Source organism: Rhodopseudomonas palustris, from assembly GCF_003226555.1.
In the GTDB taxonomy this organism is placed as follows: domain Bacteria; phylum Pseudomonadota; class Alphaproteobacteria; order Rhizobiales; family Xanthobacteraceae; genus Rhodopseudomonas; species Rhodopseudomonas palustris_I.
In genome coordinates this window covers 55,099-112,187 of record NZ_QKQS01000008.1, presented here as the reverse complement: position 1 = coordinate 112,187, position 57,089 = coordinate 55,099, and the positions used below count along the sequence as shown (strand labels likewise).

49 protein-coding genes and 2 pseudogenes (2 of these 51 only partly in view) are annotated in these 57,089 nt (G+C 65.2%); 37 read left to right on the top strand and 14 right to left on the bottom strand.

Features of this window, described 5'->3' with window-relative positions:
- Positions 1-715 carry the 5' portion of a heme/hemin ABC transporter substrate-binding protein gene (locus DNX69_RS05810; RefSeq protein WP_110785066.1) on the bottom strand. The gene continues 260 nt to the left of window position 1, outside the view, so only the first 715 of its 975 coding nucleotides appear in the window; the start codon lies at positions 713-715; its stop codon lies off the left edge, out of view.
- Positions 712-915, bottom strand: coding sequence for a hemin uptake protein HemP (gene hemP, locus DNX69_RS05805; RefSeq protein WP_110785065.1), 204 nt, complete (start codon positions 913-915; stop codon positions 712-714). Before hemP ends, DNX69_RS05810 begins: the two co-directional genes overlap by 4 nt.
- Positions 916-1,251: 336 nt before the next feature.
- On the opposite strand from hemP, the gene hutW reads away from it, so the two are divergent.
- From hutW to DNX69_RS05765, 8 genes are all read left to right on the top strand, one after another.
- Positions 1,252-2,700: a heme anaerobic degradation radical SAM methyltransferase ChuW/HutW gene (hutW, locus tag DNX69_RS05800; protein ID WP_110785064.1), complete on the top strand. Its 1,449-nt coding sequence runs from the start codon at positions 1,252-1,254 to the stop codon at positions 2,698-2,700.
- On the top strand, positions 2,688-3,383 hold the full coding sequence (locus DNX69_RS05795; protein WP_110785063.1) for an SDR family oxidoreductase: 696 nt from the start codon (positions 2,688-2,690) through the stop codon (positions 3,381-3,383). Before hutW ends, DNX69_RS05795 begins: the two co-directional genes overlap by 13 nt.
- A gap of 193 nt (positions 3,384-3,576) precedes the next feature.
- Positions 3,577-5,916: a TonB-dependent hemoglobin/transferrin/lactoferrin family receptor gene (locus DNX69_RS05790; RefSeq protein ID WP_110785062.1), complete on the top strand. Its 2,340-nt coding sequence runs from the start codon at positions 3,577-3,579 to the stop codon at positions 5,914-5,916.
- Between the two features lie 77 nt (positions 5,917-5,993).
- The gene (locus DNX69_RS05785; protein ID WP_110785061.1) at positions 5,994-6,326 is read left to right on the top strand and encodes an antibiotic biosynthesis monooxygenase family protein; all 333 of its coding nucleotides are present in this window, start codon (positions 5,994-5,996) and stop codon (positions 6,324-6,326) included.
- A gap of 17 nt (positions 6,327-6,343) precedes the next feature.
- Positions 6,344-6,880, top strand: coding sequence for a heme utilization cystosolic carrier protein HutX (hutX, locus tag DNX69_RS05780; protein WP_110785124.1), 537 nt, complete (start codon positions 6,344-6,346; stop codon positions 6,878-6,880).
- A complete protein-coding gene (gene exbB, locus DNX69_RS05775; RefSeq protein ID WP_110785060.1) occupies positions 6,873-7,670 on the top strand; it encodes a tonB-system energizer ExbB in 798 nt (265 codons plus the stop codon). The genes hutX and exbB overlap by 8 nt, the downstream gene beginning before the upstream one ends.
- Positions 7,671-7,675: 5 nt before the next feature.
- A complete protein-coding gene (gene exbD / locus DNX69_RS05770) occupies positions 7,676-8,110 on the top strand; it encodes a TonB system transport protein ExbD (protein WP_110785059.1) in 435 nt (144 codons plus the stop codon).
- The gene (locus DNX69_RS05765) at positions 8,107-8,961 is read left to right on the top strand and encodes an energy transducer TonB family protein (protein ID WP_110785058.1); all 855 of its coding nucleotides are present in this window, start codon (positions 8,107-8,109) and stop codon (positions 8,959-8,961) included. The genes exbD and DNX69_RS05765 overlap by 4 nt, the downstream gene beginning before the upstream one ends.
- On the opposite strand, the gene DNX69_RS26035 is transcribed toward DNX69_RS05765, so the two are convergent.
- The 4 genes from DNX69_RS26035 to DNX69_RS26255 all read right to left on the bottom strand — a co-directional run bounded on the left by DNX69_RS26035 (position 8,913) and on the right by DNX69_RS26255 (position 11,720).
- Positions 8,913-9,341, bottom strand: coding sequence for a hypothetical protein (locus tag DNX69_RS26035; protein WP_133255974.1), 429 nt, complete (start codon positions 9,339-9,341; stop codon positions 8,913-8,915). The genes DNX69_RS05765 and DNX69_RS26035 overlap by 49 nt on opposite strands.
- Positions 9,342-9,406: 65 nt before the next feature.
- Complete coding sequence (locus DNX69_RS05755) at positions 9,407-9,631, bottom strand: hypothetical protein (RefSeq protein WP_110785056.1); 225 nt, start codon at positions 9,629-9,631, stop codon at positions 9,407-9,409.
- A gap of 183 nt (positions 9,632-9,814) precedes the next feature.
- Positions 9,815-10,576, bottom strand: a complete 762-nt coding sequence (locus tag DNX69_RS05750; protein ID WP_234826870.1) for a sulfite exporter TauE/SafE family protein — start codon at positions 10,574-10,576, stop codon at positions 9,815-9,817.
- 850 nt (positions 10,577-11,426) lie between these two features.
- Positions 11,427-11,720 (bottom strand): hypothetical protein, encoded by a 294-nt coding sequence (locus DNX69_RS26255; protein WP_165825190.1) that lies wholly within the window; start codon positions 11,718-11,720, stop codon positions 11,427-11,429.
- Here DNX69_RS26255 and DNX69_RS05745 point away from each other — a divergent pair.
- The 3 genes from DNX69_RS05745 (at position 11,650) to DNX69_RS05735 (ending at position 14,436) form a co-directional block, all read left to right on the top strand.
- On the top strand, positions 11,650-13,020 hold the full coding sequence (locus DNX69_RS05745; RefSeq protein WP_110785123.1) for a hypothetical protein: 1,371 nt from the start codon (positions 11,650-11,652) through the stop codon (positions 13,018-13,020). The genes DNX69_RS26255 and DNX69_RS05745 overlap by 71 nt on opposite strands.
- A gap of 4 nt (positions 13,021-13,024) precedes the next feature.
- Positions 13,025-13,816, top strand: a complete 792-nt coding sequence (locus DNX69_RS05740; RefSeq protein WP_110785054.1) for an ATP-dependent Clp protease proteolytic subunit — start codon at positions 13,025-13,027, stop codon at positions 13,814-13,816.
- Positions 13,817-13,983: 167 nt separating this feature from the next.
- The gene (locus DNX69_RS05735; protein ID WP_110785053.1) at positions 13,984-14,436 is read left to right on the top strand and encodes a hypothetical protein; all 453 of its coding nucleotides are present in this window, start codon (positions 13,984-13,986) and stop codon (positions 14,434-14,436) included.
- A gap of 100 nt (positions 14,437-14,536) precedes the next feature.
- On the opposite strand, the gene DNX69_RS05730 is transcribed toward DNX69_RS05735, so the two are convergent.
- Complete coding sequence (locus DNX69_RS05730; RefSeq protein ID WP_110785052.1) at positions 14,537-16,660, bottom strand: hybrid sensor histidine kinase/response regulator; 2,124 nt, start codon at positions 16,658-16,660, stop codon at positions 14,537-14,539.
- Between the two features lie 222 nt (positions 16,661-16,882).
- Between DNX69_RS05730 and DNX69_RS05725 the strand changes: the two genes are divergently transcribed.
- From DNX69_RS05725 to DNX69_RS05670, 12 genes are all read left to right on the top strand, one after another.
- The gene (locus tag DNX69_RS05725; RefSeq protein WP_110785122.1) at positions 16,883-17,194 is read left to right on the top strand and encodes a c-type cytochrome; all 312 of its coding nucleotides are present in this window, start codon (positions 16,883-16,885) and stop codon (positions 17,192-17,194) included.
- A gap of 103 nt (positions 17,195-17,297) precedes the next feature.
- The gene (locus tag DNX69_RS05720) at positions 17,298-18,437 is read left to right on the top strand and encodes an acyl-CoA dehydrogenase family protein (RefSeq protein ID WP_110785051.1); all 1,140 of its coding nucleotides are present in this window, start codon (positions 17,298-17,300) and stop codon (positions 18,435-18,437) included.
- Between the two features lie 138 nt (positions 18,438-18,575).
- Entirely contained in the window at positions 18,576-19,733 is a 1,158-nt protein-coding gene (locus DNX69_RS05715) for an acyl-CoA dehydrogenase family protein (RefSeq protein WP_110785050.1), read from the top strand.
- 116 nt (positions 19,734-19,849) lie between these two features.
- On the top strand, positions 19,850-21,073 hold the full coding sequence (locus tag DNX69_RS05710) for an ABC transporter substrate-binding protein (RefSeq protein ID WP_110785049.1): 1,224 nt from the start codon (positions 19,850-19,852) through the stop codon (positions 21,071-21,073).
- Between the two features lie 169 nt (positions 21,074-21,242).
- The gene (locus DNX69_RS05705) at positions 21,243-21,893 is read left to right on the top strand and encodes a glutathione S-transferase family protein (RefSeq protein ID WP_110785048.1); all 651 of its coding nucleotides are present in this window, start codon (positions 21,243-21,245) and stop codon (positions 21,891-21,893) included.
- A 164-nt stretch (positions 21,894-22,057) separates the two neighbouring features.
- Positions 22,058-22,882, top strand: coding sequence for a helix-turn-helix transcriptional regulator (locus DNX69_RS05700; protein WP_110785047.1), 825 nt, complete (start codon positions 22,058-22,060; stop codon positions 22,880-22,882).
- A 121-nt stretch (positions 22,883-23,003) separates the two neighbouring features.
- Complete coding sequence (locus DNX69_RS05695; protein ID WP_110785046.1) at positions 23,004-23,870, top strand: 3-keto-5-aminohexanoate cleavage protein; 867 nt, start codon at positions 23,004-23,006, stop codon at positions 23,868-23,870.
- Positions 23,871-24,040: 170 nt separating this feature from the next.
- Complete coding sequence (locus DNX69_RS05690; protein WP_110785045.1) at positions 24,041-25,645, top strand: AMP-binding protein; 1,605 nt, start codon at positions 24,041-24,043, stop codon at positions 25,643-25,645.
- A 132-nt stretch (positions 25,646-25,777) separates the two neighbouring features.
- Positions 25,778-27,400, top strand: a complete 1,623-nt coding sequence (locus tag DNX69_RS05685) for an acyl-CoA carboxylase subunit beta (protein WP_110785044.1) — start codon at positions 25,778-25,780, stop codon at positions 27,398-27,400.
- Positions 27,397-29,382 (top strand): acetyl/propionyl/methylcrotonyl-CoA carboxylase subunit alpha, encoded by a 1,986-nt coding sequence (locus DNX69_RS05680; protein ID WP_283809327.1) that lies wholly within the window; start codon positions 27,397-27,399, stop codon positions 29,380-29,382. Before DNX69_RS05685 ends, DNX69_RS05680 begins: the two co-directional genes overlap by 4 nt.
- A 9-nt stretch (positions 29,383-29,391) precedes the next feature.
- Positions 29,392-30,171, top strand: a complete 780-nt coding sequence (locus DNX69_RS05675; RefSeq protein ID WP_110785042.1) for an enoyl-CoA hydratase/isomerase family protein — start codon at positions 29,392-29,394, stop codon at positions 30,169-30,171.
- Positions 30,172-30,388: 217 nt separating this feature from the next.
- Complete coding sequence (locus DNX69_RS05670; RefSeq protein WP_110785041.1) at positions 30,389-31,927, top strand: AMP-binding protein; 1,539 nt, start codon at positions 30,389-30,391, stop codon at positions 31,925-31,927.
- Between the two features lie 105 nt (positions 31,928-32,032).
- Here DNX69_RS05670 and DNX69_RS05665 read toward each other — a convergent pair whose 3' ends face one another.
- Complete coding sequence (locus DNX69_RS05665) at positions 32,033-33,301, bottom strand: serine hydrolase domain-containing protein (RefSeq protein WP_110785121.1); 1,269 nt, start codon at positions 33,299-33,301, stop codon at positions 32,033-32,035.
- A 228-nt stretch (positions 33,302-33,529) separates the two neighbouring features.
- Between DNX69_RS05665 and DNX69_RS05660 the strand changes: the two genes are divergently transcribed.
- The 7 genes from DNX69_RS05660 (at position 33,530) to DNX69_RS05630 (ending at position 43,910) form a co-directional block, all read left to right on the top strand.
- On the top strand, positions 33,530-34,438 hold the full coding sequence (locus DNX69_RS05660) for an intradiol ring-cleavage dioxygenase (protein WP_110785040.1): 909 nt from the start codon (positions 33,530-33,532) through the stop codon (positions 34,436-34,438).
- A gap of 30 nt (positions 34,439-34,468) precedes the next feature.
- Complete coding sequence (locus tag DNX69_RS05655) at positions 34,469-35,302, top strand: aldo/keto reductase (protein WP_207803117.1); 834 nt, start codon at positions 34,469-34,471, stop codon at positions 35,300-35,302.
- Positions 35,303-35,462: 160 nt separating this feature from the next.
- On the top strand, positions 35,463-36,407 hold the full coding sequence (locus DNX69_RS05650) for a DMT family transporter (protein ID WP_110785039.1): 945 nt from the start codon (positions 35,463-35,465) through the stop codon (positions 36,405-36,407).
- A gap of 200 nt (positions 36,408-36,607) precedes the next feature.
- A complete protein-coding gene (locus DNX69_RS05645; RefSeq protein ID WP_110785038.1) occupies positions 36,608-38,632 on the top strand; it encodes a putative bifunctional diguanylate cyclase/phosphodiesterase in 2,025 nt (674 codons plus the stop codon).
- A 245-nt stretch (positions 38,633-38,877) separates the two neighbouring features.
- Positions 38,878-40,308, top strand: a complete 1,431-nt coding sequence (locus DNX69_RS05640; protein ID WP_110785037.1) for an aldehyde dehydrogenase family protein — start codon at positions 38,878-38,880, stop codon at positions 40,306-40,308.
- Positions 40,309-40,877: 569 nt separating this feature from the next.
- The gene (locus DNX69_RS05635; RefSeq protein WP_165825193.1) at positions 40,878-42,119 is read left to right on the top strand and encodes a GGDEF domain-containing protein; all 1,242 of its coding nucleotides are present in this window, start codon (positions 40,878-40,880) and stop codon (positions 42,117-42,119) included.
- A gap of 84 nt (positions 42,120-42,203) precedes the next feature.
- Positions 42,204-43,910: an IlvD/Edd family dehydratase gene (locus DNX69_RS05630; RefSeq protein ID WP_110785035.1), complete on the top strand. Its 1,707-nt coding sequence runs from the start codon at positions 42,204-42,206 to the stop codon at positions 43,908-43,910.
- Positions 43,911-43,914: 4 nt separating this feature from the next.
- Here the strand turns inward: DNX69_RS05630 and cowN are convergent, their stop codons facing one another.
- Positions 43,915-44,193, bottom strand: a complete 279-nt coding sequence (gene cowN / locus DNX69_RS05625) for a N(2)-fixation sustaining protein CowN (protein WP_110785034.1) — start codon at positions 44,191-44,193, stop codon at positions 43,915-43,917.
- 442 nt (positions 44,194-44,635) lie between these two features.
- On the opposite strand from cowN, the gene DNX69_RS05620 reads away from it, so the two are divergent.
- Positions 44,636-45,778, top strand: a complete 1,143-nt coding sequence (locus DNX69_RS05620; RefSeq protein ID WP_425327294.1) for a DUF2778 domain-containing protein — start codon at positions 44,636-44,638, stop codon at positions 45,776-45,778.
- A gap of 151 nt (positions 45,779-45,929) precedes the next feature.
- Positions 45,930-46,256, top strand: a complete 327-nt coding sequence (locus DNX69_RS05615; protein ID WP_110785033.1) for a hypothetical protein — start codon at positions 45,930-45,932, stop codon at positions 46,254-46,256.
- A 139-nt stretch (positions 46,257-46,395) separates the two neighbouring features.
- Here DNX69_RS05615 and DNX69_RS05610 read toward each other — a convergent pair whose 3' ends face one another.
- Positions 46,396-46,650 (bottom strand): hypothetical protein, encoded by a 255-nt coding sequence (locus DNX69_RS05610; protein ID WP_110785032.1) that lies wholly within the window; start codon positions 46,648-46,650, stop codon positions 46,396-46,398.
- 175 nt (positions 46,651-46,825) lie between these two features.
- A complete protein-coding gene (locus DNX69_RS05605) occupies positions 46,826-47,575 on the bottom strand; it encodes an SDR family NAD(P)-dependent oxidoreductase (protein ID WP_110785031.1) in 750 nt (249 codons plus the stop codon).
- Between the two features lie 89 nt (positions 47,576-47,664).
- Between DNX69_RS05605 and DNX69_RS05600 the strand changes: the two genes are divergently transcribed.
- From DNX69_RS05600 to DNX69_RS05590, 3 genes and pseudogenes are all read left to right on the top strand, one after another.
- The gene (locus DNX69_RS05600) at positions 47,665-47,979 is read left to right on the top strand and encodes an ArsR/SmtB family transcription factor (RefSeq protein ID WP_110785030.1); all 315 of its coding nucleotides are present in this window, start codon (positions 47,665-47,667) and stop codon (positions 47,977-47,979) included.
- Positions 47,980-48,245: 266 nt separating this feature from the next.
- Positions 48,246-48,749, top strand: a pseudogene (locus tag DNX69_RS05595) (autotransporter outer membrane beta-barrel domain-containing protein); the annotation flags it as partial.
- Positions 48,750-48,965: 216 nt separating this feature from the next.
- Positions 48,966-51,848, top strand: a complete 2,883-nt coding sequence (locus DNX69_RS05590; protein ID WP_234826861.1) for an autotransporter outer membrane beta-barrel domain-containing protein — start codon at positions 48,966-48,968, stop codon at positions 51,846-51,848.
- Between the two features lie 52 nt (positions 51,849-51,900).
- On the opposite strand, the gene DNX69_RS05585 is transcribed toward DNX69_RS05590, so the two are convergent.
- The 3 genes from DNX69_RS05585 to DNX69_RS05575 all read right to left on the bottom strand — a co-directional run bounded on the left by DNX69_RS05585 (position 51,901) and on the right by DNX69_RS05575 (position 54,905).
- The gene (locus DNX69_RS05585; RefSeq protein WP_110785029.1) at positions 51,901-52,599 is read right to left on the bottom strand and encodes a UPF0149 family protein; all 699 of its coding nucleotides are present in this window, start codon (positions 52,597-52,599) and stop codon (positions 51,901-51,903) included.
- 198 nt (positions 52,600-52,797) lie between these two features.
- Positions 52,798-54,438, bottom strand: a complete 1,641-nt coding sequence (groL, locus tag DNX69_RS05580; protein ID WP_110785028.1) for a chaperonin GroEL — start codon at positions 54,436-54,438, stop codon at positions 52,798-52,800.
- 152 nt (positions 54,439-54,590) lie between these two features.
- On the bottom strand, positions 54,591-54,905 hold the full coding sequence (locus DNX69_RS05575; RefSeq protein ID WP_054165250.1) for a co-chaperone GroES: 315 nt from the start codon (positions 54,903-54,905) through the stop codon (positions 54,591-54,593).
- Positions 54,906-55,343: 438 nt separating this feature from the next.
- Here DNX69_RS05575 and DNX69_RS05570 point away from each other — a divergent pair, with 438 nt between their 5' ends.
- Both DNX69_RS05570 and DNX69_RS26885 read left to right on the top strand, forming a co-directional pair.
- Positions 55,344-55,628: an usg protein gene (locus DNX69_RS05570; protein ID WP_110785027.1), complete on the top strand. Its 285-nt coding sequence runs from the start codon at positions 55,344-55,346 to the stop codon at positions 55,626-55,628.
- 549 nt (positions 55,629-56,177) lie between these two features.
- Positions 56,178-57,089 (top strand): annotated as a pseudogene (locus DNX69_RS26885) (EAL domain-containing protein); it runs 1,693 nt beyond the window's last position.

Genomic DNA, 57,089 nt, shown 5'->3' with positions numbered 1-57,089 from the left:
CTGCGACGATCGCTTCGTCGTTGATCGCCTTGTAGCCGTCGTAGCCGTCGATCGCGTTGACGCCGCCGGCGAGCGCGATGACCGCGTCGGCCGCCGTGTTGCGGCCGGCGGCCATCGCCTGGCCGTTGACCAGCGACATCACGAACATCACCCGCACCGGCTTGGTGATCGCGGCGCGCAGCTTGCGCAGCGTGGCGAAATCGTCGCCGACAGCGGAGGCGAGGCAGGTGGCGGCCTTGTCCGCCTGCATCGCGTGGCCGATCAGCGCGATCTTGTCGAGCAACCCCTTCTCGGAATACGTCTCCGGCACCGATACCATCGGAATACCGGCCGAACTGATCGCATCGATGGTTTGCTTCGGCCCGGCGTAGTCCATCGCCAGGATCAGGGTCGGATTGAGGCCGATCACGCCTTCCGACGACAGCTGGCGCAAGTACCCGACATTGGGCTTTCCAGCGACAGCTTCGGGCGGATAGACGCTAGTGGAATCGACGCCGGCGATCCGCTTCTCCAGCCCGAGATCCGCCAGCACTTCGGTGATCGCGCCGCCGATCGACAGTGTGCGCGAGGAATCGGCGACCACGACGTCGTGGCCATGCGCGTCGGTCACCTTGACCGGCTCGGCGGCCCGCACCGGCAGCGCGGCTGCGCAGGCGAGTAGCGTGGCGGCGAGCAGGGCGCGGCGGTGCCGCGCGAGAGTAGTCAGCGCAATCATTTGGTCAAAATCAGTTTGTTCTGTGATGTGAGTCGAAGTCGGTACCGGTCGTCACCATGGGCGATGACGATTTCGCGGTCCAACGTGAACAGCTCGCGGCTGTTGATCTGGTTGCCGACGATACTGATCGCGCGGGTGTCGCCCGAGCCTGCCGCCGGCCGCGCCGCATCTGCGCCAAATCGTTCGGATCCTGTCATCATTCGGTTTCTGTCGTTGTTGCCGGTTCGACGATTGACGTTCGTTATAAGCGGTGATCGAAAAATGTGTCTTATAATTACTATAAACGGCGGGATTGACGCTTGAGCGCGCGGCAGCGCACATCGTAAGTTGCAATGCACGGAACGCCGATGTCGGCGGGCCGCCGTCGCCAGCCAGCTCCCTGCGTTTCGCAGCGCCCGCCAGCAGCTTTTTACAAATAACGAGTGTGATCGGATGGTCGGTGCGGCCAGCTATCCGCACGTGCATGCGTCGGCTGACCGTGCGACGCGCGGCTGCGCCGATACTGCCCGTCCCACAATGGAGCGCGGGTCGTGAGAATGGCCGATCTGAAGCAGGGCGAGCGCGGCGCCGCCGCGATGCACGGGCGCGTCGGCCACGGTGGGCACGGCGGACACGGGGGCGGTCATCCGATGGCGGCGACGCCGGCAGTGGTCGGCGATTACTTGGTGCGGATCGGCTGCGATCCGCTCACCGAAGCGTTCGGCAAGCGGGCATTCTCGCCGCCGTGGCGCGGCAGCCGGCCGGTCGATGCCGACAATGCCGACGCGGTGATCGAGCGGGTGTTCGCGACGCCGCGCAGCGAGACGGCGGTGGCTTATTTGCACGTCCCGTATTGCCAGAATCATTGTTTGTTCTGCGGCTTCTTCGAAAACGTCTGGCGGCCCGAGGCGGGCCCCGCTTATGTCGACGACCTGATCGCCGAGCTCGCGGCGAAGTCACACACGCGGCTGATCGCGAGCGCGCCGATCGATGCGGTGTATATCGGCGGCGGCACGCCATCGGCGCTGGATGCGGACGATTTGTCGCGGCTGATCGAGGCGCTGCATCGCTATCTGCCGCTTAGTGCCGATTGCGAGATCACGCTGGAAGGGCGCTCCTACGGGTTCGATATCGCCAAGGCGGCGAAGCTGGCAGAGGCCGGCGTCAACCGGCTGTCGATCGGCGTGCAGAGCTTTTCGACCACGGTGCGCCGGCGGCTTGGCCGCAAGCGCAGCGGCGAAGAGGTCGCGGCGTTTTTGTCCGAGTTGCTGGCACTGGGGCGCACTTCGGTGGTGTGTGACCTGATCTACGGGCTACCCGGCCAGAGCGAGGCCGATTGGCGGCGCGATATCGATACCGTGGCGCGCATCGGTCTCGATGGCGTCACGTTGTATGCACTGAACATGTTTCCCGGCGGCCCGATGGCGCGCGCGGTCGAGCACGGCAAACTGCCGCCGCCGGCGACACCGTCGGCGCAGGCGCCGCTGTATGCGGAGGGCGTCGAGCGCCTGACCGACCGGGGCTGGCTGCAAGTGTCGCAATCGCATCTGGTGCGTTCGCTGCGCGAGCGCAACCGCTACAACGCATCGATCAAGCGCGGCGTCGCCTGCCTGCCGTTCGGCGCCGGTGCAGGCGGCCAGGCGCATGGCCACCGCTGGCGTAATGTCATCGACATCGCGCAGCGCTGCGAGATGATCGCGCAGAACAGGGCGCCGATCGAGGGGCTGGCGCTGGTGCCGTCGGATCATGCCGCGCATGCGATGATCGCGGCGGGGCTGGAGACCGGGAGGCTCGACCTTGCCGCGGTCGAAGCGCTGCGCCCGGGGTTCCGCGTTGCGGTCACGCCGCTGCTGGCCAACTGGACTGCGGCCGGATTGGGCGAACTGCACGGCGACGGATTTTCGCCGAGCCTTGCCGGATCGTTCTGGATCAGCAATCTGACCAGCGGGCTGACGGCCGGTCTGTCGGCCGCGGCGACGATGTGCGAGGGCAGATGCGTATTGTGATTTTCGGAGCTACCGGGCGCACCGGGCGGCATCTTGTCGCGCAAGGCGTGGCGCGCGGCTGGACGGTGCTCGTCGCGGGACGCGACGAGGCGCGGCTCAACGAACTGAATGGTATTGCCGGCGTCGCGCGCGTCGATCTGGCCGATACCAGCTCTGTCGCGGCGGTGCTGAACGGGTTGAAGCCGCAGGCGATCGTCTCGACGATCGGCGGCGCCGGACCTGATGCGCTGCTGATCGACGAGATCGGCAACAACGCGATCTCCGATGCGGCGCTGGCGTGCGGCGTGCGGCGCGTCCTGCAGGTGTCGTCGCTCGCTTGCGGTGACAGCCGCGCTTATGCGTCGGAACGAATCGTTGCCGCGATCGGGCCGGTGCTCGACGCCAAGACCCGCGCCGAAGATCATCTGCGGCACAGCGCGCTCGACTGGACGATCGTGCGTCCGGGTGGGCTGACCGATGGCGAGCCGACCGGGCAGGGGGCGCTGTACGACGATCCGCGGGCGCACGGCCGGATCGCGCGGGCCGATCTCGCCACGTTGTTGCTCGATGCGCTGGCGACGCCGGCAAGTATCGGCCGGGTGTTGTCCGCGGTCGATCGTAGCACCCTGCCGGCGGAGCCGGCCGATATTGCCGAATTCGATCTCGCCGTCGCGGCATCAGCGAGCCGCGCTGCGACGCGCTGATGACGCGTCGGCGCGGCGGCGATCACGGACTGGTTATAATTGCTTTAATCAGCGCCCGACTCCGATTGACCCGGCGTTTTGGCTCGGTTACCAAAAATGACAGCCGTTAGCAGTTGTGCTGACGGAGAATTGCCAGCCAGCCGCCTCGGGGCGAGCCCGCCAGCCAGATTCAACTAACCATACTGGGGCTGTCATGGTGGGGCTGAACTCGCGCGCCTACGCGCTATTGCTATCTGTATCCGTCGTCGCATTGGCGACTGCGCCGGCTGCTGCGCAGACCGCGACCGGACATGCATCGTCGCCATCGCAGACACAGGTGAAGCGCGACCGTGCCGCGCGCGCGGCGCAGCTGGCGGCGCCAGCCACGAACCCGCGCGACGCCTATGCCCAGGCGGCGGGCTCGACGCAGTCGCTCGACGCCATCACGGTGGTGGCGACCAAGAACGAGGAGAAGGCGGTCGACGCGCTGGCGCCGGCCAGCGCGATCACGCTGCAGCAGATCCAGCAATTTCCGCCGAACCGGCTTCAGGATGTGTTCGTCGCAACCCCGGGTGTGTCGTTCCAGGACCGTGGTGACGAGCCGTCGACCTCGATCAACATTCGCGGCTTGCAGGATTTCGGCCGCGTCGCCGTGGTAGTCGACGGCGCGCGGCAGAACTATCAGCGCTCCGGCCACGGCGCGCAGGGCTCGTTCTTCCTCGATCCCGAACTGATCGGCGGCATCGACGTGGTGCGCGGACCGAGCGCCAACATCTACGGCTCCGGCGCGATCGGCGGCGTGGTGTCGTTCCGCACCAAGGACATCGATGACGTGGTGCGCGCCGGCGAGCGCTGGGGCGTCGACCTCAGCGGCTCCTACGGCAGTAACAATGCGCGCGGGCTCGGTTCGGTGTTCGGCGGCGTCCGGGTCGATCCCAGCGTCGACGTGTTCGGCGGCGCGGTGTACCGCACGCAAGGAAACTATAAGGACGGCGCCGGCACCGAGATCGGCAACACCGGTAATGATCTCGCCGCCGGCTTGCTGAAATTCACGGTGCGGCCGGCCGACGGCCACGAGGTCAAGATCGGCGGCATCTTCCAGGACTTCAACTACGACGTCGGTCAGTTCAACCGCGGTCCGGTGCTCACAGCGGCGCAGCGCGCGCTGTATCAGGGATCCTCGGTGTACGGCACCAATCTGCGAAACTACACCGGCACCTTGAGCTGGAAATATTCGCGGCCGGACGACACTTGGTTCGACTGGAACATCAATCTGTACGGTAATCGCACCACCAGCGACCAGACCAAGACCTACCACTATTCGACCAGCGGCGCGGGTTATTGCGGCGCCGGCAACTACGGCAACAACATTTCCGGCTGTATCGGTGACCAGCGTGGTTACAACCTCGACACCATCGGGATCGACGCCCACAACACCTCGCGGTTCGAATACGGCAATTGGCGCACCGCAGTCACTTACGGCGTCGACGCCTTCAACGACAAGGTGACGACCTGGGACAACCGTGGCAATTCCAACGTCACCACGCCGGGCGGCGAGCGCACGGTGTCGGGCGGCTTCATCCAGGTGAAGAATAACTACGCGCAATGGCTCGAAGTGATCGGCGCGGCGCGCTACGATCATTACGAGCTGAATTCGCAATCGACCACCGCCAGCGGCAGCCGGCTGTCGCCGAAGGTGACGCTGGGTCTGACGCCGATCGCCGGCTTCACCCCGTATGTCGCCTATGCCGAAGGTTACCGCGCGCCGTCGATCACGGAGACGCTAATCTCCGGCGCCCACGTCACCGGCGGCGGGCCGGCACTGTTCACCTGCGGCGACGGCTCCACCGGCCTGTTCTGCCTGATCCCGAACGCCGGGCTGCGGCCCGAAGTCGGCAAGAACAAGGAAGTCGGTATCAACCTGAAATACGACGGCATCTTCGCGGCTTCCGACAGCTTCCGCGGCAAGATCAACGCCTTCCGCAACGACGTCGACAACTATATCGAACTGGTCGGCTCGGCGCCGCAGGTGTCGCAGCTCGGCCCGGCGTTCGGCCTGTACAGCAAATATTATCAGTATCAGAACATCCCGCGTGCCCGGATCGAAGGCGTCGAGGTCGAGACCAATTACGATGCGGGAACCTGGTTCGTCGGCGTCAACGCCGCGGTGATCCGTGGCACCAATCCCGACACCGGCCTTGGCCTTGCATCGATTCCGGCCCGTAAGGTCGTCACCACCGGCGGGCTGCGGTTGCTCGACCGGCAGTTGACGATCGCGGCCCAATGGGCGTCGTATGCCGCCAACACCAATCTGCCGGCCGGCTATCTGCCCGGAACCTCCTACGATCTCGTCAACCTCAACGTCGCCTATCGGCCGACGCCGGACGTCACGCTGAACTTCTCGATCGATAATCTGCTCAACAACTACTATCGTCCGTATGCGATCCCTGGATCGTCGACCGACGGCACCTCGCAGAACGACATTCTGTTCAGCAGCCCCGGCCCGGGCGTGGTCTACAAGGGCGGCATCAAGGTCCATTTTGGGGGGGCGTGAAGTCCGGCCCCGAGCGGGCCGGAGCACGACGAGCCAGAGCAACAAGCCAGCGAAACACAAGCCAGCAAGGAGACGAGATGTTCATCGCGATGAATCGATTTCAAGTGAAACGCGGCGCCGAGCAGACCTTCGAGGATATCTGGGCGACGCGGGAATCCTATCTCAGCGAGATGGACGGGTTCGTCGAGTTTCATCTGCTGAAGGGGCCGGTGGCGGAGGACCACACGCTGTACGCCACCCACACCACCTGGGCCAGCAAGGCGGCGTTCGAGGCGTGGACCACGTCCGAGCAGTTCCGGCGCTCCCATGCCCGCGCCGGCAACGACACCGGGCAGAGCATTTATCTCGGCCATCCGCGGTTCGAGGGATTCGAGGTGATCCGCAGCGAGCGCAAAGCCGCGGCGGCGTGAGACCGAAGGAGAGTGTGATGGCGACTGCAGCGGCATCGGTGGTGACGTCCGAGACCGGGGATCTTCGCGCCTTCATGGCGGCCAATCCGGCCGCCGTGATCGAGGAGGTCGCCAAGCAGTGGAACGTGTCGCCGCAGGCGGTGATCGAAGCGCTGCCGGACGGCATGGTCCGGCTCGGCCCCGGTGACGGCTTCGCCGCGGCGATGAACGACATCGCGACTTGGGGCGAGGTGACGCTGATCGTGCACACCGAGGACGCGATCTTCGAGTTCACCGGAGAAGTGCCGCGCGGCGAGGTCAGCCGCGGTTACTTCAACCTGATGCAGCCGAAGGGCCTGCACGGCCATCTGCGTCATGACAATTGCGGTGCGCTGGCTTTCGTCGAGCGCCCGTTCATGGGCAAGGCCAGCGCCTTCGTGGCGTTCCTCAACCGCGACGGCGGCGTCATGTTCAAGGTGTTCGTTGGCCGCGACGCCAATCGCGAGCTGCGCGGCGACCAATTGGCCAAGTTCCATGCGCTTGCCGAGCAGTTCAGTGAGGCGCGCAATGCGTAAACCCCAAGGCGCCGCGGCGCTGCCGGCCGGTGCTGCGATGGCGGCGTTGGCCATTGTCGCCGCGGCGCTGCCGGGGGATGCCTGGGCGGCGGCCGATCTGGCGACGCTGCCGCGCGATCTGTCGCCGTGGGGGATGTTCCTCGGCGCCGACGTCGTGGTGAAGACGGTGATGGTCGGCCTGGTGGCGGCATCGCTGGCGGCGTGGACGGTGTGGCTGGCGAAGTCGATCGAACTGCGCCGCAACGTCGCGGTGGCGCAGCGCGGTCTCGACCGGCTGGAGAGTGACACCACGCTGCAGCAGGCCGCGGCGGAGACCGCCGATCAGCGCGACGCGGTGGCGCAAATGATTCAAACCGTCGATCGCGAGGCCAGCCTGTCCGGCGGTGCGCAGGACGACGGTTTTCGTGAGCGGGTGGCGCTACGGCTGGAGCGGGTCGAGGCGGCGGAGGCGCGGCGCGCGGCGATCGGCACCGGGCTGCTCGCCAGCATCGGGGCGGTGGCGCCGTTCGTCGGCCTGTTCGGCACGGTGTGGGGAATCATGAATGCGTTCATCGGCATCTCCAAGGCCAACGCCACCAATCTGGCGGTGGTTGCGCCGGGCATCGCCGAGGCGCTGCTCGCCACCGCGCTCGGCCTCGTCGCTGCGATCCCGGCGGTGGTGATCTACAATCATCTGACGCGGCGGGTGTCTGCGTATCGGGCACTGCTCGGCGACGCATCCACCCAGTTGCTGCTGATGATCAGCCGCGAGGCGGCGCGGCCGTCGTTGCGTGCGCGTGCGGTGAGGTGAGAACGATGGCAGTGAAGATCGCGAGCCGACGCGGCGACGACGACATGGTGGAGGCACACGAGATCAACGTCACGCCGTTCATCGATGTGATGCTGGTGCTGTTGATCATCTTCATGGTCGCCGCTCCGCTCGCCACCGTCGACGTCGGCGTCGATCTTCCGGCCAGCACCTCCGAGCCGCAGCAGCGGCCAGACAAGCCGGTGTTCGTGTCGCTCAAGCCGGATCTATCGCTGGCGCTCGGCGAGGAGACGGTGTCGCGCGATGCGCTGATCCCCGCGCTCGACGCGGCGACCAGCGGCAACAAGGACGAGCGCATCTTCCTGCGCGCCGACAAGGCGGTGAGCTACGGCGATCTAATGGCGGCGATGAACCTGCTGCGCGATGCCGGCTATCTGAAGGTGGCGTTGGTCGGATTGGACGGCCGCGCCGCGCAGCCATGAACGCCCGCGCGCTGCACGATACCGCCGCGGCGCCGGGAGCGTCGCGATGGCTGCTGTCGGCCGCGGTGATCGTCGGCGTGCACGCCGCCGCGGTCGCGGCGGCGATGGCGTACTACACGCAAGCGCCACCGCCGGGCGAGCCGCTGGCCGCGATCATGGTCGACATGGCACCGGCGACGGCGTCGCCGCAGCCGAGCCCGCTCGATCTGGCGCCGGGCCCGGAAATGCAGGAGGCCGAAGCGCCGGAACCCGTACCGGAGCCTGAGCCGACGCCGCAGGCGGCCGCGGCGCCGGAGATCGAACCGACACCGCCGCAGCCGAAGCCGAAGGTGGCACTGCCGCCGGAAGCGCAAGCGGCCCCTGAGCCGGACAAGCCGCAGCCGGTGAAGATTGAACAGCCGAAAAAGGTCGAGCCGAAGCGCGAGCCGCCGAAGCGGCGCGAACGCACCGCCAAGCGGCATCCGTCCGAGCGCCCGCCGGCACCGCGGACCAGCGCGCCGCAGCGCGCCGAACGCCGGGCCGCCGACGCGATGGCGGCGCTCGCCGGCGCCCGCGCCGCTGCTGTGCTGCCGACCTATCGTCAGCGTCTGGCGGCGCATCTGCAGCGCTTCAAGCGCTATCCGTCCGAGGCACGCGCCTCCGGCGTGCAGGGCACCGCGACGCTGAGCTTCACGGTCGGGCGCGGCGGGCAGGTACTCGGCGCGCGACTGGCCCGCTCGTCGGGTAGCGCCGCACTCGATGCCGAAACGTTGGCGATGGTGCGCCGGGCGCAGCCGCTGCCGGCATTCCCGCCGGAGATCACTCAGGCGTCGCTGAATTTCACCGTGCCGGTGAATTTTTCGGTCAGGTAATTCGGATCCGGCGGACGCCGCGCCGCTACAGCTTCGCTGTCGTCCGTCGCAAGTAGCGGTTCGCTAGTTTGGAATGATTCAGGCTGGCCGGGGGAAGAAACTACCGCCACAAACAGACCAAACCATGCATGTAGTTGCGCGCCGGCGAGCGACACGAGTCGACACTGCCGGCTTCGAACAGCCATGCGGAGGGAATGATGGCGAAGGTCGAACTCGAACAACAATCCAAACAAAGCGAGCCGTTCGACAGTGTTCGCGGCGACGGCGAGCGGTCCGGCCTGGCGATGCGCGTATGGGCGCGGCATCGGCTGCGTGAGCTCGCCGAAAGCGGCAGGCTCGGCATCGGCGCCGTGGCGGAACGTCGCCGTGGCTGAAACCAATCGCGCTGCGCCGCATCCGGCGCGCGTAACGGTGATGCGGCGTCGGCGCGCTCTGCTACGATGAACTACGCGCGCGGCGCCTCTGCCCGAGGGGGATCGAGCCGAATGTCCGACGACGCATCGCTGGCGCAGCGCGAAGCCGCGGCCTGCGCGGCGAGCAGCGAGTCGAACGATTGACGCTCCAGCGCGTGGAAGTCGCGATGCGCGGCGAAGAAGCAGTAATTGTCTCCCTCGCGAACGACGATGCCCGCAGTGCGGGCGCGAACTTCGATGACGCAGGCGTCGGTCATTGCATCTCACCGGGAGTTCCGGTGCCTTCTTGAGAAAGCGTTGAACGTCGGCGCCGAAGTGCCGAGCGATTGACCAAAGCAGAGTGGTCGGTCGTGAGGCTTCGTAACGCCCAAGCTGCACAAACGTTCCGACAATTTCGACGTGTTCTACGGTCGCATCCGTCTTGGTCGAAGCGGTGACCGCTACATCAGCAATCCTTTGAGACCGGCAGCGAGCAGAACAATCGCGAGTGCGATCTGCAAGCCGCGGCCCGGAAGCTTGCCGGCCGAGAGTCCGCCGAGGATCACCGCCGGAATGGAACCGGCGAGCAGGCTGACGAGCATTTTCCAGTCCACCATGCCGACGATCAGATAGCCGGCGCCAGCCACGGTCGCGAGCGGAATGGCGTGCGCGAGGTCGGTTGCCACCAGCCGATGCGGCAGCAATCGGCGCGGATACAGATAGAGCAGCGCCACCGTGCCCAGCGCGCCGGCACCGATCGAGGTGAGCGCCACCAATCCACCGAGCGTCACACCGGTCAGCACCGTCAGCGCGGTGCGATCGTGCTGTGGCGGCATCTCATCGGTGTTCGACCGCGGATATATCGAAGCGAGCAGGGCCGGCGCGAACACGATGCCGAGCGCGGTGAGGATCACCACGATTCCGATGATGCGGGTCAGCCACTCGGTGCGTCCGACCGGATCGGCGAACGCAACGATCGCGACCATCAGCGCTGCGGCCGGCAAGCTGCCGGCCCACAGTCGGGTGACGATCCGCCAGTCGATGTTGCCTTTGCGATTGTGCACCATCGCACCGATCAGCTTGGTGATCGCGGCGAACCACAGATCGGTAGCGATCGCCACATGTGGTGCGATCCCGAACACCAGGAGCAGGATTGGTGTCATCAACGCGCCGCCCCCGACGCCGGTAAGACCGACAACGAAGCCGGTGACCGCGCCTGCCAGCGCATAGCTCGGATCGATACCGATCCCTTCGAAACCTGTCAGTGGATCGTCTCCCCGTGGACGACGCGCCCCCCGCGCGACTCGGCCGGATCGGTTTTACGCCGCGACGGCACGTCGCGGCAACGCAGGATCGCGGCGTTGCCGTTGGCAGGGCGCGCCGTCCGGGATCGGGCGACAAATGGGGAAGGGCGTGTTGGTATTTCTACCTGGGTGTTGATTTCGAACTAATTCGCTCGATTCGATCGAAGATGATCGGTTAGCGCCGCCGGAACCACGCCGATCGATGTCGCTTTCGCTCGCCGCTTGGCCGGTGCAGAGTTTTGTTCAGACAGGACGCTCACCGTGGTCAGCCCTTGGCTTCGGAGATCCTGCTGTCAGCGCCGCAACCTCCCCGGTAGGCGATGACTGGCCCCGGGGCTCCCCCCGCCAGCCCTGGGGCCGACCTGTCTCTCTTGAGGCACTCGAAACAGCCTGCATCGCACAGCCCGCGGTCGCCGCGCCTCAATTGATGCAATTGATTTGTAAGTTCAAATAGATCCCTGACGCTGCAGATTGAGCTTTTGGCGGCTCGCCTGAAGGTGGCGCGTTATCAATGCGGTGGCGGCGCCCGAAATTGGGTCCGGGGCTGGCCGGCCTGGGCCCTTCGAGAACGGGATGGCGGACGAGGCCAGCATGGCAGGCCGGTAGAGCAGCAGGGGCCGGCAGAATCTGCGGCAAGGTGCGGCGGTCGGTATGCGCCGAGACCGCTTTGGCGGGGGAGGCGCAAAGCTCTGGCGGGGGCTGCGCGGCCGCCACCGCTCGCGGCGTCGCACGCCGCCGCCGACCTGCCGGATACGGTGCCGGGCTGCCATCACGCCCAGGGCATCAATGCCGAGCAGATCTTCGGCTTCAGCATGGGCTCGGACACCGGCCAACCGGGTGATTGCGGCTCAACGCGCATTTCTGAACCGGCATATCCCGCACTGTGGCGGCGCGGGGGCGTCACCATAATCTGGTCCAACTCCACAACTAACAGTTGGATCTGAACGCGGGGGCGTTGGTCGTGCGCAGCAGCGCACCAGTTGGATGTCCAGATGCCCGAAGCCGCTTCTCCGGCCAGTTCTCCGTCTCTGTCACCATCTTCGTCGTCTTCCGCTTCGACCATGGTTCCGCCGTCGCTGCTGTTGTCACGCGGCGTGATCCGGCTCGAAGTGATGCTGAAGCTGACCACCGCCATCCTGGCGCTGGCGGCCGGCGTCTACACCTATCTCGGCGTGCGCGATCTGCTCAACGGCAGCGCCACCACGGTGTTCTTCGCGGCGCTGATCTATTCGGTCGCCGTGTCGGTTGGCATCTACGCCTTCTGGGTGTTCCTGATGCAGTTCATGCCGCACGTGGTCGATCGTGCCGGCCGCGCGCTGATGTTCGGCTGCATGCTGCTCGGCTCGCTGATGATCGTGGCGATGTCGTCGTGGCTCAACGCCTCGGCGCTGGCCGGCGCCGCGGCGATCCGGCAGCATCTGGCGATCACCGTACAGGACTACACCCGCGATCTCGACGCCGCCAACACCAACGCGATCGCTGCACAGGGCTTGCTGCCGGATATCCAGATCGCGGCATCGCGCTTCGCTAAGCTGGCGGAGGCCGAACGCACCGGATCGCTCACCGGGACCGCTGGATCGGGGACGGTGGTGCAGCTACTGACCCAGATGTCGAGCCAGCTCGACAGTCTCGCCAAAGAGGTCGAAGCCTCCGGCAAGCGGGTCTCGACGCTATTCGAAGAGGGCGGCAAGCATTTGGCCAAGATGCGCGAGCTGGTGTCCGACCGCGGTCCGATCGGCGAACGCAGCGACGGCTTCGCCACCGAGTCCCTGGCTCTGATGGGCGTGATCGCCAATCTGCAGCAGACCTCCGTGGCGCCGGCGGTCAAGCGCGCCGCAACCTCGCTATCATCGTCTTTCATCGCGCCGGCCGCGAGCGGGCGCAGCATCGATCTCGCCGACCGGCAGACCGCGGTGGTCGGCAAGGTCGAAGGCGCGGTGGCGGCGCAGGCGGCCTCGCTCGCGGCGGCCGCGGATGCGATCCTCGACCGCCCGAAGATCGAGCCGGCGCGGTTCCAGGCGATGTCGCCGGCCGAGGCCGTGCTTCGCTACGCGGGCGACTTCATCCCGAGCTGGGCCGGCGCGATCTCGATCGATCTGATGCCGGCGGTGCTGGTCTTGATCCTGTGCGTGGTGCACGCCGCAATCCGCCGCGAAGGGCTGCCGGCCTCGCACGCCTCGGCCATGACCGCGGCCGAACTGATGGCAGCGCTGAAGATGGCACGCGAGGTGGAGCAGGCGAGCCGGACGATGGGTGAACCTGCCACGCAGGGGGCGCCCGACCAGCCGGCACCCGCGGCCGAGCCTGCAGCGGCGGCGGACGAGAACGTCACCGCGCTGTCCTCGGCGCGTCACGTCAAGTAACCGCATGGCCACGCTGTCGCAGCGCGTCCACCTCTGGCTCTCCGGCAATCCGGAGGACGCAGTGTTGCGCCTGATCTTCCGGCTGCTGATCGTCGCCACCATCGCGGCGCTTGGCTACGACCTCGCCCGGCCGCCGGCGGATCGCGACGGCGGTGACCAGCCGGACGTGGCGCCGTTCAGCCTGCCGGCACTGCCCGCGGTGCTGTCGCCGTGGCGGCCGGACGGCGACCGTCAGACGCCGCTGCCGCAGCCGGACGGCGCGCTCGGCCAGGCGATGACGTTCGAGTTGGTCGGCGGCGGGCGGTTGATGGCGACCGGGACGATCACGCCCGGCAGTGCGGAGGCGTTTGGCAAGGAGCTCGCGCGCCACGGCGAATACATCAAGACAGTGGTGTTGAACTCGCCCGGCGGCTCGGTGTCCGACGCGCTGTCTATCGGCCGCATGATCCGCGATCACAAGCTGGCTACCGAAGTCGAGGCCGGCAAATATTGCGCCTCGTCCTGTCCTCTGGTGCTGTTCGGCGGCGCCGAGCGCCGCGTCGGCGCCAAAGCCGCGGTCGGCGTGCATCAGGTGTTCGCGGTGAAGAGCACCGAGGCGGCAGCGCCGCGCGACCAGATGGGCGATGCCCAGCGCATTTCGGCGCGCTGCCAGCGCTACCTGCGCGACATGGGGATCGATCTGGAGGTCTGGATCCGGGCGATGGAGACGCCCAAGGACCGGCTGTTCGTGTTCAAACCGGAGGAGCTGACCAAATACGGCATCGCCACCGCGGCGGCTCCAGCCGCGAAATCCTGAACGCCGAGAGACCTTGGGCGGGGTGCGACACCAGGATGGGTTCCAGCGTCCGCGCCCTGGCGTACATAGTTTTTGCTGCGGAATAGCGGCTCTGCGTATTGTTCCCGCAACTTTTGGCCGGAGCCGCGGTTTAATCGCCCACATCAACCGCTCACAGGATGTGCTCCATGAAGAAAACTGCTCTGGTTCTTGGGACGGTCGCGACCCTTGCCGTGGCCACCGTGGCGGCTCCGGCTCCGGCGGAAGCCCGGGGCGGCATCGGCCCCTTCTTCGGTGGTCTTGCTGCCGGCGCGTTGATCGCAGGCGTTGCCTCGTCGGCCTACGCCTACGGTCCCGGCTACGGCTATTATGGCGGCGGCCCGTACTACGGCGGCTACGGCTATGGTCCGCGGGTTGTCGGCTACTATGGCGGTCCGGCGTATTACGGCGGCGGCTGGGGCTGGGGCGGTCCGCGCTACTATTATCGGCCGCGTCCGGTGTATTACGGCTACCGCTCGTATTATAGGCCGTATCGGGCCTACGGCTATTACGGCCGGCCGGTGATCCGCGCCGGATACGGCCCGGGCTGGCATCGTGGGTACCACCATCGCCGGCACTGGCATCATCGCCGCCACTGGTAACAGCGGCATCGGTTAGTTGGTCCTCGGCGGGGCGACGTCTCCGCCGAGGCATTCGTCCGTTAATTGATTGTTTATGCGATCGGTCGGGTGGTGATCGTGATTAGGCGGTCGGCCGGACCGCTTCCCGCTGCATTGCCTGGGCCAGAGCTCCGCGCATTGCTTCCAGCGTGTAGGGCTTCTGCAGCAGCAGGAAGCCTTCGCTGAGCGCCGATGCAGAGCGGTCGCTGTAGCCGGATGCCAGGATCACTGGCGTCTCCGGGTGGTGTTCGCGGATCAGCCGTGCCAGCTCCAATCCGCTCATGCCAGGCATCACGATGTCGCTGAATACCAGATCGATATCGCGCCGGCGGTTGAGAACTTCGATCGCGGCTTCGGCGCAATTGGCCGGGACCACCACGAAGCCGCATTGCGCCGCATAGTCCGCCGCGACGGTGGCGACATCGGGATGGTCTTCCACCAGCAGCAGGGTCTTCGGCACTTTCGCATCCGGCACCACCGCGGTCGGCGTCTGGTCCTCGCGCGCGGGCGCTTCCTTCGTCAGGGGAAGGAATAGGTCGAACCGCGTGCCACGGCCGAGCTCGCTGTCGACCGTGATGGCGCCGCTGGATTGCTGCACGAAACCGTAGATCTGACTGAGGCCGAGGCCGGTGCCTCGGTCGACTGGCTTGGTGGTGAAGAACGGCTCGAACACCCGCTCGCGGATGTCGTCAGGGATGCCGACCCCGGTGTCTGCGAAACATAGAATGGCGTAGGTGCCGGTGAGCCGGCGCGGGCCGAAATTCTTCAGCGCTTCAGTGTGGATCGAGATGGTGATACGGCCGCCGTCGGGCATCGCATCGCGGGCGTTCAACGCCAGATTCAGCAGTGCGATCTCGAATTCGTTGGGATCGATCATCACTACCACCGGCTCGGCCGGTGGCTCGATGGTGATGATGATGTCGCTGCGTACTGACTGCCGCAGCACGTCGGCGAATTTGGTCACCGCTTCGCCGAGATCGACCGGCTTGGCGGCGACGTTGTGGCGGCGCGAGAACGACAGCAATTGCCGGGTCAGCGCGGTGCCCTTGGCGACCGCGGAATCGATCATATCGAAGCTGCGGATGTCCTGCAGGTCGCTGTGGCGGCGCCGCAGCTTCTGCACCGAACCACCGACCACCATCAGCAGATTGTTGAAGTCGTGCGCGACGCCGCCGGTGAGGCGGCCGAGCGATTCCAGCCGCTGCGACTGCTTCAGCGCATTCTCGGCGGCGTGGCGGCGGTCGGCCTCTTCGTACAGCTTCTGCGTCCGCCGCATCGTCAGCAGCACGATTGCGATCAGCGCCGCGGTGGCCGGCAGGCCGACCAGCAGGTAGGCGCCGATCTGAGCCAGCCACATCGAGCGGATGGCGCGGGTCTCCAGACCTGCGAACACATAGACCGGCAGATTCGGCAGCTTGCGGAACGCGACGCGGCGCTCGATGCCGTCGAGCGGCGACACCGTGGCCATGCGCCCCTCGCTGCGGCCCTCGCGGATCGCCTGGCCTACGATGCCGTCGGGCTTGACCGAGGCGTCGGCGCCGTTGATTGCAGGCATCCGCGCAAGGATCGCGCCGTCGTCGCGCACCAGCGAAGCAAAACTGCCGTCTTCGCGGCCGACCTTGGCGTAGAAGCCCTCGAAATAGTCCGGCAGCACCGAGACTTGGATCACCCCCGCGAAGCTGCCGTCCGGCGCATTGCGGCGGCGGCTGACGCTGAAGAACGGCGCCCCATCGAACGGTGGGCGCGGCTGCAGCACGCGGCCGACATACAGGCCGACGTCCTTGTCGAGATGTGCGCGGAAATAGTCGCGGTCCGACAGATCGGGCCGCGGTGAGGGGAGTTGCATGGTGTTGACCAGCGGACGCCCGGTATTGTCAAAGATCCAGATCGACTTGATCTGTTCGGAGCCGCCGACCAGGCGCTGCAGCCGAGCGTACAGCGCGGGCTCGGCCGAGCGAATGTCCTCGTCCGACATGTCGCGGACGATCTCGGCGGTTTCGGCGATCGAGCGCTGTACCGATTCGAACACCTTCAGCGCGTGTTCAGTGATGATGTCGCGGGTCTTGTCGATCTGCCGATCTGCGTAGGCGTCGTTGGTGCGATACGACAGCCAAGAGGCATAGCTGAACAGCGCGATCGGAAGCACCACGGAGGCGACCAGGATCGCGCGAAGCAGCCGCAGTGAATCACGCTGTGCGGTCAGCATCGGCCGGGAAGTTCCGAAAGGTGGCCATGGCTGGTCGATTGTGCACCTTCTGGGTTCATGGAAAACGGCGCTGGCGGCGGCCCGAGCGCCGCAGAGCTGCGACCGCCCCCGGCCCCCGCCATTCGACCATCTATCGCCTCAGCGCAGGTTGAAGTAAACAGCGGAACTTGCTGTGGTTTGCCCGGCGGCGCAGCCGCCTTCGCGGAACCCGAGGAACCGCTGATGCGTGCTTTCACTCTCGGCCTGTCGCTGTTGTTGATCGTCGGCGCCGGACGCGCCCCCGCTGCCGATGCGCAACATGGTGAAACGCTGGCCAAGCGCTGGTGCACCAGTTGCCACGTCGTTTCCGATCAGCAGAGCAAGGGCAGCGACATGGCGCCGTCGTTCGCCGCGATCGCCTCGCATCCGAATTTCAACGAAGAGCGGCTGGCGTTCTTCCTGCTCGAGCCGCATCCGAAGATGGCCAACATGGCGCTGAGCCGCAGCGACACCAAGGAACTCGCGGCCTATATCGCCCAACAGAAGCACCGCTGAGGCGCGCAACTGATTGCGCCAGCGGCCAGCGCCTCGACGCAAGGCGGTTCCGGCCTTTCCCGGCATCCTCGCCGCCGTCATCAGTTGACCGCGGGTGCGAGGATTGAGCAACTCACCATTCTACAATGCCGACCACATCGCGTTTCGCGACGTGGTCCGGCGTTTCGTCCAGAATGAAATCGAACCGTTCGCTACCGAATGGGATGAAGCAGGCGGCTTCCCGCGCGAGCTGTACGAGAAGGCCGCGGCGATCGGGCTGCTCGGTCTCGGCTTTCCGGAAGAATACGGCGGCACGCCGTGTGATCAGTTCATGTGGATCGTCGCCACCCAGGAGCTGGCGCGGGCGGCGGCCGGCGGCGTCAGCGCCAGCCTCAACAGCCATTCGATCGGCGCGCCGCCGATCGCGCGCGCCGGCTCCGCCGAGTTGAAGGCGCGGGTGCTGCCGGAGATTCTGGCGGGCAAGAAGATCTCGGCGCTGGCGATCACCGAACCGTCCGGCGGTTCCGACGTCGCCAATTTGCGCACCCGCGCAGTGCGTGACGGCGATTACTACATCGTGAACGGCGAGAAGACCTTCATCACCTCCGGCATGCGTGCCGACTATATTACCACTGCGGTGCGGACTGGCGGCGACGGGCCTGGCGGAGTCAGCCTGTTGCTGATCCCCGGCGACACGCCGGGGCTGACGCGCACGCCGCTGAAGAAAATGGGGTGGTGGGCCTCTGACACCGCGACGCTGCATTTCGACAATTGCCGCGTGCCGGCCGCAAATCTGCTCGGCACCGAGGGCGCCGGCTTCATGATCATCATGATGAACTTCAACAGCGAGCGGCTGACGATGGCGGCCGGCTGCATCGCCGCCTCGCGGGTCTGTCTCGACGAGGCGACGGAATACGCCAAGCAGCGCGTCACCTTCGGCAAGCCGCTGGTGAAGCATCAGGTGATCCGCCACAAGCTGGTCGACATGGCGCAGAAGATCGCCGCCTCGCAGGCGATGCTCGAGCTGCTCGCCTGGCGCGTCGATCAGGGCGAAAGCCCGATCGCCGAAATCTGCATGCTGAAGAACCAGGCGACGCAGACGATGGCGTTCTGCGCCTCAGAAGCGGTGCAGATCTTCGGCGGCGCCGGCTACATGCGCGGCGTCAAGGTCGAGCGGATCTATCGCGACGTCAAGGTCAACGCCATCGGCGGCGGCACCGAGGAAATCATGAAGGACCTCGCCAGCCGGCAGATGGGTCTCTAGCCTCACATCGTCATTCCGGGGCGCGCGCAGCGCGAACCCGGAATCCCGAGGTGACAACGATAAACGATAACAACGAACGAGATTCCGGGTTCGCCCACCTGCGGCGTGCGCCCCGGAACGACGAGGGGAAGAAACCAGATGCTGTTCACTGCCGACCACGACGAACCGCGCCGCATTCTGCAGAAGTTCATTCAGAGCGACATCAATCCGCATGTTGACGAGTGGGAGAATGCCGGCATCTTCCCGGCGCACGACTTGTTTAAGAAACTCGGTGATCTCGGCTTTCTCGGGCTGAACAAGCCGGTCGAATACGGCGGGCAGGGGCTCGACTACTCCTACGCGCTGATGATGGCGGAGGAGCTCGGCGCGATCAATTGCGGCGCGGTGCCGATGGCGATCGGGGTGCAGACCGACATGGCGACGCCGGCGCTCGCCAAGTTCGGCTCCGACGAGCTGCGCAAGGAGTTTCTGGCACCGTCGATCGCCGGCGACTATGTCGCCTGCATCGGCGTATCCGAGCCCGGCGCCGGCTCCGACGTCGCCGGAATCAAGACCACGGCAAAATCCGACGGCGACGACTACGTGATCTCCGGCGGCAAAATGTGGATCACCAACGGCACCCAGGCCGACTGGATCTGCCTGCTCTGCAACACCGGTGAAGGCCCGGTGCATCGCAACAAGTCGCTGATCTGCGTGCCGATGAAGAGCAAGGGCGTCACCATCGCGCGCAAGCTCGACAAGCTCGGCATGCGCTCGTCCGACACCGCGCAGATCTATTTCGACGAGGTGCGGGTGCCGAAACGCAACCGCATCGGCGAGGAGGGCAAGGGCTTCACCTATCAGATGGTGCAGTTCCAAGAGGAGCGGCTTTGGGGCGCGGCGGCGTGTCTCAAGGCGCACGAGAAGACGATCCAGAACACCATCGACTACACTCGCGGCCGCCAGGCGTTCGGCAAGCCGCTGCTCGACAATCAGGTGATCCATTTCCGGCTCGCCGAGCTGCAGACCGAGGTCGAACTGCTGCGCTCGCTGGTGTATCGTGCCGCCGAAGCGCTGGTCGCCGGCGAGGACGTCACCGAGCTCGCCACCATGGCCAAGCTGAAGGCCGGCCGTTTGGGTCGCGAACTGCCTGACGCCTGCCTGCAGTTCTGGGGCGGCATGGGCTTCATGAACGAGACACTGGTAAGCCGCTCCTATCGCGACAGCCGCCTCACCGCGATCGGCGGCGGCGCCGACGAAGTGATGCTCGGAATTCTGTGCAAGATGATGGGCACGCTGCCGGGAGGCAAGAAGTAGACATCGGCGTCCAGCGCATGGACGCAAGATGGCGGGAATGACTGTCTCCTACGCTGGTAACTGATAACTGCGCGCAAGACGCAGGCCAGGGTCCGAGGAAACGTAGGGAGATAGCCATGACGTCGCTTAGTCGCCGTTCGCTGATGGCTGGATCGGTCGCTACCGGTCTCGCCGCATTTGCAGGCTTGCGAAATGCCCGTGCCGACGGTTTGCCGGGTGTGACTGCCACCGAGCTCAAGATCGGATGCACCACATCGCTGAGTGGGCCGGTGTCCGCGCTCGGCACCATCGCCAAGAGTCAGGATGCATACTTCAAAATGCTCAATGATCTGGGCGGCGTTGCCGGCCGGAAGATCAATTTCATCATGTATGACGACGCGTTCAACCCGTCCAAGACGGTCGAGCAGACCCGCCGGTTGATCGAGAGCGACAACGTCGCCTTCCTGTTCTCGATGCTCGGCACCGCGCCGAATTCGGCGGTGGTGAAATACATCAATGCGCAGAAGGTCCCGCATCTGTTTCTGTCGGTGAACGGCGACAAATGGGGGGACTACAAGTCCTATCCGTGGACCATGGGCTTTGCGCCGAGTTCGAGGACCGAAGCGCAGGTGTTCGCCAAACACGCGTTGAACCAGAAGCCCGACGCGAAGTTCGCGCTGCTGTATCAGAACGACGATCTCGGCAAGGATTTCGTGACCGGCCTTCGCGACGTGCTCGGAGATCGCTACGACGCCTCGGTGAAGGCTGCGTCTTACGAAGTTACCGAGCCTACCATCGACTCGCAGATCGTAACGTTGCGGGCGACCAATGCCGATGTCCTGATCTCGGGTGTCACCTCCAAATTCGCCGCGCAGGCAATCCGCAAGGTCCACGAGCTGGGCTGGAAGCCGATGCATTACGTCACCAGCGGCGCTGCATCGGTGGCGTCCACGATCACGCCGGTCGGCCCCGAGCGCGCCCAAGGTTTGATCACGTCGGTCTACACCAAGGATCCGGCCGATCCGGCGTGGGCGGACGATCCCGGCGTCAAGGACTATATGGCGTTCATGGCCAAATACTTCCCGACCGGGAATCCTAAAGAGAGTCTGAATGCCTACGGCTATACGTCGGCGTCCGTGCTGCGCGTCCTGCTCGAACAGTGCAACGGCAATTTCAGCCGCGAGAACATCATGGCGCAGGCCAACAATCTGAAGGATGTCGAAGTGCCGACGCTGCTGCCCGGCGTTCGGGTCAACACCAGCCCGACCAATCATCATCCGCTGCGGCAAATGCAATTGCAGCGCTTCGAGGGTCAGGGCTACAAGCGGATCGGCTCGATCATCGCGGGGACGATGCTGTAAGAATGCCGTCGTTCCTGAGGCGGTGCGGTCACGCGGCGAGCGGCATGCCGGATATGGTGCTCGCCGATGGCCGACCTAGGGGATAGTCTGCAGCGCAATCGGCTCGCTCGAATCGAGCGGGCCACTGCGCTGATCAAAGAGCAAAGCCATCGAGGGAGACGCCCACCACATGATCACGCTGTATCACTGCCATGGCGCGCGGTCGTTTCGGCCGTTGTGGATGCTGGAGGAAATGGGGCTCGACTACGAGCTGAAGATGCTGCCGTTTCCGCCGCGGGTGTTCGCGAAAGAGTATCTGGCGATCAATCCGCTCGGCACCATTCCGTTCATGATCGACGGCGACACCAAGATGACGGAGTCGTCCGGCATCTGCCATTATCTCGGCACGCGCCACGGTCCGACACCGCTGGTGGTCGGCATCGATGATCCGGCCTACGGCGCTTATCTGAACTGGATGTTCTTCTCCGACGCCACGCTGACCTTCCCGCAGACTCTGGTGCTGCGCTACGGCACGCTGGAGCCGGCGGAGCGACGCCAGCCGCAGGTGGTTGAAGACTATGCCAAGTGGTTCCTCGGCCGGCTGCGCGCGGTCGAGGCGGCGGCCGGGCAGGGCGACTACCTCTGCGCTGGCCGGTTCACCGCCGCCGACGTCGTCAACGGCTACGCGCTGCGGCTCGCCAGTAATCTCGGCCTCGCCAAGGATTTTGGCCCCAACGTCGCTGCCTATTGGACCCGACTGCAGCAGCGCGACGGCTATCAGCGGGCGCTGGCGGCCGAAACCCGAGCCGGCGAGGAGCAAAAGGTACCGAAACGGGCCTGAATCAGCTTCTTAAGCTCCGGCGCGGGGTTTTCCCGCCGGAGCGGAACTCCGCGTCATCTCGCCCGGTGACAACGTCCCGGGTTGCTGTATTGTCCTCGGTGCTCCGCGAAGAGGGCACCGCAGAACCATGCGGCAACGGGCGACAACCCGCCCCGGGAGGACCGATGACGAACGAGGACTGTCCGGACTCCGGACATTTGATGCTGATCAGCCCGGAACGGGTGTTTTATGCCGGCCTGCTCGGCCGTCCGCGCCGCCGCACCAGCGGCGGCTACGCGATCTACGTCTCGATGCAAGGCAGTCTGCGGGTGACGATCGAGGGCCGGCCCGAACAGGTCGGCGCGGTGGCGTTCGTGCCGCCTTATCTGCCGCACAATGTCGAATCGGAGTCGCGCTGCATCATCAGCCTGATCGTCGAGCCCGAAACCGTGCTGCCGGGGCCGATGGCGGCGCTGGGCGCGCGGCTCGGCGGCGGGGAGGCGCCGATGCTGGCGAACCGGATCCGGCAGGCCTATCGGGCGCTAGTCGCGACTGGGCGTCGCGACGGGTTCACCACCACCGAGTTCGACAATCTGGTGTTCGGCGAGCCGCTGCCAGCGCGCGCGATCGACCGCCGCGTCGCCCGTGCGATCGCCCGGCTCAACGACGTCGGCACCGACACCGTCACGGCCGAGGATTGCGCCGGCGCCGCCAGCCTGTCCCAGTCGCGCTTCCTGCATCTGTTCAAGGACGAGACCGGCGTGTCGTTCCGCGCCTTCCGTGCGTGGAAGCGGGCGCGGCATCTGCTGCACTTCGTCAACTCCGATATCAACCTGGCGCATCTGGCGCAGGACATCGGCTATCCAGACTCGACCCATTTCAGCCATTCGATCCGGCGCTTCTACGGCCTGCAGCCGCGCGCGATCTTTTCCGGCTCGCGCGATCTGGCGATCTGGCGCAGCGATCCGCACGCTCTGCGCGCCGCCGAATTGCGGCACGGCCGCAACTAGTCACGACGGTCAGCGCGTCGGCGCAAGATACGCCGACGTGCGCTCAGCATCATTCGTCCCCAACATGGTTTGCGTTGCAATTGCATGCGGCGCAGCAGCAACCTGAAGGGGCTGGAAGCGAATGAGCGACAAGGCGGTGATCACCTGCTCGCTGAACGGCGTGCTGACCGATCCGAAGCAGCACCACGTCCCGGTGACGCCGGAACAGATGGCTCGCGAGGCCAAGGCGGCCTACGATGCCGGCGCCGCCGTCGTTCATATCCATTTGCGCGACCAGCACCCCGACAAGGGCCATCTGCCGAGCTGGGACGTCGACGTATCGCGCGAGATCCAGCAGGCGATCCGCGACGCCTGCCCGGGCGTCATCATCAATCACACCTCCGGCACGTCCGGCCCGAACTACGAGGGCCCGCTCGCCTGCATCCGCGAGACCAAGCCGGAGATCGCTGCCTGCAACGCCGGCTCGCTGAACTATCTCAAGGTCAAGGCCGACAACAGCTGGGCTTGGCCGCCGATGATGTTCGACAATTCGGTCGAGAAGATTCAAGACTTCCTCGGCGCGATGAAGGATGCCGGCACGATCCCTGAATTCGAGTGTTTCGATGTCGGCATCGTTCGCTGTGTCGGCATGTATGTGCAGACCGGGATGTATTCCGGCCCGCTCGAATACAATTTCGTGATGGGCGTCGCCTCCGGCATGCCGGCCGATCCCGAACTACTGCCGATCCTGCTCAAGCTGAAGCGCCCCGAAGCGCATTGGCAGGTCACCGCGATCGGTCGCGCCGAAATCTGGCCGCTGCACCAGGCCTGCGCCGATCTCGGCGGCCATCTGCGCACCGGGCTCGAGGATACGTTCTATCTGGCAAATGGCGAGAAGGTGACCTCGAACAGCCAGCTGATCGAAGAGATTGCCGGCTGCGCCCGGCGGGCGGGCCGCGAGATCGCGAGCCCGGACGAGGCGCGCAAGATCTTCGGCGTGCTGAATTAGTCGCGGTCATTCCGGGGCGCGCGCAACGCGCGCGAACCCGGAATCCCGAGATGTTTTAGCTGTGTCGAGATTCCCGGTTCGCGAGCTGCGCTCGCGCCCCGGAATGACAAACCGATAAGCACCACAGATCAAGCAGCCGGAAGAGCTGCCTCACCTCGAGGGAGTGAACCATGACCAGTCTTGAAGCGACCGGCGGCGTGCCGGGACCGGGCCGGATCGGCCGCGTGGCGATCGGCGATATCTTGCGTAAATCGGCGAAGCGGTTTCCGAACCGCATCGCGCTCACCGATGGCGACCGACAAGTGAGCTACGCCGAGCTCGAACGCGATGCCAACCGCTTCGCCAATGCGCTGGTCGCGCGCGGGCTGAAGCCGGGCGCCAAGATCTCGACGATCTGCAACAACTCGGTCGAGTTCGTCAAAGCGCTGTTCGGCATTCATCGTGCCGGCCTCGTCTGGGTGCCGATCAACACCATGCTGGGCCCCGACGATATGAGCTTCATCCTCGACCACGCCGGCGTGAAGATCGCAGTGATCGACGACAATCTGTTCGGTCAGCCGGAGCGCCGCGCGGCGCTGGAAGCCCGCGGCATTGAACTGATCGCGGTCAATCTGGCCGGCAAGGCCGCCGACACCGGGCTGCCGATTTTCGATCAGCTTCTCGAAGGCCAGTCCGAGATCGAGCCAGACGTCGCGTTCGACGACCGCGATCTGGCGATGATCATCTACACCTCGGGCACCACCTCGCGGCCAAAGGGGGCGATGCACGGCCATCTCGCGGTCGTGATGGCGGCGATGAGCAATGCTATCGAGATGCAGCTGTCGCGCAAGGACGGCATCACCGGGCAGTTTCCGCTGTTCCACTGCGCCGCTCACGTCGTGCTGCTGAGTTACTTCATCGTCGGCGGCAAGATGGCGCTAATGCGCGGCTTCGACCCCGTCGCCTGCATGGAGGCGATCCAGCGCGACAAGCTCACCGTCTTCATCGGGCTGCCGCTGATGTATCAGGTGATCCTCGACCATCCGCGGCGCAAGGAGTTCGATCTCTCCAGCCTGCGCTGCTGCATCTACACCATGGCGCCGATGCCGCGGCCGCTGCTGGAGCGTGCGATCGCCGAATTGTGCCCGACCTTCGTGCAGCCGTCGGGCCAGACCGAGATGTATCCGGCGACGACGATGTCGCAGCCCGACCGGCAGCTCGAACGCTTCGGCAATTATTGGGGCGAGTCGACGCTGGTCAACGAGACAGCGATCATGGACGACGCCGGCAACTTGCTCGGCGTCGGTGAGGTCGGCGAGATCGTGCACCGCGGACCCAACGTGATGCTCGGCTATTACAAGGATCCCGAGGCCACCGAAGTCGCGCGAAAGTTCGGCTGGCACCACACCGGTGATCTGGCGCTGATCGACGAGCACGGCGAGGTGCTGTTCCTCGACCGCAAGAAGGACATGATCAAGTCCGGCGGCGAGAACGTCGCCTCGGTCAAGATCGAGGAGACGCTGCTGGCGCATCCGGCGGTGATGAACGCCGCGGTTGTCGGCCTGCCGCACCCGCAATGGGGCGAGGCGGTGTCCGGCTTCGTCAAGCTCAAGCCCGGCGCGGCCGCGACAGAGGCCGAGATCATCGAGCACTGCAAGAAGCATCTCGGCGGCTTCCAGGTGCCGAAGCTGCTGCGCATCGTCGACGACATGCCGATGACCGCCACCGGCAAACTGCGCAAGGTCGAACTGCGCAGCGCCTTCACCGATCACTTCATGCTCGGGCAGACGGGGTGATTCACCGTCATTCCGGGGCACGCCGCGACGCGGCGTGAACCCGGAATCCCGAGGTTCAGAACACATCGAGATTCCGGGTTCGCGACCTGCGGTCGCGCCCTGGAATGACGGAAACGACTAAGGGAAGCGTGAATGGCAATCATCGAATCCACCGTAGCGCCGGGGAGTGAGGGCTTCAGGGCCAATCGCGACGGCATGTTGGCGCTGATCGAGCGGATGCGGATGCTGGAGGCGCGGGCCCGGACGCTATCCTCGGCGTCCGCCGAGCGGTTCCACAAGCGCGGGCAATTGCTGCCGCGGGAGCGCGTCGCGCTGGTGCTCGATCCGGGCACGCCGTTCCTCGAACTGTCGACGCTGGCCGGCTACATGTTCGACACCGCCAATGCCGACAAGAGCGTCCCCGGCGGTGGCGTGATCGGCGGCATCGGCTATGTGGCCGGCATCCGCTGCATGATCAGCGCCAACGATTCCGGCATCGACGCCGGCGCGCTGCAGCCGTTCGGCCTCGACAAGACCCTGCGGATTCAGGAACTGGCGCTGGAGAACAAGCTGCCGTTCGTGCAACTGGTCGAGAGCGCCGGCGCCAACCTGCTGCGCTACCGGGTCGAGGACTTCGTCCGCGGCGGCAACATCTTCCGCAATCTGGCGCGAATGTCCGCTGCCGGGCTGCCGGTGGTGACGGTGACGCACGGCTCCTCGACCGCGGGGGGCGCGTATCAGACCGGCCTGTCCGACTACATCGTGATGGTGCGCGGCCGCACCCGGGCGTTCCTCGCCGGGCCGCCGCTGCTGAAGGCCGCGACCGGCGAGATCGCCACCGAGGAAGAACTCGGCGGGGCCGAGATGCACACCTCGATCTCCGGTCTCGGCGACTACCTCGCCGAAGACGATCGCGACGCGCTGCGGATCGCGCGCGACATCATGGCCGGCCTGCCGTGGGACCGCTCCGGGCCGGGGCCGGATCCCGCGACCGACCACCCGCCGCTGTACGATCCCGAGGAGCTGCTCGGCATCATGCCGATGGATCACAAGCGTCCGGTCGATATGCGCCAGGTGATCGCACGGATCGTCGACGACTCCGACTTCACCGAGATGTCGCCGAATTACGGCCCCGCCACGGTGGTCGGCCAGGCGCGGATCGCCGGCCAGGCGATCGGCATCATCACCAATAACGGCCCGCTCGATCCGTCCGGCGCCAACAAGGCGACGCACTTCATCCAGGCGTGCTGCCAGTCGAACACGCCAATCCTGTATCTGAACAACACCACCGGCTACATCGTCGGCCGCGCCTATGAAGAAGCCGGCATGATCAAGCACGGCTCGAAGATGATCCAGGCGGTGACCTCGGCCACCGTGCCGCAGATCACCATCTATTGCGGCGCCTCGTTCGGCGCAGGCAATTACGGCATGTGTGGCCGCGGCTTCCATCCGCGGTTCTGCTTCTCCTGGCCCAACGCCAAGACCGCGGTGATGGGCGGCGAGCAGGCCGCCGAGACCATGGGAATCGTCGCCGAGGCCGGTGCGGCACGCAAAGGCGTGCCGGTCGATCGCGACAAGCTCGATCAGATGAAGGCCGGCATCACCGCGGTGTTCAACGGCCAGATGGACGTGTTCGCCACCTCGGCGCGAATGCTCGACGACGGCGTGATCGATCCGCGCGATACTCGCGCGGTGCTGGCCGAAGTGCTGGCGATCTGCCGCGAAAGCGAAGCGCGCGAGCCGCAGCGCATGCAGTTCGCGGTGTCCCGGCCATGAGTGTGACCCGTATGTTGAAGCTGACGCCGTTCTCCAAGATCCTGATCGCCAACCGCGGCGAGATCGCATTGCGGGTGATGCGCAGTGCCCGCCGGCTCGGCTATGGGGTGGTCGCGGTGTATTCCGACGCCGATGCCGACGCAGCCCATGTCCGCGCCGCGGACGAAGCGGTGGCGATCGGCGGCGCGCAGCCGTCGCAGTCGTATCTCAACATCCCGGCGATCATCGCGGCGGCGAAGACCGCCGGCGCCGACGCGGTGCATCCTGGTTACGGCTTCCTCGCCGAGAACGAGGACTTCGCCGCGGCCTGCCGCGACGCCGGGCTGGTGTTCATCGGCCCCTCGGCCGAGTCGATCGCCGCGATGGGCAACAAGGCCGGCGCCAAAGAGATCATGCTGAAGGCCGGCGTGCCGTGCGTGCCGGGATATCAGGGCGAGGACCAGAGCGACGCCGTGATGATCCGCGAGGCCGAGAAGGTCGGCTTTCCGATCATGATCAAGGCGGTGGCCGGCGGCGGTGGCCGCGGCATGCGGCTGGTGACGGACGCCGCGGCGTTGCCCGACGCGCTACGAAGCGCGCGTTCGGAAGCCCAGAGCGCATTCGGCGATCCGACTGTGATCCTGGAGCGGGCGATCCTCGAGCCGCGGCACATCGAGATCCAGGTGTTCGGCGATCGCTACGGCGCAGCGATCCATCTCGGCGAGCGCGACTGTTCGGTGCAGCGCCGGCATCAGAAGCTGATCGAGGAGGCGCCGTCGCCGGCCGTGTCGGAGACCTTGCGAGAACAGATGGGCACGGTGGCGGTGAACGCCGTCAAGGCGATCGGTTACGAAGGCGCCGGCACGCTGGAATTCCTGCTCGACGCCGACGGCAACTTCTATTTCATGGAGATGAACACAAGGCTGCAGGTCGAGCATCCGGTGACCGAGGCGATCACTGGGCTCGATCTGGTCGAACTGCAGCTCCGGATCGCCGCCGGCGAGCCGTTGCCGCTGCGCCAGGACGACGTGATGTTCAAGGGCCACGCGATCGAGGTGCGGCTGTGTTCGGAGGATGCCGATCACGACTTCATGCCGCAATCGGGCCGGATGGCGCTGTGGCGGATGCCGGGCGAGCTGCGCGTCGAGCATGCGCTGCAATCAGGCGCGGAGATCTCACCGTATTACGATTCGATGATCGCCAAGATCATCGCGGTCGGCGCCAGCCGCGACGAGGCGCGGCGCAAGCTGATCCACGGCCTCGACGGCACGATTGCGTTCGGCGTCACCACCAATCGCGGCTTCCTCGCGGCCTGTCTGCGCCACAAGGCATTCGCCGCCGGCGAGGCGACCACGGCGTTCATCGCGGCGCATCGCGACGAGCTGGTGCGGTCGCTGCCTGACGATGCGGTGCCGGCCACGGCGGTCGCCGCGTTGCTGCTGTATGTCACCGATCGCTACGCGCCGCCGCATCGGCCCGGCCGGTCGCTGGCGGCGGTGTTTCCGACCCGGCTCAAGTTCGAGCTCGACGGCGCCGAGCAGGCTTGCGAAGTGGTGCGTGAGCGCGACGGGAGCTACGTCGTGAGCCAGGAGGGGCAATCGATCAGCTTTGTGATCGAGGAGCTGTCGGCTGGCGTCATCCGCTTCCAGGCCAAGGGCCTCGGCGAGTCCGCCGTGTTCCACCGCGATGGCGACCGGCTGTTCGTGCAGCGACTCGGCGTTCAGAACAGCGTCGTCGACCTCACCCGCGCGGCGCCGCAAAGTGAGGCGCGTGGCGGCGGCGACGGCAAGTTGCGCGCGGCGCTCAATGGCCGCGTCGTCGCCGTGCTGGTCAAAGCCGGCGACCGCGTCGAGGCCGGCCAGCCGGTGCTGACGCTGGAAGCGATGAAGATGGAGCATGTGCACAAGGCCCCAAGCTCTGGCATCATCACCATCGATGTCGCCGAAGGCGAGCAGGTCACCGCCGGTCGCATCGTCGCCGAGATCCAATCCGCTGCCGAGTGAGAGACTGCCATGAGCAACGACGCCGTGATCATCGACAAGCGCGACAATGCGCTGTGGATCACAATCAATCGTCCCGACAAGCGTAACGCCATCAACGCCGGCGTGGTCGAGGGGATCACACGCGGATGGAAGCAGGCGCATGACGACGCCGAGGTGCGGGTGATCGTGCTCACCGGCGCCGGCGACAAGGCGTTCTGCGCCGGCGCCGACCTGCAATCGACCGGTGCGGCGTTCTCGTTCGATTTCTCCAAGCCGAATGTCGACTACGCAGACCTGCTGCGGCTGGCGCAGAATTCGACCAAGCCGTCGATCGCCCGCGTCAACGGCACCTGCATGGCCGGCGGCATGGGGCTGCTGTGCATGACCGACATGGCGGTTGCCGCCGACAACGTCGTGTTCGGCCTGCCGGAGGTGAAGGTCGGCGTGTTCCCGATGCAGGTGATGAGCCTGCTGCAGGACATCGCGCCGCGCCGGCTGATCGCCGAATGGGCGTTGACCGGCGAGCCGTTCGATGCGGCGACGGCGCGAGAGGCCGGACTGCTCAACTATGTGGTGCCGGCGGCCGAACTCGACGCCAAGGTCGACTGGCTGGTGAAGCGGCTGACCGACAAATCGCCGACCGCGATCCGACGTGGCAAATACGCGATGCGCGCGATCGCCGCGATGTCGTTCGACGAGAGCATCGCCTACACAGAAAGCCAGATCGCACTCTTGGCGATGACCGAGGACGCCAAGGAGGGGCTGACCGCGTTCGCCGAGAAGCGCAAACCGGTGTGGCCGGGGAAGTAATGGCCGCAGGCGGTCATTCAGGGGGCGCACAACCTCTCCTCGAGTCATTCCGGGGCGCTCACGAAGTGAGCGAACCCGGAATCTCGGCGGTGCCTTGAACATCGAGATTCCGGGTTCGCGAGCTGTCGCTCGCGCCCCGGAATGACGAGTGGATAGGATGATTGAATAGAAGCCACGCCGCAGCAAGCGGCGGGCGCGAAGCGAGGGAGGGACCACGATGCTGGCATCCGAGATGATCCGGCGCGGGGCGGTGTATCACGGCCCGAAGACGGCGGTGATGTTCGGCGATCAGCGCATGACCTTCACCGAAGTCGACCTGTTGTCGAACCGGATCGCCAACGTGTTCATCGATACGTTGAAGCTCAAGGTCGGCAGCCGGGTCGGCATGCTGCTGAACAATTCGATCTACACGCTGCCGATCGATTTCGGCTTCGTCAAATCGCGGCTGTCGCGGGTGCCGCTGAACTCGCGGCTGTCGCTGGTCGAGCAGCAGCAGATGCTGGAAGGCGCGGGTGTCTCGATTCTGATCCACGGCACCGACCTGACCGAGCGGGCCCGCGAACTGGCGCAGGCGATGCAGGGTTTGAAGCTGATCAGCATCGGCAGCGCGGATGCCGACGATCTGCTGCAGCTCGCTCAGGCGCAGCCGGATGCGCCGCCGGCGCGGTGCTGCGAGCCGGACGACATCGTCATCACGATCTTCACCTCCGGCACCACCGGCAAGCTCAAGGCGGTCGAGCACACCCAGGCGAGCTGGGCGGCGATGGCCACCAACGTGCTGATCAACCTGGAGGTCGGCGAGGGCGACGTGATGCTGCACGCCGCCTCGATGATCCACGCCTCGGGCTGCTTCATCGTGCCGTATTGGCTGCGCGGCGGCGTCGCCGCGGTGCTGCCGGGATTCACGCCGGCGAGCTATCTGGACGCCGTCGAGCGCTGGAAGCCGACTGCGCTCAATCTGGTGCCGACCATGATCGGCATGCTGCTCGACCATCCCGGCATCGAGCAGGCGGATTTCTCCAGCGTGACGTCGATCATCTATGGCGCCTCGCCGATGCCGCGGCCGGTGATGCAGCGGGCGCTGAAGCTGTGGGGGCCGCGGTTCGCGCAATATTACGGCCAGTCCGAAGCGCCGATCTTCATCACCCACCTGACGAAAGCGGATCACGTCGGACCGAAGGCAGAGCAGCGGCTCGCCTCCTGCGGTCGGCCGTCGATCGATTGCGAGGTCAGACTGGTCGATGAAGCCGGCGTGGAGGTGGCGCCCGGTGAGGCCGGCGAGATCGCGCTGCGCACCCCGTTCGCGATGAAGGGCTATTACAACGCGCCGGAGCTGAACGCGCAGATGTTTCTGCCGGGCGGCTGGCTGCGCACCCGCGACGTCGGCCGGTTCGACGCGGACGGCTATCTATATTTGGTCGACCGCACCTCTGACATGATCGTGTCGGGCGGCTACAACGTCTATCCGCGCGAGGTCGAGGACGCGCTTGCGGCACATCCGGCGGTGCGCGAGGTGGTGGTGGTCGGGCTGCCGGACGACAAATGGGGCGAGAGCGTTGCGGCCTTCGTGGCGCTGCGCGTCGGCGCCAGCGCCGAGGAGGCAGAATTGATCGCCTTCGCGCGCGAGCGGGTGGCGAGCTACAAGGTGCCGAAGCAGGTCCGCTTCATTGACGAGGTGCCGAAGAGCCCGGTCGGCAAGCTGCTGCGCCGCGCGGTGCGCGATCCGTTCTGGCAGGGGCGGGAGCGCAAGATCTGACGGGCCGCGCCATCGCGAGATCGTCGTCCATCGGCGTCATTCCGGGTTCGCGAACTGCGTTCGCGCCCCGGAATGACGTCGCGGAGATGCGGGGACGCTGCGCCCTTACGCGTTGCTCTCCGTGATTGCGCTGTACACCAACGTACGCAGCTCGCGGCGGATCGGGTAGGCGCTGGAGGGGATCAGCTGGGTCATGAAGATGGTGATCAGCTCCTCGGCGGGATCGATCCAGAACGCGGTCGAGGCGGCGCCGCCCCAATAGAATTCGCCGGCCGAGCCCGGCAGCAGGGTCAGCGCCGGGTTCATGTTGACGGCGAAGCCGAGGCCGAAGCCGATGCCGGCATTGGTGGCTTCGGAGAACATCGATAGCGACATCTGGGTGAGATCGCGGTTGCCGGGCAAATGATTGCTGGTCATCAGCTTCAGCGTCTTCGGCCCGAGCAGCCTAACGCCGCCGAGTTCGCCGCCGTTCAGAAGCGCGCGGCAGAAGGTGAGATAGTCGGCGGTGGTCGACACCAGGCCGCCACCGCCGGAGATCAGCGCGGGTGGGCTCTGGAAGCTCGATGTCTCAGGATCGTCCGACAGCGTCATCCCGCCTTTGCCGTCCGCGGTGTAGCAGGCGGCGAGCCGCTGCGCCTTGGCGGCCGGGACGTGGAAGTCGGTGTCGGTCATGCCGAGCGGATCGAGAATGCGCTGCTTGACGAACTGCTCGAACGGCATGCCGCTGATCTTCTGCACGATGTAGCCGACGACGTCGGTCGACACCGAATAATTCCACGCTTCTCCGGGCGAAAATTCCAGTGGGATCTGCCCCAGGTCGGCGATCCATGAATCCAGCGTGCCGGCCTTCTCGAATGCGCCGATGCCCTTGTCGCGATAGGCGGCGTCGATGTTGGTGCGGTTCTGGAAGCCGTAGGTCAGGCCGGAGGTGTGGCGCAGCAGGTCGACCACCTGCATCGGCCGCGCCGGTGGCTTGGTCAGGAAGTAGGGCGGGATGCCGGCCTGGAACACGCCGAGATTTGCCCATTGCGGAATATATTTCGCGACCGGATCATCGAGCTGCACCCTGCCTTCCTCGAAAAGCATCATCAATGCCACCGAGGTGATCGGCTTGGTCATCGAATAGATGCGGAAGATGGTGTCGTCGCGCACCGCGACCTTGCGCTCGACGTCGGCGAAACCGAGCGAGGATTGGTACACGATCTGGCCGCGGCGATACACCAGGGTCTGGGTGCCGGGTAGCTTGCCGGGATCAAGATAGATCCGCTGCAAATGATCGTCGATCCGGCGCAGCGCGGCCTCGGACATCCCGGCGCTGGTGGCCGAGCCGGTCGCCGGCGTTGCGTTTTGGGCTGGTGCGGATTGGCTGGGCATCGCTTCGCTCCTGAACATCGCGGACCGCCCGGTTGACGGTCCCGGATTCGTGTCGTCTCGCTGTGGCGTCTGTGATATCGGAAAAACGTGAGGCGTTCTATCGGCAGGATGCGCAGCGGCGATGCGGGCGTTTCGCCTCTCGTGCATACCGGACTTCCGTGCTCGCGCTTACCATGGCGGGAAGCATGGTGTACCGTCGCCGCCTCTCCAACGACATCTGAGCGGGACATGCCTCAATTCGACGAGACCGACCTCACCGAGGCGGTCGTCAAGAGCTTCGACGAAACCACCGATCCGCGCATGAAGCTGCTGATGCGCGAGCTGGTGCGCTCGCTGCACGATTACGTCCGCCGCACCGGGTTGACCTTCGAGGAGTGGGAGAAGGCGATCGATTTCCTCACCCGGACCGGACAGAAATGTTCCCCGAACCGGCAGGAGTTCATCCTGCTGTCGGACGTACTCGGGGTGTCGATGTTGGTCGATGCCGTCAACCACCGCGACCGCGCCGGCGCGACGCAGACCACCGTGCTCGGGCCGTTCTATGTTGGCGAGCACAAGCAGATGCCGCACGGCGCTGATATTTCCGCAGGTGTCGAAGGCGAGCAGATGTACGTCGCGGCCCGCGTCACCGATCTCGACGGGGCCCCGATCGCGCAGGCGTCGGTCGATGTCTGGCACGCCGACGACGACGGCTTCTACGACTCCCAGAAGCCCGGCTATGCCGAGGATGGAGCATCGCTGCGGGCGCGGTTCACCACCGACGCCGACGGCCGGTTTTCGTTCCACTCCATCCTGCCGTGCAGCTATCCGATCCCGATCGATGGACCGGTCGGCGATCTGATCCTGGCGGCGCGGCGTCATCCGATGCGGCCGGCGCATGTGCATTTTCTGGTCAGCGCCCCTGGCTTCGAGCCGCTGGTCACCCATGTTTTCATCGAAGGTGATAAATATCTGGAATCCGACGTGGTGTTTGGGGTCAAGGACGAGCTGATTTCGAACGTGGAATTGCGCGAGGATCCGGTGTTGCCCGATGGCCGTGCGGCCTCGGGATCCTGGCATTTGATGACCTACGAATTCCGGCTAAAGCCGGGTCAAGGCGCCGCGCCGCGGCCGATGATGGCGGCGAGCACGGCGTGACCGTGATGGGAGTGGATGGTGACTGGGGACATGCGCAGATTCGGCCGGATGGGGCCGAGCCTCGCGCCGATCGGGCAGGGCACCTGGTATATCGACCGGGGTGACCGCGCGTCGGCGATCGCCGCGCTACGGCGCGGCCTCGATCTCGGCCTGACGCACATCGACACCGCCGAGATGTATGGAGACGCCGAGCCGCTGGTCGCCGAGGCGGTCGCCGGCCGGCGCGACGAAGTGTTCTTGGTTTCGAAAGTGTTACCGAGCAACGCCTCGCGCCGCGGCACCATCGCCGCCTGCGAGAGATCGCTGACGCGGCTCGGCACCGACCGGCTCGACTGCTATCTGCTGCATTGGCGCGGCCATTATCAACTCAGCGAGACCGTCGCGGCGTTCGAGGAGCTGGTTGCCGCCGGCAAGATTCTGTCCTGGGGTGTCAGCAATTTCGACGCCGGGGACTTGCGCGAGCTGCACCGGATTGCCGGAGATGGCAAGATCGCTTGCAATCAGGTGCTGTATCACTTGCTCGAACGGGCGATCGAGCACGCGGTGATCCCGTGGTGCGAGGCGCACGGCGTCGCGGTCACCGCCTATTCGCCGTTCGGGCACGACGAGTTTCCGTCGCCGCGCAGCGCGGTGGGCCGGCTGCTGCAGCGGATCGCCGACGGTCATGGTGCCACCCCGCGCCAGGTGGCGCTGGCGTTTCTGACCCGGCGGCGCTCGGTGTTCGCGATCCCGAAGGCCGGCACGCCCGCCCATGCGGCGGACAATGCGGCGGCTTTGGCGCTGCGGCTCAGCGACGACGAGATCGATGCAATCGATCAGGCCTGTCCGCTCGGCCCGGAGCCGGCCAGCCTGCCGATGCTGTGAGCGGCGCGCCAGCCGCCGCATGACCGGACCGCAATTTCGGCACTTGTGCCGGCGCGGCGAACATCGTTTTGTCGGATTGTTAGTTGATGGGACGGCGTCGCGCGGACGCGTTTCGTCCGCTGCCATCCCCCAGCATCTTTTTTTCGAAACGGCTCAAGCCTTGACCGTCACTTCGCCAAGCAACGACGCCGTGCGCCGGCTCACCCATCGCCATGCCGACCATCCGCTGCGCGGTATCGCGCTGATCATCGGCTCGACGGTGTTTCTCGCCTGTTCCGACACGCTGGCGAAGTATCTCGGCCGGACGCTGCCGCCGATCGAGATCGGCTGGATCCGGTTCCTGGTGTTTCTGCTGATCATGATCCCGGTGGCGCTTGCCTCCAAGGAATCGCCGCTGCGCTCGGTGCGGCCGAAATTGCAGGTGCTGCGGGCGCTGGCGCTGGTGGCGTCGTCGGTGCTGTTCATCACCGGCCTGCAATTCCTCCCGATCGCCGAGGCGTCGGCGACCTCGTTCGTGGCGCCGCTGTTCGTCACCGCGTTGTCGATCCCGCTGCTCAGCGAGCACGTCGGCATCCGCCGCTGGGTGGCGACGCTGGTCGGTCTGGTCGGCGTGCTGATCGTGATCCGGCCGGGCTCGGCCACGTTCAACCCGGCGGTGGTGCTGCCGATCCTGTCGGCGCTGGCCTGGGCGTTGACGTTGACATTGACCCGGATGATCAGCGGGGCCGATCGTGCCATCGTGACGATGTCGTTCTCGGCGCTGCTCGGCTTCATCACGCTCAGCGCGCTGGTGCCGTTCGTGTGGGTGACGCTGAGCTGGCACGACATCGGCATTGGCCTCTTGGTCGGCCTGGCCTCGACCATGGGGCAGTGGGTGGTGGTGCTGGCCTATCGCTATGCCGATGCCTCGGTGCTGGCGCCGTTCACTTACAGCCAATTGGTCTGGGTGACGGTGCTCGGTTTCGGCGTGTTCGGGGAGGTCCCGGACTTGTGGACCTTCGTGGGCGCCGCGGTGATCATCGGCAGCGGCATCTACACGGCGCACCGCGAAAGGCTGCGCCGCAAGCAGATCGCGATGCCTGCGGAGCCGTATCCGAGCCCGTAAGGCAGACGTCAGCTCCTGACCGAACTCGACCGTTCGTTGGTGTTGATCATCGGATGCACGTATAAGTAATCACCAATTGCTGATTATTGGGCGGGAGAGCGGCGATTGGCCCCGCCGCAGCCGGTAATTCTGTTTCCGCTTTAATCAATGCGCAAAGCGACGACGTCAGACTGCGAAGCGGCAGCAGGTCTGATGAACGCATGATCGAATATCTCTCCACACTCGAAGGCCACGTTTGGTGGATGGCCGCTCTCGCCGCGATGCTGTGTCTGCTTGGTGCGGCCGCGACTTGTGGTGGGCTGCGCAGGATCCGGATCGCTGGCGAACACGGCCGCCGCAGCTGGATCGTGGCGACCGGTTGCTCCGTTGCAGCGATCGCGGCTGGTGCGACTGCGCTGCTTTTGCCTCTCGCCGCGGCCGAAGTGACGGCGATGCGCACCGTCGCGCTGGTGCTGATGGCGGCTGCGGTCGCGGCGATGACGGCACTGGCATCGATTGCGATATGGCTGAACTCGATCGCCCGCCGCAGCAGTCACCTGACGCTCGCCGAGCGTGACATGGTCGTCAATGCATTGGTGAACGACGATACGCTCGGCCTCAATCTGTTCGACGCGGGCGGCCGGTTGCAGCTCTGGAACGAAGCATTTCTCGACCTCTATGCGGTTCCGCCCGGCCAGCTGGCGGTCGGGCAGACCCTCAAAGAAGTTCGCCGGATTCTTCGCGCGGCCGGCAACGAAATATTGGCGCCCAGCCAACTTGAAGAACTGAAGATCGTCGCGATGAACGGTGGCCGCGCCCATGCGGTCGTCGAACTCCGGGGCGGCCGGCACATCAGGATCAGTCTGCAGGGGCTGCCGAATGGCGGCTGGCTGTCCAGACACGAAGATGTCTCCGATCGTCAGCAGGCCGAGCAGCGCTTCGCCTATCTGGCACTGCACGACATTGCCACCGGCCTGCCAAACCGTGCCGCCTTCAACGAGCGGATCGTCAAAAACCTCGACCTCGCCTGCAGCGGCAATGCCAGCTTCGCGGTGATCAAGCTCGGCATCGACCGGTTCAAGGAGATCAACGACGTGTTCGGCCAGACCACCGGCGACGCGGTGTTGGCCGAGATGGCGCACCGCCTTGCCGACGTGTGCCACTGGGGTTTCTTGGCTCGACCGGGTGGTGACGAGTTCTCGATCGTCACCTCTCCCGATGCCGCTGCGGATTCGATTGAGGACGTGTGCCGGCGGCTAGCCGAGCTCTGCGACAGCGAGTTCGATGTCGACGGCCACCGCATCCGGGTCGGTGCGACCGCCGGCGTCAGCGTCTATCCGCGTGACGGCGACGATGCCGACACGCTGGTCGCCCATGCCGACGTGGCGCTGTATCGCGCCAAGAGCGAGCAGCGTGGCACGGTTTGTCTGTTCGAGCCGGCAATGGATCTGCAGATCCGCGAGAAGCGCGCCCTGCAGCGTGAATTGGCCGTGGCGCTGGAGCAGCGGCAGTTCGAAATCCACTATCAACCGCAAGCCACTACGTCTGGTGACGTCATCGGCTTCGAAGCGCTGCTGCGCTGGCGCCATCCCGAGCGCGGCATGGTGTCGCCGGCGCTGTTCGTGCCGCTCGCGGAAGAAACCGGGCAGATCGGTCCGATCGACGAATGGGTGCTGCGCAGCGTCTGCGCGGAGGCTGCGTCGTGGGCAAATCCGCTGGCAATCGCCGTCAACTTCTCGCCGCTCGATTTCCGCCGCTTCGACTTACCGGCGCTGATCCTGCAGATCCTGCTGGAGACCGGGCTTCAGGCCTCGCGGCTCGAGGTCGAGATCACCGAAGGTGTACTGATCGAAGACTTCGCCGGTGCGATCGCAATCCTGCGCAAGATCAAGGATCTCGGCGTGCGCGTCGCGATGGATGATTTCGGCGCCGGCTATTCGTCGCTGTCTTATCTGCAGTCGTTTCCGTTCGACAAGATCAAGATCGATCAGGCCTTCACCCGCAAGCTGGAGACCAATCCGGAATCCGCCGCAATCGTCGAAGCGATCCTCAGTCTGGCGCGCACGTTGAAGCTGCCGGTGATCGCCGAGGGCGTCGAGACCGAGAAGCAGCTGGCGTTCCTGGCTCGGGCCGGCTGCGACGAGGTGCAGGGCTATCTGATCGGTCGACCGCAGCCGATCGAGCATTACCGCCATCACATCGGCGGCGAAGCCGCGAGCCAGCCGGTGCTGGCGAAGGCCGGTTGATGCTGCGTTGCAGCAAGATTCGAGCAATTTCCGCCAAGTGGTAGAAGGCCATTCGCGTTGCACCGCGCACACGTGCAATTGTGCGCGGATGCCTTGCGACGCTGGCTCCGGTGATTTTATATGCCGTTCCCGCATATGGCGGTGGTCCAATCCGGACCCTTCGCACCGAGGCGAGGGCCTCGCGCGACGGCGCCGATCCCGAGCAAACTCACCACCAACCACCCGCGATTAAGCAAGAGGTTCCGATGGTCAACCGCATGCAGTTCTACATCGATGGCGCCTGGGTCGATCCCGTCGTCAACAAGTCGACGCCGGTCGTCAATCCCGCCACCGAAGAGGCGATGTATGAGGTTGCGCTCGGCTCCAAGGCCGATGTCGACAAGGCGGTCGCCGCTGCCAAGCGTGCGTTCGAGACGTTCTCGGTGACCAGCCGCGAGGAGCGCGTCGCGCTGCTCGAAAAGATCATCGCGGTCTACAAGAGCCGGATGAAGGAGATCGGCGCTGCGATCTCGGACGAGATGGGCGCGCCGCTGCCGATGGCCGAGAAGATGCAGGCCGGCGCCGGCCTCGGCCACATCATGTCGACCCTCGACGTCTTGAAGAACTATCAGTTCGAGGAGCCGATGGGCTCGGCGATGATCGTGCGCGAGCCGATCGGCGTCATCGGCATGATCACGCCGTGGAATTGGCCGCTCAATCAGATCGCCTGCAAGGTCGCTCCCGCGATCGCCGCCGGCTGTACGATGATTTTGAAGCCGAGCGAATTCACCCCGACCTCGGCGCTGATCTTCGCCGAGATCCTGCACGAAGCCGGTGTGCCGAAGGGCGTGTTCAACCTCGTCAACGGCCTCGGTCCGGAGGTAGGTGCGGCGATGAGCGAGCATCGTGACATCGACATGATCTCGTTCACCGGCTCGACCCGCGCCGGCATCGACGTCGCCCAGCGCGCCGCACCGACGGTGAAGCGCGTCAGCCAGGAGCTCGGCGGCAAATCGCCGAACGTGATCCTGGAGGATGCCGACCTGACCAAGGCGGTGACCGGCGGCGTGATGCACATGTTCAACAACTCCGGCCAGTCGTGCAACGCGCCGAGCCGGATGATCGTGCCGCTGTCGAAGATGAAGGAGGTCGCGGCGATCGCCAAGGGCGTCGCCGACAAGACCAAGGCTGGCGATCCGCGCGCCGAAGGCACCACGATCGGTCCGGTGGTCAACCGCATCCAGTGGGACAAGATCCAGGCGTTGATCAACAAGGGCATCGAAGAAGGCGCCACCCTGGTTGCCGGCGGCCCCGGCCTGCCGGAAGGCGTCAACAAGGGCTTCTATGTGCGCCCGACGGTGTTCGCCGACGTCACCAAGGACATGACCATCGCGCGCGAAGAGATCTTCGGGCCGGTGCTGGTGATCATGGGCGCCAAGGACGAGAACGAAGCGGTCGAACTCGCCAACGACACGCCCTATGGTCTGGCCGGCTACGTCTCTGCCGGCTCGGTCGACCGCGCCCGCGCGGTGGGCCGAAAGATCCGCGCCGGCAACGTCAACCTGCAGGGCATGCCGAACGAGCGCACCGCTCCGTTCGGTGGCTACAAGCAGTCCGGCAATGGCCGTGAATGGGGCAAGTTCGGCTTCGAAGAATATCTCGAGGTGAAAGCGATCGCCGGCTTCAACGCGGCGTAAGGCCGGTCGAGCCATTTTCGCAACCGCTTCAGCGCCGGAACGGTCGTTCGTTCCGGCGCTTTCTATTTGTAGGCCATGGGCGTCGGGCTGGACAAGGTCGGCGGTGCCGGTAATCGACCGAGTAGGCGCTGCGTTACACGGCAGCTAGAAACGTCGCGTCAGTCGCGTGAATCAGGGACGCGGTCCGATGTGTTTCTTGGCCGCTCGCAGCAGAGGCACTTCATGTCCTCATTGGTCACCAATGAGCATCGCAAGCAATTTCTCACGATCGCACTCGGAGGGATCGCTGTCTTTGTCGCGCTCTGCGTCGCGGCAATGATAGCATGAGGCACCGATCGGCGGGCGATTAGCAGTTTCCCACGGCCGTTTTCGTGTCCGAAATTTGATCGGTTCGGTGAGCAAGACCGGCGTCGCGCACCGATGGATCAATTTGCATTGTTTCGCTTAACGCTCGATTCAGAATAGCCGTAACGGTTAAAATTGAGTTCTGCCGCCGTTTAGAAATTCCCGCCATTGTGCCGACCGATCGGGCGAGCGTATTCGGGAATGACGCGGCGGGCTTCTGTATGATGGTCGATTATCTTCGCAGCCGCATGGCCGCTGCACGTCGGTTGATGTCGTCCGCTGCCGGATTGATAGGTTCCGATTACACGACGGAAGAGCAAGCGTGGGAAATGCTGGAAGGGCTATTCAGCCCGTTCGCGCATGCCCTGACGGCGACGGCGATCACGATCACCGCTTGTTACAATTGGTACTCGCAAAACTCGCTGGCTTCATTTGCGGCAGTTGCCGTCGTCGGGCCGACATTGTTGCTGCGGCTGTTCCTGGCCCACCGCTTTCGCATGCGCGGACCGGACGCGCGGGTCTCCACCTGGATTCGGCTGTTCGCGATCATGAGCTTCGTCGCGGCGCTTGGATGGGGCTCCAGTCTGTCGATCCTCATCTTCACCACCCAAGGGTTGCCCTTGTTCGCGGTTTTTGCGCTGATCTGCGCGCCGGTTCAGGGCGCCAGCGCGCGCGCTTATGCGATGCCGTCCGTCGTGATCCTCCATATCAGCATTGTTCTGGGGCTGGTCGGCATCGCGACAACGGTGTTCGGAATCGCGATCGCGATTCCGTTCTGTGCTCTCTACTTGTGGTACCAGATCAGCTTCGTCATGGAATTGGTCGCGCTGCGTCGGAAAATGCTCAAAGCCGACTACGACCGGCGACGGTTGCTGACGCAGGTGACAGACTATAATGCGAATCTCGCATCGCTGAACACCCAGCTCTCGGCATTCGCGCTCACCGATGGTCTGACCGGCGTCAGTAACCGGCGGGATTTCGACAACAAGCTGGAGCGTTGCCTGAAGTGCCAAGCCAGCGGCGGCAACGCATTGGCCCTGCTTCTGATCGACGTCGATCACTTCAAACGGTTCAACGACACTTACGGGCATTTGATCGGCGACCAATGCCTGAAACTGGTGGCCAACACGATCAGAAGCGTCGCAAGCAGGAGTGGCGATTTTGTCGCGCGTTATGGCGGGGAAGAGTTTGCCGCAATCTTGCCGGTGATGGATACGGCCACTGCGCTGGTGATGGCGGAACGCATCCGGCGCGCGGTCGAAATGATGGATCTCGCCGGTCTGCCGAGATTGGACGTGCGCCCGACGGTGAGTATCGGCGTCGGCATCGCTTTTTCCGGAACGACGACGTTGCCGCACGCGCTCATCGAAGCAGCCGACAATGGTCTCTATCTGGCAAAGCAGAGCGGCCGCAACTGCGTCAAACATGGCGCCGCCGCCCGCCCGGCGCTTCGCCACCTGGCCTAGCGCCGCTTCAGCCGGAGCCGCATGCCGATTGACAGCGAAACGCGGCAGTTCGTAACTGAGCCGAAACGGGCACAGGACGACAGAATGGCCGACGGATTGCGCAAGGGACTGACTGCTTACGGCGACGCCGGATTTTCGCTGTTTCTCCGTAAGGCCTTCATCAAGGCGATGGGCTATTCGGACGATGCGCTCGACCGGCCGATCGTCGGCATCACCAACACCCACAGCGACTACAATCCCTGCCACGGCAACGCGCCGCAGATCATCGAGGCGGTGAAACGCGGGGTGATGCTGGCCGGCGCGATGCCGATGGTGTTTCCGACCATCTCGATCGCCGAGAGCTTCGCGCATCCGACCTCGATGTATCTGCGCAACCTGATGGCGATGGACACCGAGGAGATGATCCGCGCCCAGCCGATGGATGCGGTGGTGGTGATCGGCGGCTGCGACAAGACGCTGCCGGCGCAGGTGATGGCCGCGGTGTCGGCTGATCTGCCGACGGTCGTGATCCCGGTCGGCCCGATGGTGGTCGGCCATCACAAGGGCGAGGTGCTGGGCGCATGCACCGATTGCCGGCGGCTGTGGGGGAAGTATCGCGCCGGGGAGATCGACGATGCCGAGATCGAAGCGGTCAACGGACGGTTGGCGCCGTCGGTCGGCACCTGCATGGTGATGGGCACGGCCTCGACGATGGCTTGCATGATCGAGGCGATGGGGTTGTCGCTGCCGATGAGCGCGACGATTCCGGCGCCGCATGCCGAGCGGTTTCGCTCCGCCGAGGCATCTGGCCGCGTCGCCGCTGCCATGGCCAAGGCCAAGGGGCCGCGTCCGAGCGAGATCCTGACGCCCGCCGCGTTCCGCAACGCGCAGGTGGTGCTGCAGGCGATCGGCGGCTCGACCAACGGGCTGATCCATCTCACCGCGATCGCCGGCCGTGTGCCGCACCGGATCGAGCTCGACGCCTTCGACGGGGTCGGCCGCGAGGTGCCGGTTCTGGTCGATCTGAAGCCGTCCGGCGCCCACTACATGGAGCATTTCCATCATGCCGGCGGCGTGCCGAAGCTGGTGGCACAGCTCGGCGACCTGATCGATCTCGACGCCGCAACCGTGGCGGGGACCACGCTGCGCGAGGTGGTGGCGCAGGCCGAAGACGTGCCGGGCCAGGACGTGATCCGCTCGCGCGACAATCCGATCCGCCGCGAGGGCGGGCTCGCGGTGCTGCGTGGCAATCTGGCGCCGCGCGGCGCGCTGATCAAACACGCTGCCGCATCGCCCGGCCTGATGCAGCACACCGGACGGGCGGTGGTGTTCGAGACGCTGGAAGACATGGCGCGGCGGATCGACGATCCCGATCTCGACGTTTCGGCCGACGACGTGCTGGTGCTGCGCAATGCCGGGCCCAAGGGGGCGCCGGGCATGCCGGAGGCCGGCTATCTTCCGATCCCGCTGAAGCTGGCGCGGGCAGGGGTGAAGGACATGGTGCGGATTTCGGATGCGCGAATGAGCGGCACCGCGTTCGGCACCATCGTGCTGCACATCACCCCCGAAAGCGCCGAGGGCGGGCCGCTGGCGCTGGTGCAGACCGGCGACCGCATCGCGCTCGACGTGGCCGCGCGCCGGATCGATCTTATGGTCGACGAGGCCGAACTCGAACGCCGTCGCGCCGCCTTGCCGTCGACCGCCGCGACGCGGCCGGAGCGCGGCTACGCGCAGCTGTTTCACGACGCGGTGCTGCAGGCCGACGACGGCTGCGACTTCGATTTTCTCACCGCGGCGGGGCGCCGGGCGTAGCTGGTCACATCAGATTGGCTTCAAGATCTTCCAGCATCGCGAGCGTTTCGAGATCGCCGTTGTCTTCGAGCAACTCGCGCAGCGTTGGCAGATAGTTGTGCAGGATGCGCAGGTCATCAAGGCCCTGCTTGTCGCGCAGCTCGGTGCGCTTCTGGGCGAAGTAGGCCCAGAACGGATTCTCTGCGGCGTCGACATGGTGCTGCAGCCGCTGCATCACCCGCTCGGAGCGACCCTCCCAATCGCAGTGTTGGAAGCTGACATAACGATCGAAGGAAGCTGACATTCCGGACCTCAAAACGTAAGAACGCGGCTCAGATGCAATCGATATGCCATGGTGGGTGAGTCGGCCGCAGGCTGCGCCGAAGCGCCGCGGGTCCGCCATTCGGAGGGGGAGGTCGTTCCGTAGTATCCCGGGGAAAGCCTGCCCGAGGCCGGCCAAACGGCCACCCAGCTTCTGCGCCGTTGACTTAACCGATTGATTATGGGGCGAAATCAACTGGCGTGAGAGTGCTAACCAAGCGTTAACCATAGCGGCGCATGGTTCCATTTTCGGCCGCTTAAACTGCATTTAACTAAAACCCGCCTTAATCGCGCTCCTCTGTTCTGCCACATCTGTATGCGGTATCTTGGATCGCCGCGGACCGATGGGGAAAAGTCGGGAAGCGAGCGAAATGACAGTCGGCACGGGACGGCGAAGGCCGTCCAACCAACGTGGGGCCCGCTACATGGGGTTTCGGAAATCGCTCGGCGCGATCGGAATCGCGCTGCCGGTGATCGGTTGCGTCTGGACGGTCTATGCCAACACCGTCGGCGCCAGTATCTATCCGACCGTCGGCTCGTGGCGTGACGATCAGAGCACCCGTTCGTCGATCGAACGCACCTCGTTCTCCGCCCGCTTCGAACCGCTCGCCGCCGCCGCCGAGGCTTCACCGCAGCTCATGGCGTCGCTGGCGCTGAAATCCGCTTTCAAGCGCCAGGAAGAGAAGGGCGTTCAGGTCGCCTCGGCAGATCCGGCCGACGTCCCGGTCACCGCCAGCGTCGAGGCCTCCGAGCCCGCCAAGACCGGTCATCGCTATTACGCTCTGCTCGATCCTTCCTATTCGTTCGGCTTCCAGCCCGACAGGTTCAAACAGCCGGTACAAAATACGCCGGTCGCCGCCCAGACCGAGGACGACGCCAAGGTCGGCGTGGCGCCGCCGCCGTCGCCGGTCAAGGAAGCGATGAATGTGCCGCTGCCGCCGCAGCGCGCCAAGTCGGTCGCCGCGGTCACTCCGCGCAATCCGTCGCGCAACCCCTACAGTCACGAGGCTCTCGTCGCCCGCGCCAAAGCGGCGATCCTGATGGCGGCCCAGAACCACAAGTCGAGCTTCTTCGAGAAGCTGTTCGGCAAAGTCGACAGCCCGGCGCTTGCCTATGCGTCAGCTGACACCAGCGACCTCGACGTCGGTCAAGTTCGCGACAGCGCGTTCAATCCTTCCGACGAGGACCGCTACACCGCGGTCTACGACATCAGCGCCAAGGTCGTGTACATGCCGGACGGCTCCAAGCTCGAGGCGCATTCCGGCCTCGGCGCCCGGATGGACGATCCGCGCCACGTCAATGTCAAGATGCAAGGCGCCACCCCGCCGCACATCTACGACCTGAAGATGCGCGAGAAGCTGTTCCACGGCGTCGCCGCGATCCGTCTCAATCCGGTCGGCGGCGAGGACGTGATCTACGGCCGCACCGGTCTGCTCGCCCACACCTACATGCTCGGTCCGCGCGGCGACTCCAACGGCTGCGTCTCGTTCAAGGACTACAGCGCGTTCCTGCAGGCGTTCAAGCGCGGCGAGGTCAAGCGGCTGGTGGTCGTCGGCAGCATGACCTGATCGGCCGCGTTCGACTGATCCTGAAGCGGCACGGCCGGTGAAGCGGGATGTCTGCATCCCCGCTTTTCTTCATCCTCTCCACAATCCGTGAACGGTTCTGGCGGAACTAGTTCGTAGGCCTCGCACTTGGTCGATCAAACGGAGATCGATCATGACCTTACGCCTGTCCGCCGCCGTGTTCGCGTTCACAATCGCTGCTGGCGGCTCCGCCGTCGCTCAGGAGCAGGGCACGGCCGCGCAGCGCGAGGCTTGCACGCCCGACGCATTCCGCCTGTGCGGCCAGTTCATTCCTGATGCCTCGCGGATCGAGAGCTGTCTGCGCGAGGCGGGACCGCGGCTGAGCCCGGCTTGCTATGTGGTGTTCAATCCGCCCAAGACCCAGCAGCGGACGCTGCGTACAGTGCGGCGTCAGCCCCCGGCCCGTGACTACGAGCAGGTCGATGAAGAAGGGCGGATGGGCGACAGGTACCGCTGGTGAGGCGGCCCTGCGGTGAGGCCGAAGCCGTTCCGCCTGCGGATGGATGCGTGAAATTTTCCCGAGAACGAGGAAGGCGAACCTCGTGTCCGCCTTCCTCGCGTGAATTGAAGTTGGCGCCGAGCGCCTGACGTCGTGTTGGTTAGCGGCAGACGCGGGTGGTGCGAACCACACGGCGGCCGTGATGGCCGCGAGTCACCACCTTGCGGACGGTGCAGTGCGGGCCACGGCGGACGACCCGCTTGCGAACCACGTAGCGCTGGGCCGAGACGTCGGTCATGGCGGCTGCCGCTATCGCGGCGCTGTGCGAAGCCGCGGGCGCGGCGATAGCTGGCGTACCGAACGCCCCCAGACCGAGCAGCTTGGCGGCGGCGACTCCCAGGACGAGTGTCTTCAAATCCAATTCTCCTCTTCGGCACGTTCCAATACGGCCGGCGGAATGTAACGGCCGAATCCGCGTTTCGTTGCAGCGGCGCGCGACGAAACTGGCGCAGGAGTGGCATGTGTCGCCGCATCCGCGCTGACGACGGCGCCGAGCGGATCTCGGTCTCGTTGGCGGAAGCCGCCGGCGCTTATCTTAGCCCACCGGTGACGTGCAGGGTTTCGCCGGTGACGTAGGACGCGCCGTTCGACGCGAGGAAGGCCACGACAGCTGCGATCTCGGCGGCTTCGCCGATGCGGCCGAGCGGCGTGATCGCCTCGACCTGCTGCCGCATCCCGGCCTCTTGGAAGCCGGCCGCTTTGACGCCTTCAGTGATCACCATGCCGGGATTGACCGCGTTGACGCGGATCTTGCGCGGCGCCAGCTCCTTGGCGAGCACCGCTGTGATCAGATCGACGGATGCCTTAGTAGCGCCGTACACCGCGGTGCTCGGCATCGCGATCGTCGACACGCCCGACGAGATGTTGACGATGCTGCCGCCGTCGTTGAAGCGGCGCGCCGCAGCTTGCGTCACCAGCAACAGGCCGAGCACGTTGACGTCGAATTGGCGATGGAAATGCTCCGGCGTGATCGCGTCCAGCGGCAACATCTCGTAGACGCCGGCATTGTTGACCAGCACGTCGATGGGGCCGAACGCCGCGACGGTGGCGTCGACGATGTCCTGCGCCGCTTTCGGATCGGCGACGCTGCCACCGACCGCGATCGCCTTGCCGCCTTGCGCGGTGATCTTACGCACGATTTCGTCGGCGCCGTTCTGGTCCGACGCATAGTTCACGGCGACCGCCGCGCCGTCGGCGGCGAGCTTCAGCGCGATCTCCGCGCCGATGCCCTTCGACGCGCCGGTCACCAGCGCCACCTTGCCTTGCAGAGTCTTGGTCATGATCGTTCCGTTCGTTGGGAATTGTTCGTTCAATAGTTCGGAAATATGGGACTATTGAACAAGATCAAGGGGGACCCTATATTTTTTCCATGGTGCAGTTCGTTCATCCCGCGCGCGACGACATCACGCTGGCCGGCGTGCTCGCAGCGCTGGCCGATCCGATGCGGCTGCGGATCGTCAGGTCGCTGCTGCAGGAGGGGGATTGCCTGTCGTGCACCGCGGCGGCGCCATGTCCCGACATCCCGAAGTCGACGCTGTCGAACCACTTTCGCGTGCTGCGCGACGCCGGCCTGATCCAGACCACCAAGAAGGGCGTCGAACATCGCAACGTGGTGCGCGAGGCCGACATCAATGCGCGGTTCCCCGGGCTGCTCAAGGCGATCCTGAAGCACGCGGACGCGTGAGGCGGTGCGGAATCGGGATGCGGTGGTCTGCAGCCTCGACAGCACGAGCCAACAGCACGATTCGTGAATACGCTCGGTACGTTCGCGCCGCCGTCTCGCGTGGCGGCAAATTCGATGGCGCGCGCCGCCGGAAATCCCCAGCGATAGTGTGCATCCGGCGGTATTTTGTTGCCTGTCGGAAAGTGCCTCGTTAAACAAACGGTAATGTTCAAAAAGAACCGTCTGCACGAGGTCCCGATGGCGGCCCGAACCAGCGCAAGGTCGGCGGCGTGGTATTCGACGCCGACGGCGAGCTGTTCAATAAGCTGCCGCTCGGTGTGGTCGGCGGCTACGGCTCGACGTCGATCAATCTCGACGGCGGCTGTGGTTTGGTGACAGGCGATACCTACAGCGTTGGTGTCAATGGCGGCCGTGCCCCGAGCGCGCTGGCGGTCAGCTTCGGCGCCAATCACGCCTGGCACAATCTGTCGTCGAGCCGCGCTGTAGCGCCGACTGGCTTCTCGGACCGGCTGACAGCAGATTACAACGCCCGCGACACGCAGGTCGATGGCGACGTCGGCTACAGCTTCGACCTCGGCCGCGCCGCGCTGCAGCCGTTCGCCTGCCTCGCCTACGTCGAAGCCGGGCTCGGTACCGCGCTCAGCGTCAACTACTCCATCCAGGTCGGCTACGTTCTGAATGAAGTCGACGACCGTTCCGGAAAACACATCCGGCACGAACATTTCAACATCGCTTGGTGCGGCTGCGGGCCGATCGACCCGCGGGCGTGAGACCAACAAGATTCATCAATTGGAGGCACCATGGCGGCTCGGGACGACGTTTTGCTCAAGCCACTGCTTGCCGTTTCCACGGCTCGCCGTCTGCTGATCTCGACCGCTCTCACACCGCTGTTGATCGGCGCGATGTCCGGTTGGTCCGCTGCTCGCGCCGCGTGCAGCGTCTCCGGCAGCGTGACTGCAAACCAATGCGATGGTTCGCTGGTCTCGATGACCCCGATCACAGGCGCCTCGACCATCACCATCGATTCGGTGACGTCCGGCGGCATCGACGTCTATCCGTCCGGGAGCGCTACCGGTCCTGTGGACGTCACGGTCAATATTCTCGGCGCGACCAATGTGTATCGGACAAACTACCCGGCATTCGCGTGGGAAACGAGTCGCAGCGCCGCCAGCCTCTCGGTGATCGTGGGCTCGGGAGTCACGCTGCGGTCGGATCAGAATATGGGAGCGATCTGGCTGCGAAACACGACCTCGGGGAACCTGTCCGTTGACAACGCGGGCACCGTCATTGCCAATGGTGCGGGCCAGGACGGCATCACCCTGACGACCCATGACGGCAGCGTCAGTCTGATCAACAGTGGAAATGTCACCTCGGCGCAGGCCCGCGGTCTGTATGCAGATGGCAATTTCGGCGGCACCACCCCGCTGACAGTCAGCATCGTCAATTCCGGCTGGGTGAGCTCGGCTCTCGCTGGCGCGCGCGCGATCGCCTACAACGGCTTGGCGTCGATCGAGAACTCCGGGACCGTCGATACTACCTATCGGCAGGGTCTTGTCGCCTGGTCAAACAGTGGCCCGGCCTCGGTGACAAACAGCGGCACTGTGACCGCCAACGACGATTCTGCCCTGGTGTCGTGGTCGGAGACCGGCGACAGCACGATCGTGAATAGCGGCACCGCAATCGCGCGTGACAATACCGGCCACGCCGATCTCGGCGACGGCGCGCATCACGGCATTTACACCAAGGTCGGAACTTTTGGTCAGACGACGATTGAAAACCGGCAGGGTGCGACCGTCCAGGCTGATCAGGTCGGCATCTCCGCCAGCTCGGCGGGCGGTGGGATCACCATCACCCAGGCCGGCTCGGTCACGGCCGCCCAGGGCATCGTCGCCTCCACGGCGAACGGCGCGATCAACGTCAGCAATAGCGGCACCGTCACCGCGACCGGCGTCGGCGTCAGTCTCGACGGCACCACCAATTCGCTGGTCAATTCTGGCACGATCACGACGAATTCGACGACAGATGCGGCGATCGTCACCGGCAACGGCAACTCTACGATCAGCAATGCGGGCACAATCAGCAATTCAGGCGGAGGCGCGGCGATCAAGTTCGGCAACGGCACCAATAGGCTGGTGCTCGATGCCACCACATCCAACATTCAGGGCGTGGTTCAGGGCGGCACTGGCGACAACTATCTTGTTCTCAACACCGGCACGTCGGCGTCTCTGACGATGCTGTCGGTCGGTGCGGCCGGGCAGTTTCGCGATTTCAACTTCATCGAGAAGACCGGCACCGGCGCGCTGACGCTGTCCGGCAACGGCGGCGGCTTCACCGGCACGATGCTGATCAAGGACGGTCAGATGGTGGTCAACAGCTCCAGCGCAACCTCCGCGGTCACGGTCTATAGCGGGGCGGCGCTTTCGGGCTCGGGCACGGTCGGCCCAATTCAGATGCTGTCTGGTTCGACAATCTCTCCGGGCAACAGCCCCGGCACGCTGACGGTGGTCGGAAATTATCAGCAGGCTGCCGGCTCGACTTACAATGCCGAACTGGTACCAGGCAGCGCGGTGTCGGACGTGATTGCCGTGAGCGGCACGGCAACGATCGCTCCCGGTGCGATTCTGAAGCTCACCAAGTACGGCAGCGCACCTTACGCGCTCGATGCGCGCTACACGGTGCTGACCGCCACCGGCGGCGTCAGCGGCAGCTATATCCTCACCGGCGACACCGCGGTGTCGGCGTTCTACTCGCTGATCGCCGGCTACGATCCGAACAACGTTTATCTACAATCCGTGCAGACCCGCGGCTTCACCGACGCGGCGCTGACCGCCAATCAGCGCGCCGCCGCCAGTGCGCTGCAGGGACTTGGCACCGGCGGTGGCCTGCGTGCGGCGGTCGCGACATCGCCGACCGACACCGCGGCACGGGCGGCGTTCGATCAGCTCTCGGGCGAAGCCTTCGCGTCGGCCAAGACCGCGCTCCTCGACGACAGCCGCTTCGTGCGCGAGGCGACCTCGCAGCAGGTGCAGTCGGCGCTTCGCGGACCCGACACGGCAGTTTGGGCGCGTGCCTACGGCTCCTGGGCCAAGGCGACTGGTGACGGCAATGCGACGGACGTCCGCCGCAACGCTGGCGGTGTGCTGTTCGGCGCCGATGGCGACCTGTTCAACGCGCTGCGGCTCGGCGTGGTCGGCGGCTACGGCTCGACGAGTATCAATCTCGACGGAGGCCGTGGTTCGGTGACGGGCGATACCTACAGCGTCGGCGTCTATGGCGGCCGTGCCTGGAACGCGCTGGCGGTCAGCTTCGGCGCCAATCACGCCTGGCATAATCTGTCGTCGAGCCGCACCGTGGCGTTGACCGGTTTCTCGGACCGGCTGACCGCGGACTACAACGCGCGCACCACGCAGGTCTATGGCGACGTCGGCTACAGTTTCGACCTCGGCCGCGCCGCGCTGCAGCCGTTCGCCGGCCTCGCCTACGTCAACCTCGATAGCTCCGGCTTCACCGAGCGGGGCGGAGCGGCTGCGCTACGCAGCGCCGGCGACACTGTCGATGCGACGTTCTCGACTCTCGGCCTGCGCGCCAATGGTGCGATGACGCTCGGTACCACCGCCGTGACGGCGAACGGCATGATCGGTTGGCGGCATACCATGAACAACGTGATCCCGACCGCCACCAATGCGTTCGCGACCGGCAATGCCTTCACGGTGTCGGGCATTCCGCTGGCGAGGGACGTCGCGGTGTTCGAAGCCGGGCTCGGCACAGCGCTCAACCCGAGCACGGCGCTCAGCGTCAACTACTCCGGCCAGGTCGGCTCCAACATCTCCGACCACGGCGTCCGCGCCAATTTGCGGATGACGTTCTGAGCTGACAACGCGGGTTGCCGGGCGAACGCATCGTCCGGCGTCCGCGGGTGCTTCAATTCATCCCGCAACATCGCTTGTACTTCTTCCCCGAGCCGCACGGGCACGGCTCGTTGCGGCCGATCTTGGTGCGCTTGGCCGGGGTTGGCTGCGGCTGCGGCGTTGGCGGGCCCCATTCGATCACGCGCGGCGACGGATCTTGCGTGGTTCGCCACGCGTTCAAGGTGACGATCCAGCCGATGACTTTGTCGTCGGCCGTCTTGTCCAGGGCTTCGCGTTCGGCCTGGTCGATGTCGACCATCATGGCGGAGATGTCGACCAATCGTGACAGGCCGTCGAACGCCGCGCGTGTCGCGTCGTCGGCATCCTGCAGGCGCTCCCAGTGCTCCGGCCACATGTCCACGGCTGCTCCGAAGCCGTCGATCCACATCTCCCAGACCACGTCTCCCGTGCCGATGCCGGGCATCAGCGGACGGTAGCGCTCGGGATGCTCGGCCAGCGTCGTCGCGATCTCGTTGTAGTGCTGCATGATCAACGCGAAGATGCTGTTGGCGTGATCGAGATCGGAGAACGGCGCCGGCTCGTCCGCGTCGCCGCCCCACACGGCCGGCAGCCAGTCGCCGGGCTTGATCATCTCGGGGCAGACCAGCAGCGCGGCGATGAAGCCGTCGAGCTCTTCGACCTGCATGACGTCGGGCCCGATTGCAGTGAAGTCCTCTTCGAGCTGGGCGAGGTGAGGCGGGAGGTCTGGCATTGGGCTGGTCCGGCTCTAAGAGGGAGGAGCTTCCTCCGGATTTGGACGATCAGACTATAGCATGCACCTCTCTCCGTCATTCCGGGGCGCGAAGCACGAGCCCGGAATGACGAACGAGGGGGGTGAGTACCCGGTCTGCCAACAAAAAAGCCCGGGATCGCTCCCGGGCTTCGTTGTCTCTGCGACTTTAGGCTTCGCTTAGAAGTCCATGCCGCCCATGCCGCCGCCGGGGGGCATCGCGGGGCCGCCCTGGTTCTTCTTCGGCAGTTCGGCGATCATCGCTTCGGTGGTGATCAGGAGCGCAGCGACCGACGCGGCGTTCTGGATCGCGGTGCGGACCACCTTGGTCGGGTCGATGATGCCCTTCTTGACCAGGTCGCCGTACTCGCCCGACTGCGAGTCGAAGCCGAACGCGTACTGCTCCTTCTCAAGCACCTTGCCGACGATCACCGAGCCGTCTTCGCCAGCGTTGATGGCGATCTGGCGGGCCGGGGCGGAGAGGGCGCGACGCACGATCTCGACGCCGGTCTTCTGGTCGTCGTTCTTGGTCTTGAGGCCCTTGAGCTGCTCGGAGGCGCGCAGCAGCGCGACGCCGCCGCCCGGGACGATGCCTTCCTCGACCGCGGCGCGGGTGGCGTGCATCGCGTCGTCAACGCGATCCTTGCGCTCCTTGACCTCGACCTCGGTCGCGCCGCCGACGCGGATCACCGCGACGCCGCCGGCGAGCTTGGCCAGACGCTCCTGCAGCTTCTCGCGGTCGTAGTCCGAAGTGGTCTCTTCGATCTGAGCCTTGATCTGCGCGACGCGGGCTTCGATGTCGGCCTTCTTGCCGGCGCCGTTGACGATCGTGGTGTTTTCTTTGTCGATCATCACCTTCTTGGCGCGACCCAGCATCTGCAGGGTGACGTTTTCCAGCTTGATGCCGAGGTCTTCCGAGATCGCCTGGCCGCCGGTCAGGATCGCGATGTCCTGCAGCATGGCCTTGCGGCGGTCGCCGAAGCCCGGAGCCTTGACGGCCGCGACCTTGAGGCCGCCGCGCAGGCGGTTGACGACGAGGGTGGCGAGGGCTTCGCCTTCGACGTCCTCGGCGACGATCACCAGCGGCTTGCCGGTCTGCACCACGGCTTCGAGCAGCGGTAGCAGCTCGTTCAGTGACGACAGCTTCTTCTCGTTGATCAGGATGTAGGCGTCATCCATCTCGACGCGCATCTTGTCGGCGTTGGTGACGAAGTAGGGCGAGATGTAGCCGCGGTCGAACTGCATGCCCTCGACGATGTCGAGTTCGGTCTCGAGCGACTTGGCTTCCTCGACGGTGATGACACCCTCGTTGCCGACCTTCTTCATCGCGTCGGCGAGGAACTTGCCGATCTCGGCGTCGCCGTTGGCGGAGATGGTGCCGACCTGGGCGATCTCGTCGTTCGAGGTGACCTTCTTGGAGTTCTTGACGAGGTCGGCGACGACGGCTTCCACCGCGAGGTCGATACCGCGCTTCAGATCCATCGGGTTCATACCCGCGGCGACCGCCTTGGCGCCTTCGCGCACGATCGCCTGGGCCAGCACGGTCGCGGTGGTGGTGCCGTCACCGGCGGCGTCGGCCGACTTCGAGGCGACTTCGCGCACCATCTGGGCGCCCATGTTCTCGAACTTGTCGTCGAGCTCGATGTCCTTGGCGACGGTGACGCCGTCCTTGGTGATGCGCGGCGCGCCAAACGACTTGTCGAGGACGACGTTGCGGCCCTTCGGACCCAGCGTGACCTTCACGGCATTGGCGAGAATGTCCACGCCGCGCAGCATGCGGTCGCGGGCGTCGACGCCGAATTTGACTTCTTTAGCGGACATAAGAGGTATCCCTTGGGTTGGATCGTTGTGTCCTCATCCTGAGGAGCGGACCACAGGTCCGCGTCTCGAAGGATGAGTGGTCTCAGCGTGTGGAGCTCACCCTTCGAGACGCGCCTTGCAGGCGCTCCTCAGGGTGAGGGACCTCCAAAGGCTCAGGCCGCCTTCTTCTTGGCGCCGGCGTCGGTGATGACGCCCATGATGTCGCTTTCCTTCATGATCAGCAGCTCTTTGCCGTCGATCTTGACTTCGGTGCCGCTCCACTTGCCGAACAGCACACGGTCGCCGACCTTGAGGTCGATCGGGATCAGCTTGCCGGCTTCGTCGCGGCCACCCGGGCCGACGGCGACGATCTCGCCCTGCGAGGGCTTTTCCTTGGCCGAGTCAGGAATGATGATACCGCCAGCGGTCTTCTCTTCGGCGTCGATGCGCTTGACCACGACGCGGTCGTGAAGCGGACGGAAGTTCATGCAAGTCCTCCTAAGTTTCTGAATTATCTCAGAAAATCTGAATTGGCAGTCGTGAGCACCGAGTGCCAGCACGACACCGAGGAGATAGTCGAGGGATTTTGGGGAGACAAGGGCCGCGCGCGAAATTTTTAGCACTCGCCCGGAACATCTGCCAGCCACGGTGAACGAAGAGGCGGCCGCAATCAATCCCAGTCTGCCCCGGCTTTTTGATGGCTCTGTTAGCACTTGATCTAAGTCGCTGCCAACGCTGTCTTTTTCTGCATTTGCTACCGATTTTGCACTTGAGATGCCCAGCCCAGATACGTCAGATTTTCAGCTGCGCGATGCCCGGCGGAGACCGGAGACGGGCACCGCGGGGACAGCAGACGGAACGACGGCATTCCCACGCAATCCCGGTCGCGAACTGTTGCGGAATGGCTGGTTCGGGAAGGAGGATTTATGGTCGAACGAGGTGCAGTTTCTGAGGACTTCAGGAAACAGGTGCTCGGCTACGGTCTGACGACGGCCGAGATTCTTTATCGCCGCCCGGACCGGCAGTGGTTGCTGCAAAGCTACACGTGGCAAGACTACGACCTCGCGCCTGATTTCCCCGCCCTGAACGACTTTCTCAGTTTCTGGAAGTCGAAGCTCGAGGGGCCGCTGTTCGCCGTCACCGTCGCGCATTCCAAGCTGATCAAGCCGGCCGAGCTGCGCGCCGTCGACGGCGTCTTCAGACTGCACTGATTGCACGATCGCCGGTCGGCGGTGAATTCGTCGGCCGGCATGGCTTCTGGTTGTGCGGAGATCCAAGACGACCAGAGGTCAGCAGCCAGAGCTGCTCTGTTTTGATAAGATTGCAACTGCGGAATGCTGACCGCAGGCGCAATCCTCATGGAGCAGAGAATGCGCAAAGCCTTCTCGAGCCATGGGCGCCGTGGGATGCATCGTATCATCCTTCGACACGCCGGATCTGCCGGGCTCCTCGGCATCAGGGCTGTTCTCTCGAGAACGGCCAGATGAGCTTCAATCAATCGATGAAGCGGTCTGATAGCTGAGAACAACCATCCCCGCGCGAAAAAATCGGGTGTCACAATCAGTAAGCCGCTTTTCGCGGCTATTGTTATCGCCCGTCGTTGCAACCCGAAACCAACTTCTAACCAAGACCAATCAGCCAGCATATCGTCTCGATTCGAACAACGCTTTCATCATCCTTTGTGCTGACAAGTAGCGCGGTCACAAGATCGTCGTCCGACCTGGTGACCTCGTAGAATCAACAGCTCTCGGGACCTGGCGATGCCGAAACGTGATGACGTCGAAGAGAAGGGTTGGGGTGATTACTCGGCTTCGCCGCAGCGGGCAAAAGACGCAGTCGTCGTCGTGGATCACGACCGGAACGTTCGTTACTTCAACGAGGCGGCCGAGTCGATCTGGGGGCTCAATCGCGCCGACGTTATCGGTGGCGATGCCGGTTCGCTCGGACTCGTCGGCCTCGGCGCGGACGACTCGAGCTCGCGTGCAGGCGAGGGGCAGATCGATATCGGCCACACGGATGGTGGCCACGTCCGCGCCGCGCTGTCGCTGGAGCGTATCGAGTCCGACTGCAAAGGCTGCACGATCGCCACCATTCGCGACGTCACTGCGGAGGTCGAGCGCCGGGAACGCCTGGCGCTGCTGATGTCGATTGCCGATGCGACCAACCGTGCCGTCATCCTGGTCGATCGCGACGACAGCATCATCTACACCAACGCCGGGTTCAGCAAACTATTCGGCTATACGGCCGATGCGGTGAAAGGGCGGTGCACGACCGACTTGCTCGCGGGGCCGCATACCGATCCTGCCGATCTGCAGAGAGTTGTCCGCGGTGAGGACGACGTCGGCAGTCGCGGGGCACAGGTTCTCCTGTATGACGACAACGGCGACGAAATCTGGGTATCCGCCGACGTCAAGGCGCTGCGCAATCCGCACGGCGAGATCATGCATATCTTCGCCTCGATGACCGACATCTCCGAGACCGTGCAGTTGCGTTCGCTGCAGCAGCTGACCCTGGCGGCGCTGGCCGACGAAGTGCCGATTGCTGAAGTCGCCGATCGGATGTGCCGCTTCGTCGAACGCATTGCGCCTGATGTGGTGTCGTCGCTGCTCCATATCGATAAGAGCGGATTCATCCATCCGATTGGTGGGCCGACCTTGCCCCAGGATTATTCC

Coding starts and splice junctions, on each gene's coding strand:
- hemP (WP_110785065.1), bottom strand. CDS start 915: ATGATGACAGGATCCGAACGATTTGGCGCAGATGCGGCGCGGCCGGCG.
- hutW (WP_110785064.1), top strand. CDS start 1,252: ATGGCCGATCTGAAGCAGGGCGAGCGCGGCGCCGCCGCGATGCACGGG.
- DNX69_RS05795 (WP_110785063.1), top strand. CDS start 2,688: ATGCGTATTGTGATTTTCGGAGCTACCGGGCGCACCGGGCGGCATCTT.
- DNX69_RS05790 (WP_110785062.1), top strand. CDS start 3,577: ATGGTGGGGCTGAACTCGCGCGCCTACGCGCTATTGCTATCTGTATCC.
- DNX69_RS05785 (WP_110785061.1), top strand. CDS start 5,994: ATGTTCATCGCGATGAATCGATTTCAAGTGAAACGCGGCGCCGAGCAG.
- hutX (WP_110785124.1), top strand. CDS start 6,344: ATGGCGACTGCAGCGGCATCGGTGGTGACGTCCGAGACCGGGGATCTT.
- exbB (WP_110785060.1), top strand. CDS start 6,873: ATGCGTAAACCCCAAGGCGCCGCGGCGCTGCCGGCCGGTGCTGCGATG.
- exbD (WP_110785059.1), top strand. CDS start 7,676: ATGGCAGTGAAGATCGCGAGCCGACGCGGCGACGACGACATGGTGGAG.
- DNX69_RS05765 (WP_110785058.1), top strand. CDS start 8,107: ATGAACGCCCGCGCGCTGCACGATACCGCCGCGGCGCCGGGAGCGTCG.
- DNX69_RS05755 (WP_110785056.1), bottom strand. CDS start 9,631: ATGACCGACGCCTGCGTCATCGAAGTTCGCGCCCGCACTGCGGGCATC.
- DNX69_RS05745 (WP_110785123.1), top strand. CDS start 11,650: ATGCCCGAAGCCGCTTCTCCGGCCAGTTCTCCGTCTCTGTCACCATCT.
- DNX69_RS26255 (WP_165825190.1), bottom strand. CDS start 11,720: ATGGTCGAAGCGGAAGACGACGAAGATGGTGACAGAGACGGAGAACTG.
- DNX69_RS05740 (WP_110785054.1), top strand. CDS start 13,025: ATGGCCACGCTGTCGCAGCGCGTCCACCTCTGGCTCTCCGGCAATCCG.
- DNX69_RS05735 (WP_110785053.1), top strand. CDS start 13,984: ATGAAGAAAACTGCTCTGGTTCTTGGGACGGTCGCGACCCTTGCCGTG.
- DNX69_RS05730 (WP_110785052.1), bottom strand. CDS start 16,660: ATGCTGACCGCACAGCGTGATTCACTGCGGCTGCTTCGCGCGATCCTG.
- DNX69_RS05725 (WP_110785122.1), top strand. CDS start 16,883: ATGCGTGCTTTCACTCTCGGCCTGTCGCTGTTGTTGATCGTCGGCGCC.
- DNX69_RS05715 (WP_110785050.1), top strand. CDS start 18,576: ATGCTGTTCACTGCCGACCACGACGAACCGCGCCGCATTCTGCAGAAG.
- DNX69_RS05710 (WP_110785049.1), top strand. CDS start 19,850: ATGACGTCGCTTAGTCGCCGTTCGCTGATGGCTGGATCGGTCGCTACC.
- DNX69_RS05705 (WP_110785048.1), top strand. CDS start 21,243: ATGATCACGCTGTATCACTGCCATGGCGCGCGGTCGTTTCGGCCGTTG.
- DNX69_RS05700 (WP_110785047.1), top strand. CDS start 22,058: ATGACGAACGAGGACTGTCCGGACTCCGGACATTTGATGCTGATCAGC.
- DNX69_RS05695 (WP_110785046.1), top strand. CDS start 23,004: ATGAGCGACAAGGCGGTGATCACCTGCTCGCTGAACGGCGTGCTGACC.
- DNX69_RS05690 (WP_110785045.1), top strand. CDS start 24,041: ATGACCAGTCTTGAAGCGACCGGCGGCGTGCCGGGACCGGGCCGGATC.
- DNX69_RS05685 (WP_110785044.1), top strand. CDS start 25,778: ATGGCAATCATCGAATCCACCGTAGCGCCGGGGAGTGAGGGCTTCAGG.
- DNX69_RS05680 (WP_283809327.1), top strand. CDS start 27,397: ATGAGTGTGACCCGTATGTTGAAGCTGACGCCGTTCTCCAAGATCCTG.
- DNX69_RS05675 (WP_110785042.1), top strand. CDS start 29,392: ATGAGCAACGACGCCGTGATCATCGACAAGCGCGACAATGCGCTGTGG.
- DNX69_RS05670 (WP_110785041.1), top strand. CDS start 30,389: ATGCTGGCATCCGAGATGATCCGGCGCGGGGCGGTGTATCACGGCCCG.
- DNX69_RS05665 (WP_110785121.1), bottom strand. CDS start 33,301: ATGCCCAGCCAATCCGCACCAGCCCAAAACGCAACGCCGGCGACCGGC.
- DNX69_RS05660 (WP_110785040.1), top strand. CDS start 33,530: ATGCCTCAATTCGACGAGACCGACCTCACCGAGGCGGTCGTCAAGAGC.
- DNX69_RS05655 (WP_207803117.1), top strand. CDS start 34,469: ATGCGCAGATTCGGCCGGATGGGGCCGAGCCTCGCGCCGATCGGGCAG.
- DNX69_RS05645 (WP_110785038.1), top strand. CDS start 36,608: ATGATCGAATATCTCTCCACACTCGAAGGCCACGTTTGGTGGATGGCC.
- DNX69_RS05640 (WP_110785037.1), top strand. CDS start 38,878: ATGGTCAACCGCATGCAGTTCTACATCGATGGCGCCTGGGTCGATCCC.
- DNX69_RS05635 (WP_165825193.1), top strand. CDS start 40,878: ATGGTCGATTATCTTCGCAGCCGCATGGCCGCTGCACGTCGGTTGATG.
- DNX69_RS05630 (WP_110785035.1), top strand. CDS start 42,204: ATGGCCGACGGATTGCGCAAGGGACTGACTGCTTACGGCGACGCCGGA.
- cowN (WP_110785034.1), bottom strand. CDS start 44,193: ATGTCAGCTTCCTTCGATCGTTATGTCAGCTTCCAACACTGCGATTGG.
- DNX69_RS05620 (WP_425327294.1), top strand. CDS start 44,636: ATGGGGTTTCGGAAATCGCTCGGCGCGATCGGAATCGCGCTGCCGGTG.
- DNX69_RS05615 (WP_110785033.1), top strand. CDS start 45,930: ATGACCTTACGCCTGTCCGCCGCCGTGTTCGCGTTCACAATCGCTGCT.
- DNX69_RS05605 (WP_110785031.1), bottom strand. CDS start 47,575: ATGACCAAGACTCTGCAAGGCAAGGTGGCGCTGGTGACCGGCGCGTCG.
- DNX69_RS05600 (WP_110785030.1), top strand. CDS start 47,665: ATGGTGCAGTTCGTTCATCCCGCGCGCGACGACATCACGCTGGCCGGC.
- DNX69_RS05590 (WP_234826861.1), top strand. CDS start 48,966: ATGACCCCGATCACAGGCGCCTCGACCATCACCATCGATTCGGTGACG.
- DNX69_RS05585 (WP_110785029.1), bottom strand. CDS start 52,599: ATGCCAGACCTCCCGCCTCACCTCGCCCAGCTCGAAGAGGACTTCACT.
- groL (WP_110785028.1), bottom strand. CDS start 54,438: ATGTCCGCTAAAGAAGTCAAATTCGGCGTCGACGCCCGCGACCGCATG.
- DNX69_RS05575 (WP_054165250.1), bottom strand. CDS start 54,905: ATGAACTTCCGTCCGCTTCACGACCGCGTCGTGGTCAAGCGCATCGAC.
- DNX69_RS05570 (WP_110785027.1), top strand. CDS start 55,344: ATGGTCGAACGAGGTGCAGTTTCTGAGGACTTCAGGAAACAGGTGCTC.